Raw genomic sequence first — 57,443 nt, forward strand, 5'->3', positions numbered from 1 at the left:
GCTGGCTGGAAGAGGGTGAAACGGTACAGGTGGGAAATGTCACACTTGAGGTGCTGCTTTGCCCTGGCCACACGCCAGGACACATTGTCTTTTTCGACCGTGCGGGTCGCTTACTGATCTCCGGTGATGTGATTTTTAATGGCGGTGTTGGGCGTACCGATTTTCCGCAGGGCAGTCACAGCGACTTGATCGCGGCGATTAATACCAAGCTGTTGCCGTTAGGGGATGATGTGACCTTTGTACCGGGTCATGGACCCATTTCAACCTTGGGTCGCGAGCGAATCAGTAATCCTTTTCTGCAATAAAAAATGGGCCGTTGAGGCCCATTTCTCATTTAACGATGCTGAGTTTTACAGCACGGCGACAATCGCTTCGCACAGCGAAGACATATTGTCCGGCGTCATACCTGCCACGTTAACGCGACCAGAGTTAACGGCATACACGCCGAACTCATCACGCAGGCGTACCACCTGATCTTTGGTCAAACCGCTGAACGAGAACATGCCGTTCTGCTGGATGATAAAGCTGAAGTCCTGCGTTGCCCCTTTCTCTGCCAGCGTATTCACAAACAGCTGACGCATGCGCTGGATACGCTGACGCATATCGCTCAACTCTTGTACCCAAATGGTACGCAGCGCATCGTTGCCCAGGATGGTTGCCACCACAGCGGCACCGTGTGAAGGCGGGTTCGAGTAGTTAGCACGGATGCTGTACTTCACCTGACTGAAGGCGGTCTTAGCGGTGTTGCTGTCTGCAGCCACCAGTGTCAACGCACCCACGCGCTCGTTGTACAGACCAAAGTTCTTGGAGTAGGAGCTGGCAACCAGCAATTCCTGATGTGAGGCAGCAAAAATACGCAGGCCTTCTGCATCTTCGTCTAATCCACGGGCGAAGCCCTGGTAAGCGAAGTCAAACAGCGGCAGCCAGCCTTTTTCCTGCGACAGTTTAGCCAACTGCTGCCACTGTTCAGCGGAAGGATCGACACCCGTCGGGTTATGGCAGCAGCCGTGGAACAGCACCACATCGCCCGCTTTGGCTTCCTGCAACGATGCCACCATGCCTGCAAAATCGAGGCTGTGGTTGGCCGCATCGTAGTATTGGTAATCACAAACTTCCAGACCGGCTGCGTTGAATACGTTCTTGTGGTTCGGCCAGCTTGGATTACTCACCCAGACACGCTTAACGTTGGTCTGGTTAGCGAGGAAATCAGCGGCAACACGCAGAGCACCGGTACCACCTGGGGTCTGTGCCGTGCAGGCTCGTCCCGAAGCAATCAAGCTGCTCTCTTTACCAAACAGCAATGCCTGAGTGCAGCTGGCGAAATCAGCCAGACCATCAATGCTCAGGTAATTTTTGGTGGTTTCATTTTCCAGCAGATACTGCTCAGCTTTTTTAACACTGGTCAGAACCGGGGTTTTACCGGTTTCATCTTTATAGACACCAATGCCAAGGTTGATTTTATTCGGGCGGTCATCGGCGCGAAACAGGTCAGCCAGTCCCAGAATAGGATCGGCGGGTGCGGCAGAGATCGATTCAAACATGAGTCAGTTCCGTGTGGGTGAACTTTAGCGAAATGAGCTATCAGGGTAGCGTCAGATGATACTATTGCCAACCGCTGACATAAAAAAGAAATAAGTCGCGCGTACAAAGTAGTGGCGCTAATTGAGAGGCCGATCACTCAAAAGCAAAACGGAGCCCGAAGGCTCCGTTTTTAGGTCATACAAGTTTCTAATCAGGTGATTAGAACTGGTATACCAGACCCAGGGCAACGATATCGTCGGTGCTCAGACCCAGCGCGTTGTTGTCGTTCAGCTGGTTGATGCGGTAGTCGACGTAGGTCGCCATGTTTTTGTTGAAGTAGTAGGTCGCGCCCACATCGATGTATTTAACCAGATCAACATCGCCGATGCCTTCAACATCTTTGGCTTTAGACTGAACGTATGCCAGGGATGGACGCAGACCGAAGTCAAACTGGTACTGAGCTACAACTTCAAAGCCCTGAGTTTTGTTAGCAAAACCAACCTGGTTGAAACCAACGCTACCTGCATTGGTGTTAGAGATGTAGGTAGAGTTACGGGTTTCGTTGTACATAGCCGCCAAGTATACGTTGTTAGCGTCATACTTCAGGCCAGTTGCCCACTGCTGCGCTTTATCACCGCCGCCGTAGTAAGCAGAATCTTGTGCGTTGGTACGGTCGCTTGAACCGTAAGCACCTACGATGCCAACACCGATTGGTGAGGTGTAAGAAATTGAGGTACCCCAGCCGTCACCGTTTGCACGACGAATGTCGTCACGGTCGTTTTTGCCCTGATACTGCAGAGCAAAGTTCAGGCCATCAACCAGACCGAAGAAGTTGGTGTTACGGTAGGTAGCCAGACCAGTAGAACGGCCAACCAGGAAGTTATCAGAGTAACCGGTATCGCCACCGAACTCTGGCAGTACGTCGGTCCAGCCGATTGCGTCATACACTACGCCGTAGTTACGACCATAGTCGAATGAACCTGCGTCGCCGAATTTCAGACCAGCAAAGCCCAGACGGGTTTTGTTACCGTCTTGTGCGTCAGAACCTTCAGAGTTGTTCGCCTGAACGTTGTATTCCCACTGGCCGTAACCGGTCAGCTGGTCGTTAATCTGGGTTTCACCCTTGAAGCCGAAGCGAACATAAGTCTGGTCACCGTCGTTACCAGAATCATCAGAGAAGTAGTGCAGACCAACAGCTTTACCGTACAGATCCAGTTTGTTGCCGTCTTTGTTATAGATTTCTGCTGCGTTTGCTGCGCCTGCAGCTAACAGAGCAGGGATAACCACTGCAAGAATGTTGCGCTTCATCATTTTTTATTACCCTCATTGGAGTTATTTGGACATCTGCCACTGCCGTCAAGAAACCTTTACAGAACCTTGAAAGAAGTTTGATGTCTCCTGTGTCTGCACGCATCTTTCCATCACAGGGTTGCTATTTCTAGCCCGAAAATGATTCAAATCTCGCAATTACGTATCAAAAAGAAATTATGTATTACAATTTGTAAAATATCGGGAACTTTGTGAGAGAACTCAAAATTTACAAAAATAAAAAAGGCCGGCAATGCCGACCTCGTTATATATATGAATTACTTATATTTAATGGCTAATTTTAGAAATTAGCATTGCGCGGAGTACGCGGGAAGGGGATAACATCCCTTACATTTTGTACGCCGGTGACATAGGCGATTAATCGTTCGAAACCTAATCCGAAACCTGCGTGTGGAACGGTGCCATAGCGACGCAGGTCACGATACCACCAGTAATCTTCCTTATTCAGGCCCATCTCTGCCAGACGTGCATCCAGCACATCCAGACGCTCTTCACGCTGTGAACCGCCGATGATTTCACCTATGCCTGGTGCCAGAACGTCCATCGCCGCCACGGTTTTACCGTCGTCGTTCATACGCATGTAAAACGCTTTGATATCTTTAGGGTAGTTTTTCACCACCACCGGTGCCTTAAAGTGTTTCTCTGCCAGATAACGTTCGTGCTCAGAAGAGAGATCAACACCCCATGACACCGGGTTCTCAAACGTCTGACCGCTCTTTAACAGAATCTCCACTGCATCCGTGTAGTCTACCTGAGCAAAATCGGTAGTAACGAAACGTTCTAAGCGCGCAATCGCATCTTTGTCTACGCGCTCGGCGAAGAACGCCATGTCATCCGCACGCTCTTCCAGCACCGCTTTAAACACATATTTCAGCATGGCTTCTGCCAGCGCCGCGGCATCGTCAAGGTTAGCAAACGCCACTTCCGGTTCCAGCATCCAGAATTCCGCTAAATGGCGGCTGGTGTTAGAGTTTTCGGCACGGAAGGTCGGGCCGAAAGTGTAGACTTTTGACAGTGCACAAGCATAAGTTTCCGCATTCAACTGGCCGGAAACGGTCAGGAAGGCTTCTTTACCGAAGAAGTCTTTGTCGTAATCGACTTTACCTTGCGGATCGCGCGGTAGGTTTTCCATGTCCAGTGTGGAAACACGGAACATCTCGCCCGCGCCTTCAGTATCAGATGCGGTGATCAGCGGGGTGGAAACCCAGAAGTAGCCATTCTCATGGAAAAAGCGATGCAGCGCCTGTGCCAGCGTATGGCGTGTACGCGCTACGGCACCGACCAGGTTGGTACGCGGGCGCAGGTGAGCCACTTCGCGCAGGTATTCGATGCTATGACGTTTAGCTGCCATCGGATAGGTGTCTGGATCATCAACCCAACCGGTGACTTCCACTTTCGTCGCCTGCAGTTCGAATGCCTGGCCTTCGCCCGGAGACTCAACCACTTTACCGGTGACAATAACCGAGCAGCCGGTGGTCAGACGCAGCACTTCATCCTGATAATTATTCAGAGAATTATTGACGACGGCCTGAACGGGATTAAAGCAGGAACCGTCATAAACGGCGATAAAGGAAAGACCGGCTTTGGAATCTCTTCGGGTACGCACCCAACCACGTACGGTGACTTCACTGTCAACCGCGACACGGCCGTGCAGTACATCCGCTACAGGCACTACGCTCATAAATATCTCTCTATATAAGTGGGTAAAAGCCCCTTTTTGGGGTTTTGCTATGTTACTTGCGAGCCAACAGGAAACAAGCAATTTTGCCGGGAGAAGGGGAGATTTGTTGCAAGAGAGCAGGGTGCGAGCACCCTGCATTGGTGATCAGCTGGCTCTTTTGACCAGTGGAAGGTCGAAAGCTTTGCGCAGTGCACGGACAAAGGCTTTATCCTGGCAGATGGTTTTGCCGGGGCTATCCGAGAGTTTTGCCACCGGTTTGCCATTGCAGCTCACCAGTTTGATCACGATATTTAGCGGCGTAACGCCGGGAATATCGCAGGTCAGGCGCGTACCGATACCGAATACCACGTTGGCGCGCTGGCCAAAGTGACGATATAACGCCAAGGCTTTGTCCAGATTCAGGTTATCGGAGAACACCAGCGTTTTACTTTTCGGATCAATATCCAGGCGCTGATAATGTGCGATGGCCTTTTCACCCCATTCAACCGGGTCTCCGGAGTCATGGCGCAGCCCCTGATAACGGTGCGCGAAGCCTGGCCCAAAATCACGCAAGAAGGCATCCATGGTAATACAGTCAGTGAGAGCGATACCCAGTTGGTCATCATACTCATCCAGCCAGGATTGCAGCGCGGCACGTTGGCTGTTCGCCAGCACAGGACTGATCTGTTGATGTGCCTGGAACCACTCATGTGCCTGGGTGCCAACCGGATTGAGCTGTAAGCGGCGGGCCAGATCGTAATTACTGGTGCCTACTAACCATGGGAAATCGGCTTTCAGGGTGCTGACAATCGCTTCCTGCACCGCTTTGGAGTAGCGGCGACGGGTGCCGAAATCCATCAGTTGGAAGCGTGACATATCCAGGTCACCCACCTGCTGACGGAAATCCACCAGCTTCTGCTGCAAATGTGTGACCGCTTGATCAACGCCCATTTGCGGCGTGCGATGGCGGTGTACCACTTCACTGATCAGTGCCAGCAGCGGTACTTCCCACAAAATCACTTCACGCCACGGTCCGCTGATCTGAATCGTCAGGCGTCCATTATCATTACGCACCTTAACCTGCGCAGGATCGAAGCGGAATTGGCGTAGCCAGTTGAGGTAATCGGTTTCAAAGAAAGGTAAGCCACTGAGGTAATTATATTCATCGTCGCTCAGGGCGAGAGATTGCAGGGTATCGATCTGCGCACGAATCTCGTCGGCATACTGGCCGAGCAATTCATCGCCGCGACAGCGAAATTCTGCCGTAACCGGGACATCGTAATAACGATGATAAACGGCCTGCTGCATGTGAAGCTTATACGCATCGGTATCAAGCAGCGTGGTCAAAATCGGGGAAGCGTGTCCAGTCATGGTGCGTTTCAGCATCCTCTTCCGCGGAGCAGAGCCCGGTGTCAACAAAGTCATAAAGACGCAGGAGTATAAAACAGTAATGACCGGGATCACACCATAATTGCGGGTGGCAGGTCGAGGGTCATTTGTGCCATTGTTAATGAATTGTAGCCTTTTCAGCGAAGGCACGCATTGTGCGTGGCAACGAAGGCGCAACCCGCTTAGACTTTGACGGGTAGATAATTCAACGATGCGAGAAGGACTTATGACGCAACAGCCGCAAATTAAATATCGCCACGACTATCGTGCGCCAGATTTTACCATCACCGATATCGACTTGACCTTTGATCTGGATGCTGCCAGTACGCGCGTCACTGCGGTAAGCCAGGTGAAGCGCCTTGGCGCAGCTGATGCCGAACTGCGTCTGGATGGCGAAGACCTTACGCTGGTGTCACTGGCGGTGGATGGGCAGGCGTGGGCGCATTACCGTGAAGAGGAAGGGGCTCTGGTGATCAGCCAACTGCCGGACAACTTTACGCTGACCATTATTAATGACATCCATCCAGACAAAAACACCGCACTGGAAGGGTTGTACAAATCGGGTGATGCGCTCTGTACTCAGTGTGAAGCCGAAGGTTTCCGCCACATAACCTGGTATCTGGATCGCCCTGATGTGCTGGCGCGCTTTACCACCACTATTATTGCTGATGCCGCAACTTATCCGTTCTTGCTGTCTAACGGCAACAAGCTCGATAGTGGAGAGCATGCAGATGGCCGCCACTGGGTGAAATGGCAGGATCCCTTCCCGAAACCCTGCTACCTGTTTGCGCTGGTGGCGGGTGACTTCGATGTGCTGCGAGACAGTTTTATCACCCGTTCAGGCCGTGATGTGGCGCTGGAGATCTTTGTCGATCGCGGCAACCTCGACCGTGCTGACTGGGCGATGACCTCGTTGAAAGCCAGTATGAAGTGGGATGAAGAGCGCTTTAACCTTGAATACGATCTCGACATCTTCATGATCGTCGCCGTGGATTTCTTCAACATGGGCGCGATGGAGAACAAAGGCCTTAACGTCTTCAACTCTAAATATGTGCTGGCCAAAGCAGAAACCGCGACGGATAAAGATTATCTCGGCATTGAGGCGGTGATTGGGCACGAGTATTTCCATAACTGGACCGGTAACCGTGTTACCTGCCGTGACTGGTTCCAGCTCAGCCTGAAAGAGGGGCTGACCGTGTTCCGCGATCAGGAGTTCAGCTCGGACCTGGGTTCACGCGCGGTGAACCGCATTGATAACGTGCGCGTGATGCGCGGTGCGCAGTTTGCTGAAGACGCCAGTCCAATGGCACACCCGATCCGCCCGGATCAGGTGATTGAAATGAACAACTTCTACACCCTGACCGTTTATGAGAAGGGCTCGGAAGTCATCCGCATGATGCATACCTTGCTGGGTGAGGAAAACTTCCAGAAAGGCATGCAACTCTATTTTGAGCGGCATGATGGCAGCGCAGCAACCTGTGACGATTTTGTCCAGGCGATGGAAGATGCCTCTAACGTCGATCTGTCGCAGTTCCGCCGCTGGTACAGCCAGGCGGGTACGCCAGTGCTGACAATACGCGATGACTATAACCCGGAACTGGAGCAATACACCCTGCACGTGACGCAGCGCACCCCGGCGACTGCTGAACAAAAAGAGAAATTACCGCTGCACATTCCGCTGGATATTGAACTGTACGATAACGAAGGCAAAGTGATTCCGCTGCAGCACAATGGTCATCCGGTACATCACGTATTAAATGTCACGGAAGAGTTCCAGACCTTTATCTTCGATAACGTCCACTTTCAGCCGGTACCTTCATTGCTGCGTGAATTCTCGGCTCCGGTGAAGCTCGACTATAAATGGAGCGATGCACAGCTCACCTTCCTGATGCGTCACGCACGCAATGATTTCTCGCGCTGGGATGCGGCACAGAGCCTGCTGGCCACTTACATTCGCCTGAATGTGGCGCGCCATCAGCAGGGACAACCGTTGTCATTACCGTTGCATGTTGCGGATGCCTTCCGTGCCGTGTTGCTGGATGAGCAGGGCGATCCGGCATTGACGGCGCTGATTCTGTCACTGCCTTCAGAGAACGAAATCGCCGAGCTGTTTGAGGTGATTGATCCGCAGGCGATCTCGGCAGTACGTGCGGCGTTAGTCCATGCGCTGGCCACGGAGTTGAGCGATGAACTCTATGCCGTGTATCTGGCGAATCAGAGCCAAGATTACCGTATTGAGCATGCGGAAATCGGCAAGCGCTCGCTGAAAAATGTTTGTCTGAGCTATCTGGCCTTCGCCGATGCGGAGCAGGCCGATAAGCTGGTGCAGGCGCAGTATCAGCAGGCGAATAACATGACGGATGCACTGGCGGCGCTTTCAGCGGCAGTGGCGGCGCAATTGCCTTGCCGTGACGCGTTGCTGGCGGCGTACGATGAGCGCTGGCATCAGGATGGTCTGGTGATGGACAAATGGTTTGTGCTGCAGGCAACCAGCCCAGCAGATAACGTACTGAGTAAGGTGCGCGAATTGCTCAACCACCGCTCATTCACCATGGGCAACCCGAACCGTATTCGTTCGCTGATTGGCGCTTTTGCTGCGGGTAATCCAGCCGCGTTCCACGCTAAAGATGGCAGTGGCTATCAGTTCCTGGTGGAGATGCTGACCGATCTCAACACGCGTAACCCGCAAGTGGCGGCGCGTATGATCGAGCCGTTGATTCGCCTGAAACGCTATGATGCTGACCGTCAGGCACTGATGCGCAAGGCACTGGAGACTCTGAAAGGGCTGGATAAACTGTCGGGCGATCTGTATGAGAAGATCACCAAGGCGTTGAATGCCTGATAAAATTGCGCCGCTACAGGGTATGCACCAATCTGTAGCGGCGCGATTTATCGCGCTTTTCTCTTATCGCTGTTGCGCAAATTTCAGCGGTTGTTCGGATGTACTGCGTTTCATCACGCGATCCAAAACTTCCGCTTCTAACTCGGCCAGACGCGCCGAACCACGACGGCGTGGTCGCGCCAGATCCACGGTTAAATCCAGACCGATTTGCCCCTCTTCGATTAACAGTACGCGATCGGCCATGGCCACCGCTTCACTGACATCGTGCGTGACCAGCAGCACGGTGAAGTTATGCTGTTGCCACAGTGACTCGATCAATCCCTGCATCTCGATACGCGTCAGGGCATCCAGTGCGCCCAGCGGTTCATCCAGCAGCAACAATCCCGGACGATGAATCAGCGCACGCGCCAGTGCCACACGCTGTTTTTGTCCACCCGATAACGCAGCGGGCCATTCATTGGCGCGATCGGCGAGGCCTACAGCATCCAGCGCTTCCAGCGCGGCAGCGCGCCATTCACGTCCTTTTAAACCCAGACCAACATTATCAATCACCTTTTTCCATGGCAGCAGGCGGGCATCCTGGAACATCAAACGGGTATCTTCACGTGCCTGTGCCAGCGGCGCGGTTCCTGCCAGTAACTCGCCACGGGTGGTGGACTCCAGCCCGGCAAGCAGGCGCAACAGGGTACTTTTACCGCAGCCACTGCGGCCAACCACGGCGACAAACTGGCCTGCCGGAATATGCAGGTCGATGTTATTCAGAATGGTGCGATCGCCGTATTGCTTACTGACACCGTTCACACCCACTGGGGTGCCGCTGTTCAGGCGCGACGGGCTTAAGGTTACGTTGCTCATGCGTTCTCCTTTAATTGGTAAGCTGGATGCCAGCGCAGCCATACGCGCTCCAGCAGTTGGGCAGCAACATCGGCCAGTTTGCCGAGCAGCGCATAGAGAATGATGGCGACCACCACCACATCGGTTTGCAGGAATTCACGGGCATTCATCGCCAGATAACCAATGCCGGAGTTGGCAGAGATGGTTTCGGCAACAATCAGCGTCAACCACATCAGCCCAAGGGCAAAGCGGACACCCACCATGATGGAAGGCAGGGCACCGGGCAAGATCACCTGGATAAACAGGCTCCAGCCGGAAAGACCATAACTACGTGCCATCTCTACCAGACCCCGATCAATGTTGCGAATGCCGTGATAGGTGTTGAGGTAGATCGGGAACAGTGTGCCTAATGCCACCAGGAAAATTTTGGCAGACTCATCAATGCCGAACCACAGGATCACCAAAGGAATCAATGCCAGGTGCGGCACGTTGCGCAGCATCTGCACTGAGGTATCCAGTAAACGTTCGCCAACGCGTGATGTGCCGGTGATCAGCCCGAGAATCAAACCAATCGATCCACCGATGGCGAAGCCAATGGCGGCACGCCAGCCGCTGATCGCCAGGTTTTGCCATAACTCTCCGCTAACGGTCAGCTTCCAGAACGTAATAATGATATTTTCCGGTGACGGAAGGATGCGGGTAGAGAGCCAGCCCACTTGTGAAGCGAGTTGCCACACCACAATCAACAGCACCGGCAGCGCCCAGGGGAGCAGGGCATTCGTTAGCTGTTTTTGTATCTTTGCCATCATCAACTCCTTAACTCTGTGACACTTTCTGTGGTGTGAAATCATTCGCCACCGCTTCACCGTGCGCCTGCACCACGCGTGGCTTCGGCACTTCCGGGATGGCTAAATCAAGATGCGGGAACAGCAGTTCGCCGACACGATAAGCCTCTTCGAGATGCGGATAGCCCGAGAGAATAAAGGTCTCAATGCCTAAGTCCTGATACTCCTGCATGCGCGCTGCCACGGTGGGGCCATCGCCCACCAGCGCGGTACCGGCTCCGCCGCGCACTAAACCGACACCGGCCCACAGATTAGGACTGATCTCCAGCTTGTCACGGCGGCCGCCATGCAGCGCAGCCATAAGCTGCTGGCCGACGGAATCGGTGCGGGCAAAGGCAGCCTGCGCTTTAGCAATGGTGGCATCATCGAGGTGGGCAATCAGACGATCGGCCGCCTGCCATGCCTCTTCATTGGTTTCGCGCACAATCACGTGCAAGCGAATACCGAAACGTACCTTGCGGCCCTGTGCGGCGGCTTTGGCCCGCACCTGGTCAATTTTTTCTTTCACTAATGCAGGAGGCTCACCCCAGGTGAGATAGACATCGACCTGTTCAGCGGCGAGATCCTGGGCAGCGTCTGACGAACCACCAAACCACAGTGGCGGACGGGGTTGCTGCACCGGTTTAAACATCAAACGCGCACCACGCACCTTGACATGTTTGCCCTCGTAATCCACCGTCTCGCCCTCGGAAACACGACGCCAGACGCGGGTGAACTCGGCGGACTCTTCATATCGCTCACGGTGATCGAGAAACACGCCATCCCCCGCCAGTTCTTCGGGATCGCCACCGGTCACCAGGTTAAACAACGCGCGACCATTGGAGAGACGATCCAGCGTTGCTGCCTGGCGTGCCGCCTGCGTGGGGGAAATCACGCCAGGACGTAACGCCACCAGGAAACGCAGACGCTGTGTCACCGGGATCAGTGACGCCGCCACCAGCCATGCATCTTCACAGGAGCGGCCAGTGGGGATCAGCACGCCACCAAAACCGAGGCGATCGGCGGCCTGTGCAATTTGCTGCAGATAGCCGTGGTCTACCGGACGTGAGCCTTCTGCGGTGCCGAGGTAGTGCCCATCACCGTGGGTCGGGAGAAACCAGAATACGGATACGCTCATGATTCAATTCCTTATGGCTGGGCCGATTGTGGATGCCAGATACGGTCAGCGATATTCACTTTTACCGGCATCAAATGGTTGGCGTAAAACAGATCGGCCGTTTGCTGTTGGGCCTGCGCGGTGTGGGCGCTGACCGGCGTGATGGTGGTCGGTGGACGATGGTCGAGGTAGCTGGCAATCACCGGCTTGGGTAGGCCCATGGCTTGCGCCAGTAAGTCGATGCTCTGATCACGTTGGCTGCGAGTGAGTGCATCGGCATCACTAAACGCCTGCAGTACCTGTTGCACAAAGGGGCCATTCGCTTGCGCGTACTTGCGCGTGGCTAAATAGAAGGAGCCGGTTTGATTGAGCTTGCTACCATCCACCAGGACTCGCACATTGCCTTGCAGCAGTGCGGCAGAGTAGTACGGATCCCAAATCGCCCAGGCATCCACATCACCTTGCTGGAAAGCGGCGCGGGCATCGGCTGGGGTCAGATAAGTCGGTTGGATGTCTTTAAAACTCAGCCCTGCCTGCTCCAGCGCGCGAAGCAGCAGATTGTGCGAGCTGGAACCTTTCTGGAACGCCACTTTATGGCCTTTCAGGTCGGCAACGGTTTTAATCGGGCTATCCTTTGGCACCAGAATCACTTCCGCTTGCGGCTTGGGCGGCTCCGAACCGACATACAGCAGATCGGCGCCTGCAGCCTGCGCAAACAGCGGCGGGATATCGCCGGTGCTGCCCACATCAATGCTGTCAACATTCAGGGCTTCCAGCATCTGTGGTCCCGCTGGAAATTCGATCCATTTAATTTTGGTATGTGGGAAACGTTGCTCCAGCAGTTGGTGTGATTTGGCCAGCACCATGCTGACGGAACCCTTCTGATAGCCAATGCGCAACTGGTCTGGGGCATCAGACGCACCAGCACTGCCGCTCAAGGCAAACAGCGCGGCAAACGCCGGTAACAGTAAACCCGTAAACATCCTTTTCATTGTTCTTCCTTTAAACCGCGTGAGCATAGGGTTGATGGCGACGATGCAGCGCATGCCAGAAGGTCTCTAACGCATCATCAATACGATCGGCCAGTTGCTGGTCCAGTTCTGGTTGGCGGTCGTAATGCAGAATCTGACCGTCAGTGGCAAATACGCCATGCAGTACTTCCTGCGCTTTCAGGGCGTTAAGCACCGGCTTGAGGGCATAATCCACCGCCAGTAAATGCGAAGCACTGCCACCGCTGGCCAGTGGCAGCACCACTTTATGTTCCAGGGCACGTTCCGGCAGCAGATCTAGCAGCGTTTTCAACGCGCCAGAGAACGATGCTTTATAAATGGGCGTGGCGACAATCAAGCCATCGGCGATCGCCAGATCGGCTTTAAGTGCCGCCAGTGCGGGGGAATCAAAGCGTGCATACAGGAGGTCCTCCGGCTGAAAGTTGTGAATATTCCATGGAATCACCTCAACACCGCGTGCTTCCAGCGCGTGTTGGCACAGGCTGAGCAGTGCCGTAGAGCGTGAAGGGAAGCGAGGGCTGCCCGCCAGCGTAATAACCCGCATGGTGACTCCTTATAACTGAAAGTTATTGATTATCTGATATTGAGAACTGATGTGTTCAATACTGGCAGAGCAGGGGGATGGGCTTAAATGATTTATCTGGCAATAAAAAGGCAGAAACTGCAAAAAGGATGATTGCGGCAGAATGGGCGCAATAGATGTGGTGCTACCGAATTGCGAATAATCTTAAAAACCGGCACCCACACCCGATGCATTGATTACCAGCCGTGAATTAAACCGTGGCTAATCGTTGCTATCGAAATGATATTTTTTCTGAAAGAGAGGTGTAACCGTGGTTACGTTTGGTCAAACTCATGTCGATTGAGTGGGTATGAGTACCCTAAGAAATATCAACAGGAAAATACAGAAAAAAAACGAGGTAAATCAGTAGCAACATAAGGCACGTTTAAACACCGTTTAGCTTTAATTGAAAGAATGTAATTAACACTATCTGTTTATTTTCTTTAGATAAGCCCTTTTAGACATGACTTCATACATAAAATATGTAACCAGCCTTTCCCTCTGGCGGGAAACGTAAAAGTTATTAATGCGCCTTTTAGCGAGATCAGCTAAGAGGTTAATGGGCGTAATGTATGGGAATTGATTTAATTCACTTAATTATTGTTTGGCCCTGTGAAATAAAAAACCCCTCTGCTTAACTGATCCCGGAATTAACATTATTGCTGTTTATCGTGCGTTTAACTGTTGAGCGTAATGCTTTTAACTCGCGGGTATTGACCTGAGGGTTTATTTTCTTTCAACCGTTATCGGGAAAGGTTTATGTCTAAAGTCCTGTTATCTGTGATTATTCCTACATTCAATGTAGAGAATTATATCGTCGAATGTGTTGACGCGTTGCTTAAACAAATAAGTACACCCAATGAGATTATTATCATTAATGATGGTTCGACTGACGGCACGCTGGCGCTAGTTGAACAACATTATGGGCATCTACCACAGGTAAAGATTATTACCACGATAAATGTTGGCGCAGGACAAGCGCGTGACAAGGGGATTGAAGCTGCGCAAGGGGAGTTTTTATTCTTTTGCGATCCAGATGATATTGTGGCCGATGGTTTGGTGGAGGAATTACAGCAAGTCTACCAAACGTACCCAGAAACCGAGCTGTTCTGCTTCAGTTCGCAAATGTTCGAGGAGGGGCAGCGACACATCACTCGCCCCAAAGTCCGTCATGAAACGTTCGGCAAACAACCGTCTCAACAGGTGTTTTCCCGCCTGCTGTGCAATGGTAGTTACACCTCAGCTGCATGGAATTATGCCGTGAAGAGAGCGTTGGTCGAACAGCATCGTCTCCGCTTTCGCGACCGCGTTCATGAGGATCACCAGTTCACCTTGTCGGCGTTTGTTTACTCACAACATGCGTGGGTCAGCCAGAAAGTTTATTATCATCAACGCGTGCGTAACGGTTCACTGACGAACAGCAGGAAGAGTGATGACTATTTCCTGCAGCGCTATAACGCCTTTATGCAGGCATTCAGCACCTTAAAAATCGCGCTGGGCCACTCTCCGTTGAAACAGAAGCTTGAGAAAGAGTATTTATTGCACTCGTTCCGCTTAATGATTTACCTCTCGCTCTATAATGGCACCGCAGTACCCGAGTATGTGATTAATGCGATTCGTTTTTTAGGCGGGCAGTACGATCCAGCCAATATTAAAGAGTGGCTACTTATCCATCGGCCAGAAATGTTTATTCTGTTGCAGAATATTAAAGTGGCGAAAACATTAAAACGCGCTGCGTAATTCCATTTTATTCCGAAGAAAGGAAATAACCACGACCGGCTGTTTCTGCAAGAAAAGTGTAATAATTATCGTCATGACGGCTAAAGATGTTACAGATAATGTGCATTTTAACTTCAATTCACTTTCCTTCGGCCCATGAGAAGATTGGGGTTGGTTATTTTTAGCCATCCCAGTGAATTCTTTTTCATGGCCGAAATGGCATGTCAAAAATCTTAATTTAGCACCAAGGATAAAATTAAGAATAAGTCTGGTAGGCAGTTAGGGTGTTCTGTGTCAGGCTCTGTTTTTCAGCGAAATTTCCCAGACACCTCAATACTTATGTCAATTAAACGTAACGCTATTGCCAACTATGTAGGTCAGATCTACCTGACACTCTCGGGTATTCTGGTTGTACCGCTCTATATTCATCATTTGGGGATGGAAGCGTATGGTTTAGTCGGTTTCTTTTCGATTTTACTGACCTGGTTACAGTTGTTAGATGCGGGTGTTTCAACGACGTTGATGCGTGAGGCCGCGCGCTATCGTGCTAACCAGGCTGAATTTATCTGGTTTCCCTCTTTATTTGCCGCACTGTCAAAATTCTTCCTGATTTCGACCGTGATTTTAGTGGTCATCGGTTGGCTGGCCACGCCATGGATTGCGCATCATTGGCTGGATGCACAGCATCTTCCATCTTCAGATGTGGTGACTGCAGTAGCGATTATGGTCATCACCGCCGCTATTCGTTGGCGTACCAGCCCGTATCGCAGTGTCATCGTCGGCTTTGAACATCAGGTGTGGCTCAACGGCGTCAATCTGGTGATCGTCACGCTGAGAACGTTTGGTGCCGTCCTGGTGATCCAACTGTTTTCCAATCCGGTTTTGAGTTTCTTTATCTGGCAGTTACTGGTCTCGATCGCCGAAGCGGTATGTCTGATTTACAAATGTTTCCAGTTGGTGCCAGCTTCAGCGCGCAAACAGAAGCATGAGAATTTAAAGCAGGTACTTAAACCTTTTATTCGCTTCGCACTGAGTGCGGCCTACGCCAGCGCCGTATGGACGTTCATTTCTCAGATTGACCGTCTGGTACTGTCAAAAACGTTGCCGTTGAGCGAATACGGTTCCTTTACCGTGGTCGCGACGGCCGCTACCGGGATTATTTTGCTGAGCAGCCCGATTATGCAGGCTATCGTGCCGCGTATGACCGGGATGAAAACCAAAAAAGAGGGTGATGCCCAGTCGCTGACGCTGTATCGGTATACCACCCAAGCGGTGGCGATATTTATGGCTCCGCTCAGTATCACCATTGCGTGCTTCTCTGCACCGCTGTTGTGGGCATGGACGCAGAATCAGCAGGTGGTGAATGAGATGTCGTTTGTCCTCAGCCTCTATGCGCTGGGCAGTGGCGTGCAGGCAATATGTGGCTTGCTGTATCACCTGCAATACGTCAATGGCAACCTCAAGCTGCATGTTAAAGGTTTCTCCTGTTTTGCCATTATTCTGGTGCCGCTCAATATTTTTGCGGCTCTCCACTTTGGCGCGATGGGTACCGGCTGGTTATGGCTGGGGCAAAACGTGTTCTACCTGCTGGGGTGGGCGTGGCTGGTGCATCGCCGCTTCGCGCCGGGCATTCATTTCGCATGGTTAACGCGTGATGTGTTGCTGGTATGGGTTGTTGCGGCGGTTATGGCCTGGCTCTGCTCACTCCTGCCCATTAGTTGGGATCAAAATCGCTGGTTGAATCTGTTATGGCTCGGGCTGATTGGCATGGTCAATCTGGCAGTGTGTTGTCTCTTACACAGCCTGGTGATCAAGCGTCTGCTGCCGTTCAATAAAGGCTTTAACGTTGAGGAGAGAGAATGAACGGCGTGAGCATGACGGTGATCGTGCCTAACTGGAACTGCGCTCCATGGTTAGGGGAAGCGATAGATTCGCTGGTGGGTCAATCTTCTCCTCCCGAGCAAATCATCGTAATTGATGATGGCTCAACGGACAACAGCGTGGCGCTACTAGAAGAGATGGCGGCTCGCTATCCACAAATCACGGTGTTGCAGGCGCAGCGTGGCGGCGTCAGTGCGGCGCGCACGCTTGGTTTGGAGATTGCCACCGGCGACTTCATCTATTTTATGGATGCGGATGATTTCATCGGTAAAACTCTGTTCGCTGATTTCCGTCGCGCAAAGGCACAGCATCCCGAAATGGAGTTGTTCTGCTTTGGCGCCAAAATGTTTACGGACTTGCCCGTCGCCCAGCGGCAATATCAACTTTTTCACCAACGACGTATCCAGGGCGCGTTTCCCGGCGGCAGCACTACCCTCCGCAATATGATCACACACCAATCTGCGCATCGCGTGTTGTGGAGCAGTATTGTCTCACGCCATTTGATTGAAAGGGTGGGGGTGCAATTTCTGCCGATTCAAAACCATGAGGATGCGCCCTACATGTTTGCCTTGTACATGCAGGCGCAGGAAGTGGTGCTCACAGGCGAAAGCTATTACTACAAGCGTTTTATGGTGACTTCGCTGTCACAACGCAAAGCCACTTTTGCCTGGGTTGAAAACTACTTTATTGCACGCGGTAACAGCGAAAGCTTTATGCAAGCGTGGGGTATGCCTGCCGATGAGTGGCTGATGGACCGCTATTACGAACCGGTGATGTACGGTTGTTTGATTGAGATGCGCAAAAATAACATCGACGTCCCCAAGGAGTGGCACGTCACCATCGACCAGTTGATCCGTAAAGTGACCGGCGAGAGCAAGCGCATGAAACTGCAGTGGTACTATCCCATGCTTTATAACGGTTTGAAGGCAAGTCGCAGTCTGTTAGCACGCTATACCGGTAAGCGCTGACTTCGATCAACTCTGCATCACCTGATTAAATTTACTTTTGCGCCAGAGGCCTTTACCATTCTGGCGCACAAATTTGCGTGCACCCGACTTCCCTCGCTTCCGCCATTCAGGAGAGTGCATGTTATATCCTATCGTCCGGCCGGCGCTGTTTAAGCTCGATCCAGAGCGTGCGCACGAACTCACCTTGCAACAATTACGTTTTATCAGCGGTACCCCGCTGGAAGGGCTGATTCGCCAGTCGCTGCCGTCGCGCCCGGTCAGTTGCATGGGACTGACTTTCCCGAACGCGCTGGGCCTTGCCGCAGGGCTTGATAAGAATGCGGAGTGCATTGATGCTTTCGGCGCGATGGGCTTCGGTTTTGTAGAAGTGGGGACTGTCACGCCACGCCCACAACCGGGTAATGATAAGCCGCGTATGTTCCGCTTAGTGGAAGCGGAAGGAATTATTAACCGCATGGGCTTTAATAATCACGGTGTCGATCACCTGGTCGAGAACGTTAAAAAGGCGCGGTTTAAAGGTATCCTCGGTATCAATATTGGCAAAAATAAAGATACGCCAGTGGAGCAGGGTAAAGACGATTATCTGACCTGCATGGAGAAGGTGTATGCCCATGCCGGTTATATTGCCATCAATATTTCCTCACCGAACACACCGGGATTACGCACGCTGCAATATGGCGAAGCGCTGGACGATCTTCTGTATGCGATCAAATTAAAACAAAAGAACTGCAAGAACGGCAGCTTAAATATGTGCCAGTAGCGGTGAAGATCGCGCCGGATCTTTCAGAGGAAGAATTGATCCAGGTTGCCGACAGTTTGGTGCGCCATGAAATTGACGGCGTGATTGCGACAAATACCACACTCGATCGTGCATTGGTGACGGGCGTAAAATATGCTGACGAAATGGGGGGATTAAGTGGCCGTCCGGTGCAATCCCGCAGCACGGAAGTGATCCGCCGCCTGTCGCAGGAGCTTCAGGGCCGTTTGCCCATTATTGGTGTCGGTGGCATTGATTCGCTGGTTTCTGCACGTGAAAAAGTCGCAGCCGGTGCAACCTTGGTACAGATATACTCCGGTTTCATTTATAAAGGCCCAACGTTAATTAAAGATATCGTGACCCACCTCTAAGACATTTCTCACTTTCCCGCGCCGGGGGGTTTATTTATCCCTTCGGCTCGTTTATATTTTGTGCTGCTGATGCATTTTTCAGCTTTTCTTTAGCATTATATACCCTAAATAATTCGAGTTGCAGCAAGACGGCAAGTGGGGGAATCCCCATGAGCTTACATCAGTAAGTGACTGGGGTGAGCACGCGCAGCCAACGCAACTGCGGTGAGAAGTATGACGGGTATATTTTAAAATTAAGCGCCGTTTAGCGCAGCGATAAACTACAGGGCACATCATGAAAATTAAACCTGATGACAACTGGCGTTGGTATTTCGACGCAGAGCATGACCGCATGATGCTGGATTTGGCAGACGGCATGTTATTTCGCTCGCGCTTCTCGCGTAAAATGCTGACGCCGGATGCCTTTAATGAAAGCGGTTTTTGCGTGGATGACGCCGCGTTGTATTTTACTTTTGAAGAACGTTGCCGTCAGAGTGGATTAAAAGGCGATCAACGTGCCGAATTAGTATTAAATGCCTTGGTCGCCAGCCGTTTTCTCAAACCTCTTATGCCGAAAAGCTGGCATTTCACCAGCCATGCGCAAAGCTGGCAGCCCAGTGCGGGCGATATGGTCGCCGTGACATTAGCGGACACCGGAGAGCGGGCGCAGTTGCTGGTGGTTGAGAGCGGTGAAAATGCGGCGCTGTGCCTGCTGGCACAAAATGCGTTATCGGTTGCCGGTAAAGGCATGCAGTTAGGCGATGCAATCAAGATCATGAACGATCGCCTGCATCCTCACCAGCAGGAACAAGCAGCCCACCTGGCGAGAGCTGTTTAAACGCTTACGCCAGTTCGATGTCACCTGCCGGAATACAGCTGCAGCTGAGAATGGTGCCATCTGCACGCACTGCACTTTTCTTCAGTGCTTTTACTTCGCCAGAGACCAGCGTTACCTTGCAACTGCCGCAAATCCCGGCACGACAGGAGTAAGGGATGCGAAAGCCCTGCATCTCCAACTGTTCCAGCAACACTTGCTGATTGTCACCGATAAACGCATTTCCCTGATAGCCAATGGTCACTTCAGCTTGGTTGCTGGCGGCCGGCTTCAGCGTTTCTACCACCTCACCTGGACCATAAGCTCGCGGCGTCTGTCGCTCAAGAATGGTGACTGTATCGCCCACCCGAATCACGCCGCTGTTCAGCGCGATGAGATTCAAACCAAAATCGATATCGCCGCTGCCATCCTGGCCGCTGCGGAAGCGTTGCAACGTGGCCAGTGGTTCGCCCTCAGGATGTTTACGTCCGCTTTCGGTACCAACGGTGGTGAACACACAGCGGCTGCAGGGTTTGGGCATCTCAAAGGTGACATCGCCAATTTTGAGGGTCTTCCAGCTGTCTTCATCCCAGGCAGCGGCACCACTGACCACCAGATTAGGACGGAATTGCTCGACCCGAACGCTGGCGGGGCAGCGTTGCTGGAGATCCTGTAAAGACGACATATTCACCAGCAGGAAAGGAAAACCGTCAGCAAAACTAAGCGGCACGCTTTCAAAGCGTTTCACCCGGCGGGTTGGCGCGATTCCGGTCCAGCGCAACTGCACCGGGCGCGGGAAGAAACTGCTCAGCCACTGGTTAATCTCAGCAGGCGCGATATGTGAAGTGAAGGTATTGCCCCACACTTCAGTCGGTGCCTGCTGTGCGGTGAAATCGCTGAAGCGGATCAGCGCCTGGCTGCCATCGGGCGCATTGAGAAATAAGCCATCGGGCAACAGCGCTGGGGTAAAGCGGACCATCTCCGGATACTGCCGGGCGGTAATAAACGTCCCGTCTAACTCTGTCACCATAAAGATGCGATCAAACGCTAAACCGCTCTCCAGCACCTGAGCATGAGACAGTTGCAAACCGCGCATGGATTTGACCGGATGAATGTAGAGGCGAGAGAGCGTAATCATCAAAACTCCAACAAGACAAAAAGAAGCTAACTTTATGACATAGGACGCTGATTCGCTATAATGCGCAACAATTTTAGCAAGAGTAAAAAGTGACGATATGAATTCTCTGTTTGCCAGTACGGCGCGTGGGCTCGAAGAGCTGTTAAAAACTGAGCTGGACGCGCTGGGTGCGCAGGATTTGCAGGTGGTGCAGGGCGGCGTCCACTTCCGAGCCGACGACCGTGTGATGTACCAAAGCCTGCTGTGGAGCCGCCTGGCTTCGCGTATTTTGCTGCCGCTGGGAGAATTTGGCGTCTGGAGCGATCTCGATCTCTATGTTGGGGCGCAAAGTATCCCCTGGACCGAGATGTTCGACAGCAACACCAGTTTTGCGATCCACTTCAGCGGCACCAACGAAGTGATCCGCAACAGCCAGTTTGGTGCGTTGCGCATCAAAGACGCAATTGTAGATAGCTTTACGCGTCAGAACCTGGAACGTCCGAGCGTTGATCGTGAACAGCCGGGGATTCGTATTAATGCGTGGCTGAATAAAGATCGCGTGAGCATCGCCCTGGATCTCAGCGGCGATGCGCTGCATCAACGTGGTTATCGCCAGCAAACCGGCCCGGCGCCGTTGAAAGAAACGTTGGCGGCCGCCATTGTGATGCGCTCAGGCTGGCAGAGCAGCACGCCGTTGGTTGATCCAATGTGTGGTTCCGGCACCTTACTGCTGGAAGCCGCATTGATCGCCACCGATCGCGCGCCAGGTTTGTTACGTACCCATTGGGGCTTTAATCGTTGGAAAAATCATAATCAAGCGGTCTGGCAGGAAGTGCACAGTGAAGCGAAAGAGCGTGCGCGTATCGGTACCTCTTCCGCAACTGCCCGTTTCTTTGGTTATGACAATGACAGCCGTGTGCTGGAATCCGCACGTGCTAACGCGCGCCGTGCTGGAGTGTTCGAACTCTTTACCTTCGCGCAGCAGGATGTCATCAAGCTGAAAAATCCGCTGGCGGGTCAGGATGTGACGGGCACGGTGCTGAGCAACCCACCTTACGGTGAGCGTCTGGAAAGTGAACCAGCTCTGATCGCCCTGCATAGTCTGCTTGGCCGTATCATGAAACAGCAATTTGGTGGCTGGAATCTGTCACTGTTTAGCGCTTCCCCGGAACTGTTGAGCTGCCTGCAACTGCGCGCCGATCGCCAGTTCAAAGCGAAAAATGGCCCGCTGGAATGCGTGCAGAAAAACTACCAGCTGGCCGCCAACAGTGGTGAAGGTAGCGCACAGATCGCGGAAGACTTCGCCAACCGTCTGCGCAAAAACCTGAAGAAGCTGGAGAAGTGGGCGCGTCAATCCAACATCGAATGCTATCGCCTGTATGATGCCGACCTGCCAGAGTACAACGTGGCGGTTGACCGTTACGGTGAGTGGGTAGTGATTCAGGAATATGCTCCCCCTAAAACGGTCGATGCCAATAAAGCACGCCAGCGTCTGTTTGACGTCATCAGTGCGACCCTGAGCGTGCTGGAGATCCCCGCTAACCGTTTGGTGATGAAAACCCGTGAACGGCAGAAAGGGAAAAACCAGTATCAGAAATTAGGCGAGAAGGGTGACTTCTTCGAAGTTCAGGAGTTTGACGCGCGTCTGCTGGTGAATCTCACTGACTATCTGGATACCGGTCTGTTCCTCGACCACCGTCTGGCGCGTCAGATGCTGGGTAAAATGAGCGCGGGCAAAGATTTCCTTAACCTGTTTGCTTACACCGGCACGGCCAGTGTGCACGCCGGTTTGGGTGGGGCAAAAACCACTACCACCGTGGATATGTCACGCACCTATCTGGAGTGGGCTGAGCGTAACCTGCGTCTTAATGGCCTGACCGGACGCCAACACCGTTTAATGCACGCGGATTGCCTGAGCTGGCTGCGTGACAGTGACGAGCAGTTTGATTTGATCTTCATTGACCCGCCAACGTTCTCTAACTCCAAACGTATGGAAGAGGATTTCGACGTGCAGCGCGATCACATGATGCTGATGCAGAATCTGAAACGTCTGCTGCGTCGCGGTGGCACCATTATGTTCTCTAATAACAAGCGCGGCTTCAAAATGGATCTCGATGGCTTAGCCCGTCTTGGTCTGCAGGCGCAGGAAATTACCCAAAAAACGTTGTCGCAAGATTTTGCGCGCAATCGTCAAATTCACAACTGCTGGCTGGTTAGCCACGCCGGTAAGGAATAAGTTTTATGTCACTGATCAGTATCCATGGCGCTTACCTCTCTTTCAGCGATGCGCCGCTGTTGGATAACACCGAACTGCACATCGAAGAAGGCGAGCGCGTCTGTCTGGTCGGCCGTAACGGCGCAGGCAAATCCACGTTGATGAAAATCATCAATGGTGAACAACCGCTGGATGATGGCCGCATTATTTATGAGCAGGATTTGGTGGTCTCGCGCCTGCAACAGGACCCACCGCGTAACATTACCGGTTCGGTTTATGACTTCGTTGCTGAAGGTGTGGCGGAGCAGGCGGAGCACCTTAAGGCTTACCACGCGATTTCCCATCTGGTGATGGAAGATCCGAGCGAGAAAAACCTGAATGAGATGGGGCGACTGCAAACCATTCTGGATCACCAGAATCTGTGGCAGTTGGACAGCCGTATCAACGACGTCTTGCAGCAGATTGGTTTAGAGGCGGATACCGAGCTTTCTTCACTCTCCGGCGGATGGCTGCGTAAAGCGGCGCTTGGCCGTGCGCTGGTCAGCAATCCGCGCGTGTTGATGCTCGACGAACCGACTAACCACCTCGATATCGAAACCATCGACTGGTTGGAGACGTTCCTCAAAACCTTTACCGGCAGCATCGTGTTTATTTCGCATGACCGTTCATTCATTCGCAATATGGCGACGCGTATTGTCGATCTCGATCGCGGCAAACTGGTCTCCTGGCCAGGTGACTACGACCAGTTCCTGTTGGGTAAAGAAGAAGCGCTGCGTGTGGAAGAGATGCAGAACGCTGAGTTTGACCGCAAGCTGGCGCAGGAAGAAGTGTGGATCCGTCAGGGCATCAAAGCGCGTCGTACCCGTAACGAAGGCCGTGTGCGTGCTTTGAAGGCGCTGCGTCGTGAACGCTCTGAGCGCCGCGATGTGATGGGCAAAGCCAATATGCAGGTCGGCGAAGCCGCGCGCTCAGGTAAAATTGTCTTCGAGCTGGAGAACGTCAATTACAGCGTAGAGGGCAAAACGCTGGTGCGTGAATTCTCTACTCAGGTGCAGCGCGGTGATAAAATTGCGCTTATCGGTCCGAACGGCTGCGGTAAAACCACTTTACTGCGCCTGATGCTGGATCAGCTCAAGGCCGATAGCGGCCGCGTGCATTGTGGCACCAAGTTAGAAATTGCTTACTTTGACCAGCATCGTGCTGAGCTGGACCCGGATCGTACCGTGATGGATAACCTCGCGGAAGGTAAACAGGAAGTGATGGTTAACGGTAAGCCGCGTCACGTGCTGGGTTATCTTCAGGACTTCCTGTTCCATCCGAAACGTGCGATGACGCCGGTGCGTGCCTTGTCTGGCGGTGAGCGTAATCGCCTGTTGCTGGCGCGTCTGTTCCTTAAGCCAAGCAACCTGCTGATTCTTGATGAACCGACCAACGACCTCGACGTGGAAACGCTGGAGTTGTTGGAAGAGCTGGTGGATGGCTATCAGGGCACCGTGATGCTGGTCAGCCATGACCGTCAATTCGTGGATAACACCGTCACTGAGTGCTGGATCTTTGAAGGTAATGGTGAGATCGGTGCCTTTGTCGGCGGCTACCATGATGCGCAGTTGCAGCGGAGTGCTTACAAACAGACTAAATCGTCTGCGGTGAAAAGCGCTTCTCCAGCGGCAAAACCGGCCGAAAAAACCGATGCGTCCAAACGTAGCGCAGGCAAGCTAAGCTATAACCTGACGCGTGAACTGGAACAGCTACCGCAAAAACTGGAGCAACTGGAAACACGTATCGGTGAATTGCAGGCGAAAATGAGCCATCCGGACTTTTTCAGCCAGCCACACGATAAGACCCAGCCTGTCCTGGATGCATTAGCGCAAACCGAACAAGAGCTGGAAGTGGCGTTTGAGCGCTGGGAAGAGTTAGAAGCGTTGAAAAACGGCGCGTAACACAGAGGAAGTCAGCATGTGTGCAACGGATCAGGCGCATCAGTGGATACTCTGTCCACAATGTGATTTAACCGTGAAACTGCCTGCCGTGCCGGTGGGCAGCCGCGCGCGTTGTCCACGTTGTCACACCACGCTCACCGCTAACTGGCATGAGCCGCGCAAACGCCCAACCGGGTACGCTTGCGCGGCACTCTTTATGCTGGTGCTGGCGAATCTTTTTCCTTTCATCAACATGCATGTTGCGGGTTTGAGCAGCCAGATTTCGCTGCTCGAAATTCCTCAAGTGATGGACCGCGAAGACTATCGCAGCCTGGCCACGCTGTTCATGCTGTTTGTGCAGGGCATTCCGGCTTTCTGCATGATCACCATTATTTTGCTGGTCAATCGGGTACGTATGCCGCATAGCCTCAGGCTGGGGCTGGCACGTATTCTTTTCCAGCTGCGTAGCTGGGGCATGGCCGAAATCTTTATGGCTGGTGTGCTGGTGAGTTTCGTCAAGCTGATGGCATATGGCGATATTGGTCTGGGCAGTAGCTTCTGGCCGTGGTGCCTGTTTTGTGTCTTGCAACTGCGCGCTTTTCAGTGTGTTGATCGCCGTTGGGTATGGCAGCGCATCGATCCTCTTCCTCCACTACCCATCGTCCCAATGGCGGGGATCAGTGGCCTGAAGCAGGGACTACGCAGTTGCCCTTGTTGTACTGCGATATTATCCACTGCGCAGGGGGAGTGCCCACGTTGTGGCGTAGTCGCGCCAGCTCGGCGGAAACACAGTTTGCAATGGACGCTGGCGCTGCTGATCACCTCAGTGATGCTCTACATCCCCTCGAATATTATGCCGATCATGGTGACCGAAACGCTGGGTTCACAATATCCCTCGAACATCATGGCCGGTGTGGTTCTGCTGTGGAGTGATGGCTCATGGCCGGTAGCGCTGGTGATCTTTGTAGCCAGTATTATGGTGCCGACATTGAAAATGTTGGCGATTGCCTGGCTTTGCTGGCACGCCAGCGGACGCGGGCAGCGCGATGACGAAAAAATGCACCTGATTTATGAGGTGGTGGAATTTGTTGGCCGCTGGTCAATGATCGATGTGTTTGTGATCGCCATTCTCTCCGCGCTGGTGCGGATGGGACGGTTGATGAGTGTTTATCCTGCGCCAGGCGCGCTACTGTTTGCGATGGTGGTGATTCTCACCATGTTTGCAGCCATGACCTTTGATCCGCGCCTGATTTGGGATCGACTACGGGAAACTGAACGTAAGGAGCCGCGTCTTGACGGACAACCATCACGGGACTGCTGAGGTAGACCAGATTAAACGCTGGTCACCGGTATGGATCGTACCCATCGTCACGCTATTAATTGGTGGCTGGATCCTGTTTTATCATTTTAGCCATCAGGGCCCGGAAGTGACGTTGATCACCGAGAGCGCTGAAGGCATCGAGGCCGGAAAAACCACCATTAAAAGCCGCAGCGTTAACGTCGGTGTGGTGGAAAGTGCGGTGTTGACGGATGATCTGCACCATGTGGAGATCAAGGCACGCCTCAATTCAGGTATGGAAAAACTGTTGCATGGCGACAGCGTGTTCTGGGTGGTGAAACCACAAATTGGACGCGAAGGGATTACGGGTCTTGGCACTTTGCTGTCAGGTGCCTATATCGAACTTCAGCCGGGGACTAAAGGCGACCAACCTGAACGTTATCAGCTACTTGATGCGCCTCCGCTGGCTCCGCCAGATGCCAAAGGTATTCGCGTGACGCTGGATAGCAAAAAGGCCGGTCAGCTTAATGCAGGCGATCCGGTGCTGTTCCGGGGTTATCGTGTCGGTACGGTTGAGACCAGTACCTTTGATACCGAAAAGCGTATGATGACCTATCAGCTGTTTATCGCCGCACCTTATGATCGTCTTGTCACTACCAATGTGCGCTTCTGGAAAGACAGCGGCATTGCCGTCGATATGTCGGCATCGGGCATGCGGGTTGAAATGGGATCGTTGACCACGCTGTTTAGCGGCGGTGTCAGTTTTGACGTGCCAGATGGTGCGGAACTGGGGCAGGTTGCCGACAACAAAGCGGAATACCATCTGTTTGACGATCAACGCAGTATCCAGGATTCACTCTACACTCAGCACACAGATTTCCTGCTGTTCTTCACCGATTCGATTCGTGGCCTGCAGGTGGGTGCTCCGGTTGAGTTCCGCGGTATTCGTCTGGGAACCGTTTCTCAAGTGCCTTACACCATTCCGGGTGTGAATCAGGCGTTGAACACGGATTATCGCGTGCCAGTATTGATTCGCATCGAACCCGATCGTTTTATCAGTCGACTGGGTGGTGATTTCAATCTTGAGCAGCATCTGCAGGATGGTAAGAAGCGCGGCCTGCGCGCCACGCTGAAAACCGGCAACCTGCTGTCAGGTGCGCTGTTTGTGGATCTGGATTTCTACGACAATGCGCCGGCGTACAAAGGGCCGAACGAAGTGGCGGGTCTGGAAGTGATCCCAACCGTCAGCGGTGGGCTGAGTCAGATTCAACAGAAGTTGGTCGCCGCGCTGGATAAGATCAACGCGCTTCCTCTCAATCCGTTACTTGAGCAGGCCACCGGAACGTTGAAAGAGAGCCAGCGTACGATGCAGCATATGCAGAAAACGCTGGATAACCTGAATCAAATCACTGCCAGCCCGGCGATGAAAAAGTTACCTGAGGATATGCAGCAAACCTTGCGTGAGCTGAATCGCAGCATGAAAGGGCTGCAACCGGGATCGCCAGCTTACAACAAGCTGGTGGGGGATATGCAGCGACTGGATCAGGTACTTCGTGAATTGCAGCCGGTACTGAAAACGCTCAATACCAAGAGCAACGCGCTGGTGTTTGAAGCTAAACCGGGCGAGGATCCGCAGCCAAAGAGGGCGAAACAGTGAGAAAAGGGCTGATTATGGGAGCGCTGCTGCTGCTGGCAGGGTGCAGCAGCACCATCGAAAACACCTATTACCAGCTGCCTTCAGGCAGCAATATGGCTCGGGTGGACAGCGCATCCAGTGGCAACCAGCCGATGATTTGGGTCGAGCAGGTGACGGTGCCCGATTACATGGCGGGCAATGGGTTGGTGTATCAAACCAGCGATGTGAAATATGTGATTGCCGCCAATAATTTGTGGGCCAGCCCGCTTGACCAGCAACTGCAGCAAACGCTGGTGACAAACTTAAGTAAAGCACTGCCGGGGCGCCTCGTCTCCGGTTCACCGCTCGGTGATACCCACGATACGTTGTCCGTTAACGTCACTGGATTCCAGGGACGTTATGATGGTCAGGTGGTGGTCAGCGGCGAGTGGCTACTGCAACATCAAGGGCGACTAATCAAACATGGCTTTAATCTGACGCTGCCGCAATCTGAAGATGGTTATGATGCTTTAGTACGTACTCTGGCTCTCGGCTGGCAGCAAACGGCGCAACAAATCGCAAATAGTGTCATTTCTCTAAATTAAGATTTGTTCGATGCTTATGCTAAGTCCTTGATTTGCTGTTGTGTGATCGCAGTCAAATCAGGGGCTTTTTTATTGTCGAATCAGCCAGATATACAGGGAATTGACAATTATATATGTCGATTTAACGGCGAAATTATGACATTGGCGTGAATTTTGCGCATTGACCTTTCTTCTGCTTGGGGTTAGAACATTACTGTGGTTGAACATTAAAACACCACTCTTTCTTTCCACCCAGATTCCACCAGACCTGAAATGAGGGAAACGAGGCATGAAGAGACAGAAGAGAGACCGCCTGGAACGTGCACATTCACGAGGCTATCAAGCCGGGATTACGGGGCGCTCAAAAGAGATATGCCCTTATCAAATGATCGATGCGCGGTCTTACTGGTTGGGAGGTTGGCGTCAGGCCATGGAGGACAGGTCGGCGGTGGCCTAGCACTGTCGAATGTCTATCAATAAGGAAGAAACCTCCGCTGCGTGCGGAGGTTTTCGTTTGGGAGATTAGAAAGCAGAAGTGTCTTTAAACAGGCCCACTTTCAAATCGGTTGCGGTATAAATCAGGTTACCGTCGACAAACACTTCACCATCAGCCACGCCCATCACCAGTTTACGGTTGATCACGCGCTTGAAGTGAATTTTGTAGGTCACTTTTTTCGCCGTTGGCAGAACCTGGCCAGTGAATTTCACTTCACCCACGCCCAGTGCACGGCCTTTACCTTCGGCACCCAGCCAACCCAGGTAGAAGCCAACCAACTGCCACATGGCATCGAGGCCGAGGCAGCCAGGCATTACCGGGTCGCCTTTGAAGTGGCAATCGAAGAACCACAGGTCAGGGCGGATATCCAGTTCGGCTTCCACAAAACCTTTGTCAAATTTACCGCCGTCTTCGGTCATCATGACCACGCGGTCCATCATCAACATGTTATCAGAGGGAAGCGGCGGTCCATTTTCGCCAAACAGTTCGCCGCGACCTGAGGCAACCAGGTCTTCTTTGCTATAGGATTCGCGTTTATCTACCATGTTCTCAATATGCCTTCTTTTAGTGAAGCCCGAATATTAGCGAACAGTTGTACGCTGGGCAAATCAATCAGCGGTGGTTGAACCAGTTAAGCCAGCGTAACGGCCATGGACGATGGCGTATTTCTTGCTGATTGAACTGGGCAATGCGCTCTTGAATAGTGTTTAACAGTGACTCACCGCTTTCAGATTGCCACGCCACACCCGTCAGCAGCGGCAGTGCCTCGTCGACGCTTTCGACCGCCCAGATGTGAAACTGCTCTTGTTTCACCGCATCGACCACTGCCTGGCTGAGGCTTAAATGACGTACGTTGCTGGCAGGCAGAATCACCCCTTGTTTACCGGTCAGTTCGCGAGACTGGCAAATCTGGAAGAAGCCTTCAATTTTCTCATTCAGGCCACCTACAGGCTGCACATTACCAAACTGATCAACTGAACCGGTTACGGCAATCTGCTGATTGAGCGGTTGATTCGCCAGGGCGCTGATTAAGGCACACAGCTCAGCCAGTGAAGCGCTATCACCATCCACTTCGGAATAGGACTGTTCAAACACCAGCGACGCAGAGAAGGGGAGCTGCTGATCAAGTTCCAACTCAGCAATCAGGTAGGCCTGCATGATCATCATGCCTTTCGCATGAATGTTGCCGCCTAACTCCGCTTTGCGTTCAACATCGGTGAATTCGCCATCGCCAGGATGCACCACACAGGTAATACGTGAAGGCTCGCCCCACGGGCGTGGGTGGCCTGGGAATTCCACCACGGACAAACCATTGATCTGCCCAACCACTTCACCTTCCGTTTCAATCATGATCTGATTAAGCAGGATTTCATCGCGCATACGTTCAGCAAGGTAGCTCTCGCGCCACTCACGCGCTTCCAGAGCATCTTTCAATGCTTCAGCATTCATGTTGTCACCGTGCAGCGCAGTCTCCTGCAGCTGGCGACGTAGCCAACGTGGACAGAGCGGTAAGGTGTCCTGATCGCCAGTAAAACGCACGCCTTCCGTGATCAACAGCGGCCAGAAATCCGCTTCAGGTTGCTCCAGCCCAGCTTGCTCTGCCTGTGTGAGTGTCCATTGACACCAGAAGGTCATGTCTTCTTCATCGTTGACCTGCAGGTTCTCTTCAAACTCACTGTACAGCGCCATTTCATGCACTTCAGCATCCAGTTCCTGGAAGCTGGCCAGCGCATCACGGTCACCACATAGCACCAGACGAAGCTGCAGTGGCAAAGAAGGGATGCAGACCGGCAACGGCTGACGTTCATCCTGTGAATACCAGTCAAAGCGTTCTTGCTCGATGCACTTACGCAAACGCAGCCACAGCAGCGGTTGAGCCAGCAACGTGTTGACGGAAAGGATCAGGGTTCCGCCGTTGGCACGATGAATCAGGCCCGGTTCTGGCTGAATACGATCTTTATACTGGCGAACACAGCCAAACAGCTGTTCCGATTCAATCCAGTCAGCGTAGTGCACGCCGCCTTGGCTGGTGAAGGGGCGATTGGCGTCACTGGGTGGCATCAAACTGATGTTATCGCCCATCACATGATAGTCACCGCCATACAGCGTAACGTTGTCGGGCTGGAAGCGTTGGGCGGCTTCGGCAATACAGGCGAGATAGTCGCTGTTTTCCTGACTACGCAATAACAGCAGTGGAAAACCCAGTGTTTGATGATGCAAATGCGCCAGCGCATTCAGCAGACGCGGCTGAACCGCGGCAAGACTATCGCTATCCTCCAGTGAGACATGTGAGAAAATGGATTGGTAGCGGGTGCTATCCGGCTGCAGGGCTTGCCACGTAATTTGAGTGCTGGTCAAAATATTCGCATTAGTCAGATTCAGGAAAAGCGCGATTATACAGGAATCAACCGGGTTAAGCACTGCGGAGTTCCGGCCCGAAATGTGATGACCGCAACATGTTTTTCCTTGCTGCATCCAGGAAAAAAGCTGTTATTCTTAGTTTGTTACGTGATCACGATGAGATTCCGATGAAATACCAGCAACTCGAAAATCTTGAAAGTGGATGGAAGTGGAAATACCTGGTGAAAAAGCATCGGGAAGGTGAGCCGATCACCCGTCACCTTGAGCTCAGCGCTGCCCAGGCGGCGGTGGATACCTTACTGACGATGGAAAATAGCCCCGTTGACGTTGGTGAGTGGATTGCTCAGCATATTCATCCTGATCTCGAGAATCGACTTAAGCAAACCATTCGTGCACGCCGTAAGCGCCACTTCAATGCGGAGCATCAGCACACGCGCAAAAAGTCTATCGACCTTGAGTATCTGGTGTGGCAACGACTGGCAGGATTGGCTCAGCGACGCAGCAACACGCTGTCAGAAACCATTGTGCAGTTGATTGAAGATGCAGAACGTAAAGAGAAGTATGCCAGTCAGATGTCGACTCTGAAGCAGGATTTGCAGGCGATTCTGGGCAAAGGCGGAAGCGAGAACGAATAGCGCAATTGTGTGTTCGCTATGTCAGAGACATAAAAAAACCCCGCCGAAGCGGGGTTTTTATTGCGTGATAACTTAAGCCTGTGGCTGAGTTACAACGTCTTTGATACCTTTCACGTCGATTTCAACGCGACGGTCTGGCGCCAGGCAGTCGATCAGGGCATTACGGCCTTTCACGCTGTCACAGGTGTTGCCAGTAACTGGGTTAGATTTGCCCATACCGCGTGCAGAGATCTTGTTAGAAGGGATACCTTTAGATACCAGGTAATCAACTACAGACTGAGCGCGTTTCTCAGACAGTTTCTGGTTGTACTGCTCTGAACCGATACGGTCAGTGAAGCCCAGTACCACAACAGAACCATCTTTAGGATCCATTGAGCTCAGCTGGCTGTACAGCTGATCCAGAGCCTGCTGGCCTTCTGGCTTCAGGGTCGCTTTGTTGAAGTTGAACAGTACGTCAGACTTCAGAGTGAAACGCTTGGTTTCAACAACTGGCGCTGGAGCTGGTGCCGGAGCAACAACTGGTGCAGCTTCTTCATCCTGACCGAAACGGTAAGAAACGCCGACGCTCAGCATGCTGTTGTCTGGACGCGCACCAACGGTACCTGCGTCACCGATGTTGTTAACCCACTGATAGTCCAGGCGAGTTGCCCAGTTTTTGGTCAGTGCGTACTCAACACCAACAGCAGCCAGCGGAGAAACGCCGGTGTCGTGATCACTGTGGCGTACGCCATCAGTGCTCTGAGTAGAGTCTGCACGCCATACCATGCCGCCCAGACGGGTGTACACGTCGAAGTCGTCAGTGATTGGGTAGCTCAGTTTAGCTGCCAGCTGAACGCCTTGTGCTTTGAACGCGCCATTGGTCACGTTGCCTTTGTTAGGCATGCGGCCCAGCCAGTCGTAGCCCAGCTCGAAGCCCAGGTACGGGTTAGCCTGATAGCCCATGAAGGCACCAGCACCCAGCTGAGATTCGTGAGTTGGACCGTCGTTGTTCGCATAACCGTTACCGTAGTAACCAGTATCGTGATACTGAGACCAGCCCAGTTTAGCACCGGTGTACCAGGTGTTATCTTTAGGGGCGGCCTGCGCTACGGTAGCGAAGCCAGCCAGTGCCACTGCAATTGCGATAGCTGTCTTTTTCATTTTTGCGCCTCGTTATCATCCAAATAGGCAATGAGCAAAAAGGTTGCTCTTTGTGTTAATCCTTCGCCGGGTCTAAACGCTCGCTTTTGACTCTACCGAAAAAACGGAGGTTATTGAGCACCCTGGCGAGATAAAGTCTACAACGAGATTGGAAAGTTACAAGTATGATGTGAGGTCAGTGAGTAAAAAAACAGGGATTTATACACACATTTTAACAAATCACGTGGCAAAATCTTCGCTAGCAGATTGAGAAAAAGCGGCTAAACCATTGTCAAAGCTGGCGGGAAAAGAATCAGTGGCTTAGCAGCATTCTAAAGAAAAAATAGCGTGAGAAAATTCCTGGTTTTACTTAATGAAACAAATCCGACGGAATTTTTGACGGATTAGGTTGTCTTGTCAGGACGCGTTCATGACCTTGTGGACGCATTATTAAGCCAAGCGCTTCACCTTCCGACGCCGCTAATTCCAGTTCCAGACGTTCTTCATCGTTCAATTCGTATGGAATCCAGGCCAATACGACACTGTAGTTACCGGTACGCAACGCTTTCACCATGCTTTCCACCGTGCTGAGTCGCTCTGATTCGGTAATATGCATACTCTTCTCTAACGGCAGACCCGACTGCTGCATCCAGCTACGGTTCAGCTTGTGGGCAGGAGTTAACCATAGCTGCCAACGCGATTGTTCACTGAGCTGTTTCAGCACCGGCAGTAGCAGCATCTGCATCATACCCGGTTGTTCGCTGTAGCGCAGTTCAGTGATTCCACCCAGAGAAGGTTGCGTTAAGCTTGGGGTCGCAAAACGGGAAGAACGATCAGCAAGGCCAGAGAATTGAGTACGCATAATTTAATCACTCAGTGATTGACTGTATGAATATACAGTAATGTCTTCCTGGATAAAGATCAACCTCAATTTCTGAAAACACCTCGCAAATTTTGCACAACATCCTGCCAAAATGTTTTTATTCATTGAACAGCTAATGGGATTTTTTTATCTTCTAACCAAATGAATATCCAGGTTTTTATGGAATTTTCTCTAATGAGAATTCACGGAAAGGAGATGTAATGAAAACCAACAAATATATGGTTATGCAGTCGAAAACGCAGTTAGCACCTCTCGGAAAGATCGAATCGCGCACCCAGTTTGGGGGATATGCGCTGACGGTTGAGAAGGTGATTTTTGCCTACATCAATGAAGATGCACTTTACCTGCGTGCCAGTGAAGCGCTTCAGGTCTACCACGCCAGACGCGCACTTGAGCCGCTGGTCTATCGTAAACGTGGCATACCTGTGCAATTGAACTACTACAAGGTAGATGCAACGTTATGGCAGGACGCCGAACAACTTTTGCAGCTCTCTGCCAGTGCACTGCAAGCCGCTCAGGACGAAATCGCCACGCGCACCGTCACCTTGCGCTTAAAAGATTTGCCTAACCTGAGTTTACGCATGGAGATGATGTTGCATCGAGTTGGCATCAGTTCGGTAAGGTTGCTGCACGAAATGGGATCACGTCAGAGCTGGCTGAAACTGCGCGCGGTCAATAAGCATATTGGCTTGAAAACGTTACTGGCTCTGGAAGGCGCCATTTCGGGCCATCATCAGGCAGCACTGCCGGTGGTCACGCGAGAAGAGTTGTACGCCTGGTATGTAAAAACGCTCCACCTCGATCCCAAAGTGGAGCGTTCACAACGTTAGTGGCTGGCCAGGGTGCGACGCAGGCGGGCAATTTCAGGCAGCAACGCGATCAGCAAACCTAACTGCTGTATCACCAGGGGTGCCTGCAACTCTGAACTGTTTTTTAACGTGCTTAAGCGTTGCATTAGCTGTTGTTGCATCTCTAACGCCTGTGCATCCGTCACACGCTCAACTTGCAGGACGTCCTCCACAAAGCACACGGCATCATCTAATGTGCTCAGGAGTTCAGGGTCTGTGAGTTGCTCACGGTGTGCCCCCAAAGCCGAGATATAGCTCAGGAACGAATGGTTGAGGCACAACAACCGAAAGGCATTTTCGCGTAGCGGTTGTTGCAACTTCACCTCGCTGCTCATGTTCGACACCACCGAAGCAAGCTCAGCATCAGCATTGTGGGCATCACGTCGTGCCACGCGATAGGCCAGGCGATTATCTTTGCCCTGATGGTATTGCTCCATAATGGCATCGAGATAACGACAGTTGGCGTTAAGCGTGCGGTCAGCTACCGCGCTAATCTTGCGAAAACGCCAGTCTGGCCAGACAAAGGCCACTGTCAGCCAGGCTAATCCGCAACCCAGTATCGTATCGACTATGCGTGGCAGAGCGACCTCGAAGCCTTCACCTAACAGGTTAAAGCAAAGCAGTACCAGCAAGGTAATGAACAGCGTGGCTTGCGCATATTGAATCTGGCGGAAGGCAAAAAACAGCACGCCGCTTAACACAATCAACACCAGTTGTCCCTCGATTGACGGCACTAACCACAAAACCGGCAAGCCGATGGCAATGCCGGCCAGTGTGCCGCCAATACGCAGGGCAAGACGTCGGCGCGTAGCATTGTAGTTAGGCTGGCAGACAAACAAGCTGGTGAGCAAAATCCAGTAGCCGCGATGCAAACCGGTAATCTGAATGAAGGCGTACCCGACACAAAGCACCAGCGACATGCGGACGGCATGGCGAAACAGTGCAGAGCCGGGGCTCAGATGGCGACTCAAACGGAGACGAATATCTTGCCATCCACTCAGTCCCTCGCGTGACAGGTGAGTATCGCCAGAAGTGGGGGGATCGGCCAGCATTTGCTCCGATTCAATCGAGGCCAACTGCGCATCGATCGCGCGAAGATTACGCAGTAACCAAAATAGCGCGCGAATGTGAGGATCCTGTGGGTCTTGCTGTTGCAGACGTTCAAGGGCGGTTTCAAGCCGGGTGAAGGTGCGTTCAAACTGGCTGTCATGATGCCACGGCTGGCGCAATAAAATGTTTTCTGCCAGCTTACGACACGCTTGTGCCTGCATATTGAGCAGTCGCTGGAAGCGGAACAGCACTTCGTTATATCGCCAGTCGCTGCGCAGCAAGTGGTACTGGAGATGAGAAGAACTGGCGCGTTCGTGAATATCTTGTGCGACAAAGTAATAGTGCAGGCTGCGGCGCGTACTACGTGAACCGCGATCGCCTCGTAAGCGGCTTTGAATGGTGGTTTTAGTCTGATTAAGCTGCGCGACCAACTGGCTATTCACCATGGCGGTAGCAACCATGTTGGCGTCATCTTGTTCCCCTGCATCCGGATCGAACAGATTCGCTTTGGCTTCCAGATAGCGCGCCAGTTGCGAGAAGCTGGCTGCCAGCTGTTCCTGCACGGGTCGCACAGGAAAGATCAGGTGACCGATAAAGGTCAGCAGGTTGTACCACAATGCGCCTATCAACAGCAGCGCGGGTTGCATCCACCACTGCGGGAAGAGACCAATCCCCAGCATGGTATAGACGGCGATTAACAGCGCGCCAAACGCGATAGTGGCATAACGCTGCCCCAATGCACCCAGCAGAATGAATCCCCAACTGGAGAGCGCCAGACCAATGGCGAAGGCCCATGGATAAGGAAACAGCAGCTCAACCGACACCGACGCAACGCAAAAACACACCAGCGTAATCAGTAAATTGCGCAGGCGACCGGTCCATCGGTCATCAAGATCGGCCAGCGCGGCAGCCACCACGCCAAGCGTTAAGGGGATCGTCCATTCAATCTGCTGTAACCACCACGGCACTGCCGCACAGCCTGCAAGCGCGAAAAAGATGCGCAGCAGGTAGCGCAGGCTGCTATTAAACAGATAACGTCGCCAGCCAGGCATCGCGTTCTGAAGCATTGGAGGCGGCCTCAGTAACGACGACGCGCGTTAGCTTCACGCGCAGCCTGGGCCTCTTCCACCAACACCACGCGACGACCGACTGGCCATAACGCAATAGCGGCAATTTTAAAGTTAGCAATGCCAACGGGAATGCCGATGATGGTCAGGCACTGCACAATCCCGGCAGAGATATGCATCAGGCACAGCCACCAGCCAAAAAACACCAGCCAGAAGATATTTAGGAAGGTGCCGCCTGCATTCATCACGTTGCTTTTACTATCAGGACGCAATACATCCACATGCACGGCTTCATTGCCAAAGGGTAACAATGACAGTTTGGTGATTTCCCAGCAGGAGCGCGTTAATGGCAAGGTGAAAATCAGCACGATGCTGACAAGAGTGGCAAACAGCCAGCTTAGCGTGGTGAACACGCCACCCAAAACGAAGTTAAGAATGTTGAGTACGGTGCGCATAACGCGATTTTCCTTTTGCAATCCGCAATATGTGCCGCCAAGTTTAGCTTGTTTTAAGGCTGGAGCGCCAAGGGTCTGACAGGTAAACTGCGCGATAATCGAATTCCACATGACGGTGCGGACATGGAACTGAAAGCAACATCAATGGGTAAGCGCCTGGCTCAGCATCCCTACAACCGGGTACGGTTGCTGGCCGCCGGAGTGGAAGTCAGTGGCGATCGTCATGAATATCTGATCCCTTTCAACCAGTTAATTAATATTACCTGCAAGCGCGGCATGGTCTGGGGAGAGCTTGAATTTCAGCTACCAGAAGAGAAAGTAGTGCGCTTACACGGCACTGAATGGCAGGAAACACAGCGCTTTTTCCATTATCTCCAGCAGGCCTGGCAGCAGTGGAGCCAGGAGATGAGTGAGGTCAGTGCGGAGGTGTTAACTGCGCTGGAACACGAAATTTTGGCCTTCACCCAGCAGGATCGTTGGCTGAAACGCAGTGAGTTAGCGGCGGTGAAAGAGAACATTACACGCCAGTTCTCAGCTTTACCTTTACCACTCTCGCGCCTGGAGAGTTTTGAAAACTGCCGTGCGCTGTGGCAGTTCTGTCAGCAGTGGCTTGAGCAAGGTGACGCAGCCATCCGCCAGCGTAACCGTGAATGGACGGCGAAGGTTATCAAGGATTATCACGAATTCTTCTCTACCGTCGAAACCACACCGCTTAATCCCTCCCAATGTGAATCCGTGGTCAACGGTGAGGATGCTCTGCTGGTATTGGCCGGGGCGGGAAGTGGCAAGACGTCAGTGCTGGTGGCGCGGGCCGGATGGCTGATAAAGCGCAAACTGGCGCAGCCAGATCAGATACTGCTGCTGGCTTTTGGCCGCCAGGCGGCGGAAGAGATGAACGAGCGCATTCAATCGCGCTTAGGCGAAAGCACCATTCAGGCTCGCACATTCCACGCCCTGGCGCTGCATATTATCCGTGAAGGCAGCAATAAGCAGCCGGTGATCAGCAAGCTGGAAAGCGACAGTAAGGCGCGCCGTCAATTATTGATCGATACCTGGCGTGAGCAGTGCAGCAGCAAGAAAGCGCAGGCGAGCGGTTGGCGGCAATGGCTGCAAGATGAACTGGAATGGGATGTTGCAGAAGGGCCTTACTGGCAAGATGACAAGCTGGCGCAACGTTTGGCTTCCCGTCTGGAACGCTGGCTTGGCTTGATGCGCATGCATGGCGGTGCACAAGCGGCGATGATTGCCGATGTACCCGAAGATTTCCGCGATAATTTCAGTAAGCGCGTTAAGCTGATGGCTCCGCTACTGAAAGCCTGGAAAACCGCACTCAAAGAAGAGGGGGCAGTCGATTTCTCTGGCTTGATTCACCAGGCGATTGCCATTCTGGAAAAAGGACGCTTTATCAGCCCGTGGAAACATATTTTGGTTGATGAGTTCCAGGACATATCACCGCAGCGTGCAGCCTTGTTAACCGCACTGCGTCAGCAAAATAAGCGTACGAGCCTTTTCGCGGTAGGGGATGACTGGCAGGCAATTTATCGCTTCAGCGGTGCAGAAATGAGTTTGACCACCGCCTTCCATCACTATTTCGGTGAGGGCGATCGCTGTGTGCTGGACACCACCTATCGCTTTAACGACCGGATCGGTGAGATTGCCAACCGCTTTGTGCAGCAGAATCCACACCAGTTGCGTAAGCCGTTAAACAGTCTGAGCAAGGGCAACAAGAAATCCGTTACGCTGCTGCCACAGGAGCAGTTGGAGCCGTTGTTAGATAAATTGAGTGGTTATGCCAGGCCAGAAGAGCGTGTGTTGCTGTTAGCCCGCTACCATCATCTTCGCCCGGCGATACTGGAAAAAGCCAAAACGCGTTGGCCGAAATTACAGATTGATTTTATGACTATTCACGCCAGCAAAGGACAGCAGGCCGATTTTGTCATGGTGTTGGGGTTACACGAGGGGCGTGATGGTTTCCCTGCACAGGCACGTGAATCGATCATGGAAGAGGGCTTGTTACCGCAACCAGAGGACTTTCCGGATGCTGAGGAGCGTCGACTGGCCTATGTGGCGATAACCCGTGCCCGTCAGCAGGTGTGGCTGCTGTTTGATAAAGATCAACCTTCCGTCTTTGTCGAGCACTTCCGCGAGTTAGGTGTACCGCAGAGTCGGAAGGCCTGAGGATTAGGCTTTTAAGCGCTCAGCGAGGTAACGCTGATAATCAGGAATCTGGATCTCAACCTGCTGCGCAAACATCGGTGACTGAATAATAAAATCCGCGGTGGCGCGATTGGTCGCCACCGGGATATTCCATACCGTGGCGAGGCGTAGCAGTGCTTTAACATCCGGATCGTGGGGCACCGCGTTCAGCGGGTCCCAGAAGAAGAACAGCACATCAATTTTCCCTTCTGAAATCAATGCACCGACCTGCTGATCGCCGCCCATCGGGCCGCTCAGCATGGCATTCACGTCTAAACCCGTATGGCGATTAATCAGATTGCCTGTGGTTCCGGTGGCATAAAGGGTATGGGGTTGCAGCGCGGGTTGATTGGCTTTGACCCATTCCAGCAGCGAGGCTTTGCAGTGGTCGTGTGCGACGAGGGCAATATGCTTTTTGACTTCAAGGGTACGAACGGTCTGCTCCATAGGGCTTCCTGTTTCTTCTCATGCGATAGTGATTAAGGCACGAGTTTACCCTTGGCATTTCATCACTATCAACTTGCGCGTAAGGTTTTCATCCAACTAATAAATCGCTGACGTGTGGCGGCATCAAAACGCTCAAACCAGCGCTGGAGAGAGGGGAGGTCGCCCGCATCCTGCCAGGCAAAATCGAGATCCATTTTGGCATCAGGCAAACTGGCTGATTGCAGAGCAAAACGTGGAACGGAAGCCGCCTGAGCATTACGGTTATAATTCACCATCGCCTTTTCAAGATCGCTATCACTCTCTTTTGGCAAACGATCGCGCACGCTGGCGATTTCATTACCGCGTTCATCGATCAGCTGAAAATTGAGTGCCTTATCAAAGGCGTTACGTTCACGGCGATTATCGAGCGAGGGTAAACGAATGGCGACCGAACTGGCGTTGGCATTAAAGGTGACAATCATCGGCACCGACTGAAAATGCGTGGCGTCTGACCCCGGTTTTTCAACGCGAAACAGAAATTGATGCTGTCCACGCTCCAGCTCAAGGCTGTCCGCGCCTTTCAGCAGCGAGCCTGAGATTTTGCGGCCATCCAGCACCAGCAGATCGATCTCAGGATCGAGCTTTAAGGTGATGGCATGGCAGGATGCCGATACGAGCAACACGAGTAAACCCGTAACAGCCAAAGACAGCTTCATTTCAACTCCCGGAAGGTGGGGATAAATCGGTGATGTGTAGCAAATTATTACATTATGGCAGTAAATTTACATTTTTACATATTTATTCGTGCTGCCGCGCAAAGATTCCTGCTGTGTGACTTGCAACAGGTAAGGCATAGCCATCTACACTCAGGCGAGTGAAAAAGGAGAAATTGCATGAATGACCAAACGATTCGCGATGTGCTGAGCAAGACCAAACGCATTGCCCTGGTCGGTGCCAGCGATCGTGCTGACCGCCCGAGTTACGGTGTGATGAAGTTCTTGCTCGATCAGGGATATGAAGTGATTCCGGTTAGTCCAAAACTGGCTGGGCAGCAACTACTGGGCCAAACCGCGTACGCGGCATTGGCGGATATTCCGGGTAAAGTCGATATGGTTGATGTCTTTCGTAATGCGGAAGCAGCGTGGGGCGTAGCGCAAGAAGCGATTGCGATTGGTGCAGATACGCTTTGGCTACAGCTGGGTGTCATTAATGAACAGGCGGCGGTACTGGCGCAGGATGCGGGTATGACAGTGATTATGGACCGATGTCCAAAAATTGAAATTCCACGACTGGGATTATTGCAGTCAACTCACTAAACAGAAACGGCGACATAGGTCGCCGTTTACTTTAATGGCGCAGGCTGGGTGCCTGCAGCTGCTGCCGTATCGAAGCGGCAAGCTCGTCCATCGACGGCTGCTCAGGATGCTCGAAGGAGGTTTCTCCTGCCAGCTGAATTTCAGCGACGTAGGTATGAACCTGCTCGCCTTCTTCATCTTCCATCACCACGTGGTACCAGGGTGCCATGCGCAATGTCTCACTGGCAGCAACATCATCCAACTCGGGTTTATCAAGCGAAAACTCCGGATCGACATCCACGATAACGCCGAGCACCCCGGAGAGACGGTGTCGGACTTGCTGTCCAATTCCAAATTTGCTGGTAATCATTGTGACCTCCCAAAACTGTGCCCTGCTACCAATATGGAGGCAGGGTTCAGGTTTTCAAGTCACAGCACGCGGCAGGCAAACCCTTTCAGATAAAGCCCTTCAGGATAGCTGGCGATCACAGGATGGTCGGCTGCCTGACGGAACTGCTCAATAAATTGTACATCACGACCGGCATCGACGGCGGCATCAGCAATAATTTTCTGGAACAAATCAGTCGCCATCAGGCCTGAGCAAGAGTACGTCAGCAGGATACCGCCGGGATTCAACAACTGCATCGCCAACATATTGATATCCTTATAACCACGACAAGCGCCCATCAGCTGGTTTTTGTTCTCAACGAATTTGGGCGGGTCCATCACGATGAGGTCAAATTTCTCACCGCTGTCACGGTAACGACGCAGCAATTTGAACACGTCATCGCGCACGAACTGTGCACGAGTAAGGTCGAGGTCATTTAGCTCTACGTTTTGTTTTGCGACATCCAGCGCATCTTGTGAGGTATCGACGCTGATCACTTCGCGGCAGCCACCGATCAACGCAGACACTGCAAATCCGCCGGTGTAAGAGAAGCAGTTCAGCACGCGGGCGTTCTCCGCATAGCGACGGGTGGCGAAACGGCTGTCACGCTGATCGAGGTAATAACCGGTTTTATGGCCGCCCTGGATATCCACCAACAGTTTCATGCCGTGTTCAGTAATCGGCAGTAACGGAGGCGGCAGTTCACCGGTTACCGGACCTTGTGCCAGCTCCAGCCCCTCTTTTTTACGCACCGCAACATCAGAACGATCGTAGATCGAACAGGTTGGGAAACATTGCTGCAAGGCAGAGAGGATGGCAGGGCGCTGGTACTCAGCACCCGCAGAGAGGAGCTGCAACACCAGGAAGTTGCCGAAACGGTCAATGGTCACGCCTGGCATCCCATCGGACTCACCGGCGATCACACGATAGCTATCAAGCCCGTCACGCTTCGCCAACCACTCGCGCCACTGTTGTGCCTTTTCAAAGGCGCGAACAAAGAATGCGATGTCGATTGACTCATCCTGCTGCCAGCTCCAGACGCGCGCGCGAATTTGTGATTGCGGAGAATAAGCGGCACGGGCCAGCCATTTGCCATTGCTATCACAGATATCAATGGTTTCGCCTGACTGGGCTTTACCTTCCATACGTGCAACAGCACCAGAGAACACCCACGGATGGCGGCGGAGCAGGGATTTTTCACGTCCCTTTGCGAGAATCAATCGAACGGTCATGTTTGCTATGCTTACCTGAAAAAATGAGGCGCCATTTTCCGGTGGATGGCGGCAAAATGCAATGTACAAAGGGGAGATTGCCATGGCGAACACGTGCTACAAAATCTGGATACACGGGATTGTGCAAGGGGTTGGCTTTCGCTATTACACCCAAGCGCAGGCAAACGAACTTGGGGTAACAGGCTATGCGCACAATCTCCGCGATGGCAGCGTGGAAGTGCTGGCAGCGGGTGATGATAAACAGGTTGAAGCGTTAATCGCGTGGCTGAAAGCGGGAGGGCCGCGCAGCGCACGCGTTGATAAGGTCTTGGTTGAGCCGCATCAGCCAGCGCAAATTCCAGCCAGGTTTACCACTGGCTAATCACAGACATTTAGCCGGTTTAGGTAAGCCAGCGATTTTGGTGGCTTGTTTGGCCGGACCTTCTGGAAAGAGTCGGAAAAGGTAGCGACTGTTGCCTTTCTCTTCGCCATATTTCTGAGCCATGGCTTTGACCAGCATGCGCACCGCTGGTGAGGTATTGAACTCCTGATAGAAGGCGCGCACAAAGTGCACCACTTCCCAGTGCGCTTCGCTCATCTCAATGTCTTCGTTTTTTGCAATCTCTGCAGCGAGGGTTTCGCTCCAGTCTGCACTATTCTTTAGATAGCCTTCCGCATCGGTGGCGATCTCTTTACCGGCAAAAATCACAGTTATTCCTCACAGCATCATTCGCTCTATTGTAAGTTCTCCAGATTCAAAAAAGCAAAAACCCCGCCGAAGCGGGGTCAGAGATGCAATCTTTGACGACTTAATCTTTGCTGGCAAAGCCCAGCAGACTCAGCAAGCTAACAAAGATGTTGTAGAGCGACACATACAGGCTGACTGTGGCGCGGATGTAGTTGGTTTCACCGCCGTGGATGATGTTGCTGGTTTCCCACAGAATCGCACCGGCAGAGAACAGAATAAACAGGGCGCTAATTGCCAGGTGCAGTGCAGGCAATTGCAGGAAGATGTTGGCAACCACCGCAACCAGCAGCACCACGAAACCGGCCATCATCATTCCGCCCAGGAACGACATATCACGGCGGGTGGTCAGGACATAGGCTGAACAGCAGAAGAAGACCAGCGCCGTTCCGCCCAGCGCCATGGCAATCACATCTCCCATGCCAGCGGCGAGGAAGGAGCTGAGTATTGGCCCCAGGCAGTAACCGAGGAAACCGGTAAAGGCAAAGGCGGCCAGAATACCCGCAGGACTATTAGCCAGACGATAGGTCAGGAACATCAGACCATAAAAACCGACCAGCATCAGGATCAAACCCGGTGACGGTAAGGCAAATACGGTGCTGAGCGTGGCGGTGACCGCTGAAAACGCCAGTGTGAGGCCCAGTAAGAAGTAGGTATTGCGTAGCACTTTGTGGGTGCTGATCAGCGATTGCTGCTGCGACGAGCTAATTATTCTATCCATCATGCGCTCCATTATAGAGAGAGAACACCAAATATGGGTTGAGAATACGCAACGGCTGGAAGTCAGCAAAGGCGTTTTACCCATCTTTACGCGATAAATGGCTGTTTCATTGAGCAGAATGGCGATTTTGACAGCAAAAAAATGCATTTTGACTGTTTTTCAGGCGAACGATTCAATCGACGCTTTACATCGTTCGGGGGGATGTTTATAGTGCGCCTCATTGCGGAGGGGTGGCCGAGTGGCTTAAGGCAACGGTCTTGAAAACCGTCGATGGGAAACCATCCGAGAGTTCGAATCTCTCCTCCTCCGCCATCACTCTTGCTGAGTGTCGTAACAAAAAATCCCCGGAGGGATGGCCGAGTGGCTTAAGGCAACGGTCTTGAAAACCGTCGATGGGAAACCATCCCAGAGTTCGAATCTCTGTTCCTCCGCCATATTAAAGAAGCCCGCAGCGATGCGGGCTTTTTGCTTTTCAGCGTTCAGAGATTCCGAAAAACATCCCTTTGCTTTTCAAACTGCTGCCGTTGCCCGACGGCAAGCGCGATTACTGCTATAGTCCATTCACGGTTTTTGCAAACATCTGGCGATTTTCCGAGGCAAGCTGGGTTACACTGTGCGGTAATTCGCTCAATGGCGAGCTAATCGTTTGAATGCCAGAGTGTTTCACTGATGAATTATGGAATAGGCACAATGATCAAGAAACTGAGTCTTTGCGCGTTGTCAGTTATCGCTGCGCTCCCAATGGGTATGTCTGCTTATGCGGCAGAGGGGGATATGCAGCTGCAGCAGGTGCTGATGCTGAGTCGTCACAATTTACGTGCACCGTTGGCGAACAACGGAAGCGTGCTGGAGCAATCCACCAAGAAAAGCTGGCCACAATGGGATGTCCCGGGCGGCGAGCTGACCACCAAAGGTGGCGTGCTGGAAGTCTACATGGGTAACTATACCCGTCAGTGGCTGGCACAGCAGGGATTGGTGCAAAGCGGTACCTGTCCTGACAGCAGCAACATCTTCGTGTATGCCAATAGCCTACAGCGCACTGTCGCGACCGCACAGTACTTCATTACTGGCGCGTTCCCAGGCTGTGATATCAGCGTTACCCATCAAGATGCGATGGGAACCATGGATCCGATCTTCAATCCGGTGATCACCGACGGCAGCGATGAATTCAACAAGAAAGCGCTGGCTGCGATGACTGCTGCCAATGAAAGGCTGGCGTTGAAACCGGCTTTCCAGCAGTTGGAAAAGATTGTTGATTACAAATCTGCACCGGCCTGTAACGGTAAAAAACAGTGTGATTTGAGCAGCGGTGATAACACCTTCAGTGCAGAAAACGGTAAAGAGCCAAACGTGAACGGCCCGCTGAAAATCGGTAACTCGCTGGTGGATGCATTCACCTTGCAATATTACGAAGGTTTCCCGGCGGATCAGGTTGCCTGGGGGCAGATCAAAACGCCTGAGCAGTGGAAAGCGCTGGCCGCGATTAAAAATGGCTATCAGGACGCACTCTTTACCTCTCCCGATGTTGCGCGCGAAGTGGCCGCGCCGCTGGTGGATTACATCCGCAGCCAGTTAGTGGATCAAGACAAAGCCAATGCGCCGAAAGTCACGTTGATGGTGGGTCACGATTCCAACATCGCGTCGTTGCTGAGTGCATTGCAGGTTAAACCTTATGAACTGCCAGGCAACGATGAGAAAACGCCAATTGGTGGTCAGGTCGTCTTTGAGCGCTGGCATGATGCGAAGAACAATAAAGACCTGTTGAAAGTGGAGTACGTTTATCAGACGGCTGAACAACTGCGCGATGCAGACGTGTTGAGTCTGAAAAATCCACCGAAGCGTGTCACGCTGCAGTTGGCCGGTTGTGATGCAGATGCCAATGGCTACTGCAGCTGGGATCAGTTCACTACTGCTTTAAACACCGCACTGCAGGGCACGCCATTACAACCGGCAGCGCCTGCGCCCGCAGAACAGCCTGCTGCGCAACCGGCTCCCGCTGCAGCTGATGACGCGAAAGTGAAAGAGGACCAGGCTGCGGCTGATAAAGCGGCTGCCGATAAAGCTGCTGCGGATAAAGCCGCTGCTCAGAAAGCGGCCGATGCCAAAGCCGCTGATGAGAAGGTTAAAGCCGATAAAGCGGCTGCCCAGAAAGCCGCTGAGGAAAAAGCCAAAACCGAGAAAGCCACTGCGCAGAAAGCAGCAGAAGACAAAGCGAAAGCCGATGCAGCAGCAGCCCAGAAAGCCCAGGCTGATGCCAAACCGGAAACTGATGCAACTAAACCCGCTCAGCAACCGGCACCGGCCAGCAACTGAGTGGTCAGGCAATGAAAAAACCCCGTCTCGACGGGGTTTTTTATTATGGCTAGCCGGCCACCACCACCAGCTTCTGGTTGGCAAACTCTTTCAAGCCGAGATCGGAGAGTTCACGCCCATATCCCGAACGCTTCACGCCACCAAATGGCAATTCGGCTGCGGTGTCGCTCTGGGAGTTGATAAACACCATGCCGGTTTCAATCTGTGATGCCATATTGCGCCCACGCAGAATATCACGCGTCCAGACCGAACCGCCTAATCCATAGTGAGAATCGTTAGCCAGGGTAACCGCAGTACGATCGTCCGCCACCACATACACTTGCGCCACGGGGCCGAAAAACTCCTGATAATAGGCGGGATTATCCGGTGTCAGGCCAGTTAATACCGTTGGCTGGTAGTAGCAACCTACGCCTTCAATTACCTTACCGCCAAATTCCACGCGCGCACCCTGTTTCACTGCATCATCCACCTGTTTGACCAGGCGATCGCGCGCATCTTGCGAAGACAGTGGGCCCAGGGTAGTTTTCTCATCCAGCGGATCGCCCGGCGTCGCGGATTGCAGTGCCACGCTGAATTTTGCCATAAACTCACTGGCGATTTTTTCATGCAGGATAAAGCGTTTGGCTGCAGTACACACCTGACCACAGTTGCTCAGACGCGCCTGTGCTCCTTGTCGCACCGCCTCGTCGACGTCGGCATCATCCAGCACCACAAATACATCGTTCCCCCCCAATTCAAGGGTGGACTTTTTCAAGTGCTTCCCGGCTTGTTCCGCCACCGCACTTCCGGCGCGTTCAGAGCCGGTCAAGGCCACACCCTGGACACGTGGGTCAGCAATCAAGTCTGCCACCTGTTCCGTGGAAATAAACAAGTTGGTCCATGCCCCTTTGGGTGCACCGGCTTCCTCAACCAACTTTTCAAACACATCGGCACAGTGCGGCACAATATTGGCATGTTTTGCCAAGACTGGATTACCTAAGGCCAGATTGGGTGCCAGCACACGCATCAACTGGTAGTAGGGAAAATTCCATGGCTCGACGGCGACGATCACGCCAATCGGGTGGTACTCCAGCCACGCATCACCCACTGCGCTGGGGTAGGGCTGCGCTTGCAACAGATGCGCGGCGTGTTCGGCATAGTAGCGCGCGATCTGGGCGCAAATTTTTACTTCACCCCGGCTTTGTCCAATCAGCTTGCCCATCTCTTTACTGGCGATGGTAGCAAGTTCATCAACCCGCTGATCGATCAAATCCGCGAGCTTATGCAGCAACTGCAAACGCGGTTGCATATCGCCTTTACTCCACGCGGAATGATAGAGTGCATCTGCGGTGCTGAGTGCTTGCTGCATAAAAGTGTCATCATGCGCGGGCCAGGTTTTCAGCAATTCATTATTGGCCGGATTGATACTTTGATAGGCTGACATAAAGGTTCCTTGGCATGTAAAAATGACAAAGGCGGGACCAGCCCGCCTGTGATTTAAACGTTCTTACGCTCGACCGTCTTGTCGTCCCACGTCAAAACGTCTTGATCAGTCTTGTCAAAAGCGCGGAGCAGCACATCATCGCTACCTTGCTGACGCCAAATTTCTTCCGCGAGTCGTTCGTCATAATTAGCCACTTCGAAAATTGCTTCAGCAATTTCTGGTGAGGTGTGGCGCAGCGTGGCCCATTCGCCCACGTGGTGAGCTTTTGACTGTTCTGTGGCCATAAAAGTCTCCTGTAGTGGATTTATCCTTGCAGTTTTACCGCCAGTCCGGCGACGTATTGGCCCTGATAGCGGGCAATTTCCAGTTCTTCAGCAGAGGGCTGGCGTGAACCATCACCACCCGCGATGGTGGTGGCGCCATAAGGTGTTCCACCGCGAACCTGAGAAATATCGAAGAGTTGTTTGGTGCCGTAGCCAATGGGCACAATCACCATGCCGTGATGAGCGAGGGTAGTCCACACCGACGTGATGGTCTGCTCCTGACCACCCCCAGTCCCCGTGGAAGCAAAGACACTGGCGAGTTTGCCGTAGAGTGCACCTGAGGCCCATAAACCGCCGGTGCGATCCCAGAAGTTGCGCATCTGCCCGGCCATGTTGCCGAAGCGGGTCGGTGTGCCAACAATAATCGCGTCATACTGCGGCAAGTCTTCCGGTTTCGCCTCTGCTGCGGCTTGATTCACCTTGCCACCGACCTGCGCAAATCGTTCAGCTTCCATGCTTTCAGGTACGCGTAATATCGTCACCTCTGCGCCGCTCACGCTTTTTGCGCCTTCAGCCACGGCTTGCGCCATGGTTTCGATATGTCCATACATGGAATAATAAAGCACCAAAATTTTTGCCATGGTTTCCATCCTGCTGAGAGTGATGAGTATTCAGAAGTATAGAAGAGCTTGCGCGGGGTGCTGGAAAGAGGTTAATCAAGCGGGTGAGCCGTTACGCTAAAAGCACGGCTAACCGCCTGTATGCTGGACATTTATCTGGTTTTGATGTGATAAATAAGATGATTATGTGTTTCAAAGTATGAATATCAGCCAGATCTTGCGTGTCATTGGCTATTCTTTCAGCAGGCGGTACGGACATTCCACCGCCTTGCTTTTCACCTCATTGGATGAAAAGTCCTAACCACAGATGCTCAATCCCTGGAGGAAATGATGGCTCAACATCGTGGAGGATCAGGCAACTTCGCCGAAGACCGTGAGAGAGCTGCAGAGGCTGGCCGCAAAGGCGGTAAAAATAGTGGCGGTAATTTTAGAAACGATCCGCAACGCGCTTCTGAAGCGGGTGAGAAAGGGGGGCGCAGTCGTAATAAGAAATAACACGGCTGTGATGTTCCCCTCCGCCGGGTTTATCCCGGCGGTCACAGCGATTGCAATTGCCCCACCTCATGAGCAAAAATAACCGCCAATTGATTACTCTGGTGCGTTATGTCCGTTTCCACTTCACGTTTCAGCCTGCGTATTTCTCGTCAGGAACTGGTTCTTATTTTCATCACCATGGTATGGGGTGGAACCTTCCTGGTCGTACATCGGGCGATGGCACACTCCGGCCCCTTTTTCTTTGTCGGGCTACGTTTTGCTACGGCATCGCTGATTCTGGCCTTTTTTTTCCGTCGCTATCTTAAGCAGATGACCTGGCTGGAAATCAAAGCCGGTACGCTGATCGGGCTGGCCATTGCCGGTGGCTATGGTCTTCAGACCTGGGGTATGCAAACCATATCAAGTAGTCAATCGGCCTTTCTGACGGCGCTCTATGTGCCGGTGGTTCCGTTACTGCAATGGCTGTTTCTGCGCCGCCCGCCGGGATTGATGGCGTGGATGGGTATTCTGTTGGCCTTTACCGGACTTGTGCTGGTGGCAGGGCCACAAGATGGCAGCCTGACGTTGAATGCGGGCGAAATCGCCACGCTGCTCAGCACACTGGCGATTGCAGCAGAAATTATTTTGATCAGCCGTTATGCCGGTGAAGTTGATGTGCGCCGTGTCACCTTGATTCAACTGATGGTGGCTTCAGCCTGCGCATTTGTCTTTATGATCCCTAATGGCGAATCAGTGCCAACTCTGTCCGCGCCGCTGTTGTTCAGCGCGCTGGGTCTGGGTGCGGCAAGTGCGCTGATTCAGGTCACCATGAACTGGGCGCAGCGCAGTGTCTCTCCGACGCGGGCAACGGTGATTTATGCGGGTGAACCGGTTTGGGCAGGAGTTGTAGGACGCATTGCGGGCGAGCGACTGCCAGCGGCGGCATTGCTGGGGGGCGCGCTGATTGTCTGCGGGGTGATCGTCAGTGAACTGCGGCTGCGGCGGAAGAAAGCGGTGCCCGATCAGGCACCGCAAGAACCTTAAGGCTGCGGTCGTGCCGCCTGGCTAGCCAGTGCGGCACCGCGACGTTTGAGAATCGCATTGAGAATAATGGCACCAAAAGTCGCTGTACCGATGCCGCCGATGGTGAAACTGCCTATTTTCAACGAGAAATCACCCGCGCCGAGCACCAGCGTTGTGGCAACCATGATCAGATTGCCGTTTTGGCTGAAATCAACGTGGTTCTGCACCCAGATGCGCGCACCCGCCACGGCAATCAAACCGAACACCACAATCGATGCCCCGCCAATTACCGGTCCAGGGATGGTGTGAATCAAGGCGCCAAATTTTGGTGAGAAGCCCAGTACCAGGGCGATAACCGCTGCCGCAACAAATGCCAGCGTTGAGTAGACTTTGGTCACCGCCATGACACCGATATTCTCCGCATAGGTGGTGACGCCACTACCGCCCATTGAACCCGATAGCATGGTCGCCAGGCCATCGCCCACAAACGCACGGCCCATCCAGGGATCAAGATTACGCCCCGTCATTCCTGCTACCGCTTTGATATGACCCAGATTCTCCGCCACCAGAATGATCGCCACAGGGGCAATCATCACAATCGCTTGCATATCAAATACCGGAGCCGTGGTGTGCGGCAGTCCAAACCACGGGGCAGTCGCCAGGCCACTGAAATCCACCGGTTTACCGAACCCCATCACATTGGTCAGCAGTGCATAGAGGGCCCAGGCGACAATCAACCCAACCAGAATCAGCAGACGTTGAACCATGCCGCGAGTAAACACCGCCACCACGCCGATACACAGCACGGTCATCACTGCCATCCAGCTGTCGAACATCGATGCCGACACACCGTGCACCGCAATCGGTGCCAGATTGAGGCCAATCGCCATCACCACCGCGCCCGTCACCACCGGTGGCATAAGGCGTTCAATCCAGCCGGTGCCCACTTTCATCACTACAAAACCAATCAAGGTGTAGAGCGCACCGCAGGCGATCACTCCGCCTAAAGCCAGCGCCAGATTGGGGTTTAGCCCTTGTCCGTTAAATCCGGTGACGGCAATGATCACCCCGACAAACGCCGCACTGGAGCCCAGATAGCTGGGTACGCGGCCACCGGTGACCACAAAGAACAGCAGCGTACCGATACCGGAAACCAGAATCGCCAGATTGGGGTCCAGGCCCATTAACAGCGGCATCAGTACCGTTGCGCCAAACATTGCTACAGCATGCTGCAGGCCAAGGACAACGGTCTGCCCGAGTGGCAGCGTTTCATCCGGCGCAATCAGCCCATTTTCAGTCATGGCTGACTTTTTCTGCCAGCGGGGGAACCAGGAATTCGCCATCTTGCTCTCCAGGATGTCAGTGGGATTGGGCCGCACAACGCGGCATTAGCGGGCATCCTGCCGCAAAAGGTGATGATATCCACGGTCAAACCAAGCCAGGCCATGCGAGTCGTCGTTGCGTGCTAATGCCAAGACTTCACAGAACAGCACATCATGTGTACCGACGCTGACCACCTGCGAGACTTTACAATCGAATGAGACCAGCGCGCCCTCCAGCAGAGGAGAGCCGGTCGCCAGCGTGTGCCATCCTGCCTCAGCGAAACGCTCTGACATCGGCGTTTTACCGCCAAACAGCGTAGAGAGCGCTTCGTGACCGGCGGCCAGGGTATTGACACACAAGTGGCCGTTGTCGCGAAACGTTGGCCACACCGAAGCGGAACGATTAAGGCACACCAGCAGCGTTGGCGGGGTGTCGGTGACGCTGCAAACTGCAGAGGCGGTAAAGCCCGCGCGGCCTGCCGGGCCATCGGTGGTGGTGATGTTCACAGCGGAGCCCAGCCGTGCCATGGCGTTGCGAAACGCATCACGGTCTACTTCAGGTACCACCGGCAATTCATGCACACTCATGTCATTGCTCCTGTTATCAACTGACCGCTCGATGGGGAAGGGAAGCCGTTTCTGCCAACCAGCCCAGTAGCAGCGAGTTAAAGGTATCGGCATCGGTCACGCTCATCGCGTGGCCACCCCAGGCCATCTCAATCAGACTGCCAGCAGGCAGCGCCTGCACCAGTTGTGGTGAACAACTCCACGGCACCAGCAGATCGTCCTGGCTGTAAATGGCTAAAACTGGCTGGGTGATTTTTGCCGCAAACGGGCGAAAATCGCAGTTCATCAGTGCATGCAGGCGGCGCAGCAGATTCTCCATGCCTTGGAAATGTGCCACGTGGTGCGCATCTTCAGCGCAAATACGTGCCTGATGGCGTGCCAGCCACTCGGCGGGATAGAGAAACAGCGGCTGAGCGCGCACAAAGGCTTCAACCCCCACGTTAAGCAGCAGATCCTGACGCACCTGGAAGCAGCGCTGCGTGTGGGGATCCAGAGACAACCAGCCGTTGATCACCACTACGCGACCTACTCGTTCAGGGAAATCCAGCGCCAGTTGCAGTCCAATCAACCCACCCAGCGCGTGCCCGACAATGTCGTAATGTTGAATGTCATGCTGTTGCAAGGCGTCAGCCAGTTCTGCCGCCATCATTGCCATGCTGTAACCTTCGGGCAGCGTATCCGGGCTGCGCCCGGTGCCACGCTGATCGTAAGTCACCACCCGATAATGCGGCGTGAGTGCAGCCAACTGCGGCTGCCAGAATCCTGCCACGCCGCCCAGCCCAGACGAGAGCACCAGCGTGGGCGCATCCTCGGCCGTTAATCCCTGAATCTCAAGATGCATTACGCCTCCGGTTTGCCGATGTGCGCCACGCTGGCGATTTCTACCAAGGCTTCAGGTTTCACCAGACCACACTGGATACAGAAGCGAGCCGGTTTATCGCCGGGGAAGTATTCGGCATAAACCGTATTAATCGCCGCGTAGTTGCTCCAGTCAGTGAGGAAGATGGAGTTAAAGGTGACGTCACTCATCTCGCCACCGGCGGTTTCAATCACCTTTTTAATCGTCTCCAGCACATGACGTGTCTGCGCTGCTGCATCGCCAACGTGCACCACATTGTTACTGGCATCGAATGGCAAGGTGCCTGAAACGTACACCACGCCGTCGGCCAGCGTCCCAGGTACAAATGGGGCGATGGGGGTGCCGCTCCCGGCTGGAATAATCACACTCTTCGGCATCGCTATTGTCCTTTTCGTTATGGTTTTGCAGGTGAAAGTAGTTTTAGCTTTTTAGGGCTTCGCAGAACGTGTCGGTGTCGCTGACCCAGCCGAAAAAGGTCTCGATGTTGAAGATGGCGGCCTGCTGTGCAAAGGCCGGCCCCGCCTGGTACGTGGCATCTTCCAGTACCACACCGAAGTACTCGAGGAAGAAGCCATCACGCAGCGTCGATTCCACGCAGACGTTAGTGGCGATGCCGGTAAACACCAGATGGCGAATGCCGCGGCTGCGCAGCATGCTGTCGAGCGGCGTGTTGAAAAAGCCGCTGTAGCGGGGTTTTGGCAACACAATGTCACCCGGTTGCGGGGTCAGTTCATCCACCAGAGCATAATCCCAGCCCCCTTTGGACAGCAGGGTGCCCTGCAACTCTGGACGTTTGCGCATGGTTTTCAGCGCGTTGGATTTGTGGAAGTTTGGCGAACCGGCATCACCGGCTTCCACATACTGATCGTCCCAGCCGTTCTGGAACCAGATGATCTGCACGCCCGCAGCACGTGCAGCGGTGACCGCCTGATGAATTTTAGCGATCACCGGTTTGGTGGCGGAGACGTCAAACCCTGCAAGATCGAGATATCCGCCTTCGGTGGCATAGGCATTTTGCATATCGACCACAATTAGCGCGCTCTGCGCTGGCGGCAGCGCAATGGCTTCCGGGCGAGCGGGCAAGGTAATGTTCGGTAAGCTGGACGTATGGGCGCAAACAACAGTACTCATCAGGCAACCTCCTTCTGCGAAGCGATTAACTCTTGGCGACATTTCATCAATGGCTGGATGCGTTCTCCGAAGGCCTCAATACCTTCCAGGAAATCATCAAAGGTCAGTAATACGCCCTGCGCGCCCTCGACCAAAGCAACTTCATCCAACATTCGTGCCACATTGGCGTAAGAACCGACCAGCGTGCCCATATTGATGTTGACCGCTGAAGTGGGGTCAGCCATCTGGCGCACATTGGTATCACTGCCGGATTTGGTGTCTTGCTGGCTTTGTGTGGTCAGCCATGCGAGGGCCTCTTCGTCAGCACCGGCTTTGTAATGCTCCCATTTGGCGCGAGCGGCTTCGTCGGTTTCGGCGGCAATGATCATAAACAGCACGTAGGAACCCACATCGCGACCCGCATTATCTGCCGCTTGTTTCATGCGTGTGGCTGTCGGTGCGAACGCCGTTGGCGTGTTGACGCCTTTACCAAAGCAGAAGTTGTAATCTGCGTGCTGCGCTGAAAAGGCCATGCCGGCATCGCTCTGCCCGGCACAAATCACCTTCATCGGTTTTTGTGGCTGTGGGCTGACGCGGCAATCGTTCATGGTGAAAAACTCACCTTTGAAGTCGCTTTGACCGCTGCCCCACAAATCGCGCAGCACCGTGACGTACTCCGTCAGGTATTGATAACGGCTGGAAAAGTATTCATCGCCGGGCCATAGCCCCATCTGTTCGTACTCAGGCTTTTGCCAGCCGGTAACGAGATTGACGCCAAAGCGACCATTCGAGATGGAGTCGATGGTGGAAGCCATGCGTGCCACAATCGCTGGCGGCAGCGTCAGAGTGGCTGCGGTGGCATAAATTTCAATGCGTGAGGTCACCGCCGCGAGTCCCGCCATCAGGGTGAAGGATTCGAGGTTGTGATCCCAAAACTCGGTTTTCCCACCGAAGCCGCGCAGTTTGATCATCGATAGCGCGAAGTCGAAGTGATAGTGCTCGGCCTTCAGCACAATCTCTTTATTCAGTTCAAAAGTCGGTTTGTACTGCGGCGCATGGGTGGAGATGAGCCAGCCATTATTGCCAATCGGGATAAAGACGCCAATTTTCATGTGAAACCTCTCTGCAATGAACGGGAACTGCTTCACGCGCTGCGCTGCTTCCTGCACGCATCCTGCTGGCGGCGCTCAGTCACAAAATTGCAAAGCCTGTGCCACATTTTTAAAAGCCTTTAACAACAATGTGTTAAAAACGTGAGGTGATATAAAATGGAGTAAGTGGTCCAAAACAGACCGTTTGGTCAAAACGTTATGCACATTTTTCATGCGTATCATGGTCAAAAAAGGTGCATATCGGCGATTAGGCAGGAATCGAGGCCTTTGTTATGATGCGATGACGCAGGATGGAAGAGGTAACAGTGTGAAAAGCGATGAAAAAAAGCCAGGGCGACGCTCGCGCGCAGTGGCGGCAAAACGTGCCGCGATTCTGGAGGCGGCGTTAGCCTTCTTCTCGCAATACGGTATTCATGGCACCAGCCTCGATAAAGTGGCGGAGCGCGCCGATGTCTCGAAGACCAATCTACTTTACTACTATCCGTCAAAAGAGCTGTTGTATGTGGCGGTACTGAAAGAGATCCTGGATGTGTGGCTGGCCCCTTTACGCGCCTTGCAGCATGATCACGACCCGCTAACCGCCATTCGGAAATATATCCGTCTTAAGCTGGAAGTGTCGCGCGATCATCCACAGGCCTCACGCCTGTTTTGTCTGGAGATGCTACAAGGCGCGCCCTTGCTGAAAGGTGAATTAGCCGGGGACTTAAAAGCGCTGGTGGATGAGAAGGCGGCGATTATTGAGCAGTGGATCGCTGAAGGGCGCTTAGCCGGCGTGCAACCACAGCATCTGTTTTTCCTGCTGTGGGCCACGACGCAGCATTACGCTGATTTTGCCTCACAGGTGGAAGCGATTACCGGCCAGACTTTAAGTGACCCTGAGTTCTTTGAGCAGACGCTGGATAATGTACAGCGCATGATTATTGAAGGGATCCGCGTGCGCTGATCCCGCTTTTGCCAGGAGAGTGCATGGATTCGCTATCGCAGTTAACGTTGGGCGCGGCGGTTACTGTCGCCGTGATGGGCAAACGCGTGCCGTTGTGGCAATCGGCGTTGGTCGGCGCTATCGCCGGTACTTTGCCCGACCTCGATGTGTTTATCGATCACGGCGATGCAATTCGCAATATGACGCTGCATCGCACCGAAAGTCATGCATTGCTTTTGCTGACGCTGGTGGCGCCGTTGCTTGGCTGGCTGGTCGCTCGTGCCACACGCAGCCGTGAATACTGGCGCAGTTGGTGTCTGGCAATCTGGCTGGCGCTGATCACCCATCCTTTGCTCGATCTAACAACGGTATACGGTACGCAATTGGGCTTACCCTTTACCGATTTCCCCTACGCTATCGGCAGTATGTACATTATCGACCCACTGTATACCTTGCCGCTGTTGATAGCCTTGGTGATTGCATTATGGCGGCGGGACAGGGTGGGATTGCGCTGGAACCAGGCTGGATTGCTGGTGAGTACGCTCTATTTAGGCTGGAGTATGGTGGTGCAGTGTGTGGCGACGCAGCATATTGAGCAGGATTTAGTGCAGCAGTCTGTCACGCCACAGCAGGTGTTGGTGACCCCAACTGCCTTTAATACTTTGGTGTGGCGCACCGTGATCATGACACCGGACCAGTATGGCGAGGCGTATTGGTCATTGATGTCCCCGGACCGTCCGCTTGAGATTAGCTGGCACCCTCGTCATCCAGAGCTGTTCGCTGCTTTTAAAGGCCAGTGGCATGCTGAGCGCGTGGCATGGTTTAGCCATGGTTTTTACGCCATGAGGCAGCAAGGTGAGGACACTTTGATGTCGGATTTACGCATGGGCGAGGCGCCGAATTACACCTTTACCTTTGATCTGGGATCGCCACAATCCCCTGATCTGGAACCAGAAAGAGAACCTTCAGTACGACCCTCGCTGGCGCAGGCATGGCATAAACTGCGGGAGCGGTTATAAAAAAAGGCCCCATAAAGGGGCCTTTTTATGAGCTGAATCAGGCTTTACGACGACGTAACAGCCAGCCCATGGTCAGAATGACGAACCACAGTGGCGTCACCATCAGCGCCTGACGAGTATCTTCCTGCAAGGTCAGCAGCACTAACACAAAGGCGAAGAACGCCATGCATACCCAGCACATAAACTTGCCCAACGGCATCTTAAACTTCGATTC

54 protein-coding genes, 2 tRNA genes and 1 pseudogene (2 of these 57 cut by a window edge) are annotated in these 57,443 nt (G+C 53.1%); 25 read left to right on the top strand and 32 right to left on the bottom strand.

Annotation, left to right across the window (positions count from 1 at the left end; translation table 11 throughout):
* On the top strand, positions 1–305 hold the 3' portion of the coding sequence (locus tag PSSD_RS02835; RefSeq protein ID WP_058969324.1) for an MBL fold metallo-hydrolase. Its footprint begins 325 nt before the window's first position; 305 of the gene's 630 nt are visible here — the last part of the coding sequence; its start codon lies off the left edge, out of view; its stop codon occupies positions 303–305.
* Positions 306–350: 45 nt separating this feature from the next.
* Here the strand turns inward: PSSD_RS02835 and PSSD_RS02840 are convergent, their stop codons facing one another.
* From PSSD_RS02840 to pncB, 4 genes are all read right to left on the bottom strand, one after another.
* A complete protein-coding gene (locus PSSD_RS02840) occupies positions 351–1,541 on the bottom strand; it encodes an amino acid aminotransferase (protein ID WP_058969326.1) in 1,191 nt (396 codons plus the stop codon).
* 199 nt (positions 1,542–1,740) lie between these two features.
* Positions 1,741–2,832: a porin OmpF gene (gene ompF / locus PSSD_RS02845; RefSeq protein ID WP_058969329.1), complete on the bottom strand. Its 1,092-nt coding sequence runs from the start codon at positions 2,830–2,832 to the stop codon at positions 1,741–1,743.
* Between the two features lie 298 nt (positions 2,833–3,130).
* Positions 3,131–4,531 carry an asparagine--tRNA ligase gene (gene asnS / locus PSSD_RS02850; RefSeq protein WP_058969330.1) on the bottom strand — a complete coding sequence of 467 codons (1,401 nt, stop codon included), beginning with the start codon at positions 4,529–4,531 and terminating at the stop codon, positions 3,131–3,133.
* A gap of 144 nt (positions 4,532–4,675) precedes the next feature.
* The gene (pncB, locus tag PSSD_RS02855) at positions 4,676–5,881 is read right to left on the bottom strand and encodes a nicotinate phosphoribosyltransferase (protein WP_039329008.1); all 1,206 of its coding nucleotides are present in this window, start codon (positions 5,879–5,881) and stop codon (positions 4,676–4,678) included.
* Between the two features lie 244 nt (positions 5,882–6,125).
* Between pncB and pepN the strand changes: the two genes are divergently transcribed.
* Positions 6,126–8,741: an aminopeptidase N gene (gene pepN / locus PSSD_RS02860; RefSeq protein WP_058969332.1), complete on the top strand. Its 2,616-nt coding sequence runs from the start codon at positions 6,126–6,128 to the stop codon at positions 8,739–8,741.
* A gap of 63 nt (positions 8,742–8,804) precedes the next feature.
* On the opposite strand, the gene ssuB is transcribed toward pepN, so the two are convergent.
* From ssuB to ssuE, 5 genes are read right to left on the bottom strand one after another with little or no spacing between them, the layout of a single operon-like run.
* Entirely contained in the window at positions 8,805–9,596 is a 792-nt protein-coding gene (ssuB, locus tag PSSD_RS02865) for an aliphatic sulfonates ABC transporter ATP-binding protein (RefSeq protein ID WP_039328983.1), read from the bottom strand.
* Positions 9,593–10,381 carry an aliphatic sulfonate ABC transporter permease SsuC gene (gene ssuC / locus PSSD_RS02870; RefSeq protein WP_039328981.1) on the bottom strand — a complete coding sequence of 263 codons (789 nt, stop codon included), beginning with the start codon at positions 10,379–10,381 and terminating at the stop codon, positions 9,593–9,595. Before ssuC ends, ssuB begins: the two co-directional genes overlap by 4 nt.
* A gap of 10 nt (positions 10,382–10,391) precedes the next feature.
* Entirely contained in the window at positions 10,392–11,537 is a 1,146-nt protein-coding gene (gene ssuD, locus PSSD_RS02875; protein WP_058969334.1) for an FMNH2-dependent alkanesulfonate monooxygenase, read from the bottom strand.
* A gap of 11 nt (positions 11,538–11,548) precedes the next feature.
* Entirely contained in the window at positions 11,549–12,499 is a 951-nt protein-coding gene (locus PSSD_RS02880; protein WP_439654583.1) for a sulfonate ABC transporter substrate-binding protein, read from the bottom strand.
* Positions 12,500–12,518: 19 nt separating this feature from the next.
* Positions 12,519–13,070: an NADPH-dependent FMN reductase gene (gene ssuE, locus PSSD_RS02885; RefSeq protein ID WP_039328976.1), complete on the bottom strand. Its 552-nt coding sequence runs from the start codon at positions 13,068–13,070 to the stop codon at positions 12,519–12,521.
* A gap of 777 nt (positions 13,071–13,847) precedes the next feature.
* Here ssuE and PSSD_RS02890 point away from each other — a divergent pair.
* The 5 genes and pseudogenes from PSSD_RS02890 (at position 13,848) to PSSD_RS02910 (ending at position 19,601) form a co-directional block, all read left to right on the top strand.
* Positions 13,848–14,828: a glycosyltransferase family 2 protein gene (locus tag PSSD_RS02890; RefSeq protein WP_058969338.1), complete on the top strand. Its 981-nt coding sequence runs from the start codon at positions 13,848–13,850 to the stop codon at positions 14,826–14,828.
* A gap of 318 nt (positions 14,829–15,146) precedes the next feature.
* Positions 15,147–16,670 (top strand): lipopolysaccharide biosynthesis protein, encoded by a 1,524-nt coding sequence (locus tag PSSD_RS02895; protein ID WP_039328973.1) that lies wholly within the window; start codon positions 15,147–15,149, stop codon positions 16,668–16,670.
* Positions 16,667–17,656, top strand: a complete 990-nt coding sequence (locus PSSD_RS02900) for a glycosyltransferase family 2 protein (RefSeq protein ID WP_058969340.1) — start codon at positions 16,667–16,669, stop codon at positions 17,654–17,656. The genes PSSD_RS02895 and PSSD_RS02900 overlap by 4 nt, the downstream gene beginning before the upstream one ends.
* 118 nt (positions 17,657–17,774) lie before the next feature.
* Positions 17,775–18,784: pseudogene (gene pyrD, locus PSSD_RS02905) on the top strand (quinone-dependent dihydroorotate dehydrogenase).
* Between the two features lie 274 nt (positions 18,785–19,058).
* Positions 19,059–19,601: a cell division protein ZapC gene (locus tag PSSD_RS02910; protein ID WP_058969342.1), complete on the top strand. Its 543-nt coding sequence runs from the start codon at positions 19,059–19,061 to the stop codon at positions 19,599–19,601.
* Positions 19,602–19,605: 4 nt separating this feature from the next.
* Here the strand turns inward: PSSD_RS02910 and PSSD_RS02915 are convergent, their stop codons facing one another.
* Complete coding sequence (locus PSSD_RS02915; protein ID WP_058969344.1) at positions 19,606–20,715, bottom strand: YcbX family protein; 1,110 nt, start codon at positions 20,713–20,715, stop codon at positions 19,606–19,608.
* A 97-nt stretch (positions 20,716–20,812) separates the two neighbouring features.
* Here PSSD_RS02915 and rlmKL point away from each other — a divergent pair, with 97 nt between their 5' ends.
* The 6 genes from rlmKL (at position 20,813) to rmf (ending at position 28,763) form a co-directional block, all read left to right on the top strand.
* Positions 20,813–22,930 (top strand): bifunctional 23S rRNA (guanine(2069)-N(7))-methyltransferase RlmK/23S rRNA (guanine(2445)-N(2))-methyltransferase RlmL, encoded by a 2,118-nt coding sequence (gene rlmKL, locus PSSD_RS02920; RefSeq protein WP_058969346.1) that lies wholly within the window; start codon positions 20,813–20,815, stop codon positions 22,928–22,930.
* A 5-nt stretch (positions 22,931–22,935) separates the two neighbouring features.
* Positions 22,936–24,849: an ABC transporter ATP-binding protein gene (locus tag PSSD_RS02925; protein WP_058969348.1), complete on the top strand. Its 1,914-nt coding sequence runs from the start codon at positions 22,936–22,938 to the stop codon at positions 24,847–24,849.
* 16 nt (positions 24,850–24,865) lie between these two features.
* Positions 24,866–26,149 (top strand): membrane integrity-associated transporter subunit PqiA, encoded by a 1,284-nt coding sequence (pqiA, locus tag PSSD_RS02930; protein ID WP_058969350.1) that lies wholly within the window; start codon positions 24,866–24,868, stop codon positions 26,147–26,149.
* Positions 26,121–27,764, top strand: a complete 1,644-nt coding sequence (gene pqiB, locus PSSD_RS02935) for an intermembrane transport protein PqiB (RefSeq protein ID WP_039328964.1) — start codon at positions 26,121–26,123, stop codon at positions 27,762–27,764. The genes pqiA and pqiB overlap by 29 nt, the downstream gene beginning before the upstream one ends.
* Positions 27,761–28,327 (top strand): membrane integrity-associated transporter subunit PqiC, encoded by a 567-nt coding sequence (pqiC, locus tag PSSD_RS02940; RefSeq protein ID WP_039328963.1) that lies wholly within the window; start codon positions 27,761–27,763, stop codon positions 28,325–28,327. The genes pqiB and pqiC overlap by 4 nt, the downstream gene beginning before the upstream one ends.
* 268 nt (positions 28,328–28,595) lie before the next feature.
* Positions 28,596–28,763: a ribosome modulation factor gene (rmf, locus tag PSSD_RS26375; RefSeq protein ID WP_007887362.1), complete on the top strand. Its 168-nt coding sequence runs from the start codon at positions 28,596–28,598 to the stop codon at positions 28,761–28,763.
* A gap of 65 nt (positions 28,764–28,828) precedes the next feature.
* Here rmf and fabA read toward each other — a convergent pair whose 3' ends face one another.
* On the bottom strand, positions 28,829–29,347 hold the full coding sequence (gene fabA / locus PSSD_RS02945; protein ID WP_034820448.1) for a bifunctional 3-hydroxydecanoyl-ACP dehydratase/trans-2-decenoyl-ACP isomerase: 519 nt from the start codon (positions 29,345–29,347) through the stop codon (positions 28,829–28,831).
* A gap of 67 nt (positions 29,348–29,414) precedes the next feature.
* Complete coding sequence (locus tag PSSD_RS02950) at positions 29,415–31,277, bottom strand: AAA family ATPase (protein WP_058969352.1); 1,863 nt, start codon at positions 31,275–31,277, stop codon at positions 29,415–29,417.
* A 53-nt stretch (positions 31,278–31,330) separates the two neighbouring features.
* On the opposite strand from PSSD_RS02950, the gene matP reads away from it, so the two are divergent.
* Positions 31,331–31,798 carry a macrodomain Ter protein MatP gene (gene matP, locus PSSD_RS02955; RefSeq protein WP_153011399.1) on the top strand — a complete coding sequence of 156 codons (468 nt, stop codon included), beginning with the start codon at positions 31,331–31,333 and terminating at the stop codon, positions 31,796–31,798.
* Between the two features lie 72 nt (positions 31,799–31,870).
* Here matP and ompA read toward each other — a convergent pair whose 3' ends face one another.
* Together ompA and sulA are read right to left on the bottom strand one after the other, a co-directional pair.
* Entirely contained in the window at positions 31,871–32,938 is a 1,068-nt protein-coding gene (gene ompA / locus PSSD_RS02960; protein WP_058969356.1) for a porin OmpA, read from the bottom strand.
* A gap of 349 nt (positions 32,939–33,287) precedes the next feature.
* Complete coding sequence (gene sulA, locus PSSD_RS02965) at positions 33,288–33,779, bottom strand: SOS-induced cell division inhibitor SulA (protein ID WP_058969358.1); 492 nt, start codon at positions 33,777–33,779, stop codon at positions 33,288–33,290.
* Between the two features lie 221 nt (positions 33,780–34,000).
* On the opposite strand from sulA, the gene PSSD_RS02970 reads away from it, so the two are divergent.
* The gene (locus tag PSSD_RS02970; RefSeq protein WP_058969361.1) at positions 34,001–34,630 is read left to right on the top strand and encodes a TfoX/Sxy family DNA transformation protein; all 630 of its coding nucleotides are present in this window, start codon (positions 34,001–34,003) and stop codon (positions 34,628–34,630) included.
* Here the strand turns inward: PSSD_RS02970 and yccS are convergent.
* Positions 34,627–36,765, bottom strand: coding sequence for a YccS family putative transporter (yccS, locus tag PSSD_RS02975; RefSeq protein WP_058969362.1), 2,139 nt, complete (start codon positions 36,763–36,765; stop codon positions 34,627–34,629). The genes PSSD_RS02970 and yccS overlap by 4 nt on opposite strands.
* Before the next feature lie 11 nt (positions 36,766–36,776).
* On the bottom strand, positions 36,777–37,220 hold the full coding sequence (locus tag PSSD_RS02980; RefSeq protein WP_058969364.1) for a YccF domain-containing protein: 444 nt from the start codon (positions 37,218–37,220) through the stop codon (positions 36,777–36,779).
* A 123-nt stretch (positions 37,221–37,343) separates the two neighbouring features.
* On the opposite strand from PSSD_RS02980, the gene helD reads away from it, so the two are divergent.
* On the top strand, positions 37,344–39,398 hold the full coding sequence (gene helD / locus PSSD_RS02985; RefSeq protein ID WP_058969367.1) for a DNA helicase IV: 2,055 nt from the start codon (positions 37,344–37,346) through the stop codon (positions 39,396–39,398).
* A gap of 3 nt (positions 39,399–39,401) precedes the next feature.
* On the opposite strand, the gene PSSD_RS02990 is transcribed toward helD, so the two are convergent.
* The gene (locus tag PSSD_RS02990) at positions 39,402–39,863 is read right to left on the bottom strand and encodes a methylglyoxal synthase (protein WP_039328950.1); all 462 of its coding nucleotides are present in this window, start codon (positions 39,861–39,863) and stop codon (positions 39,402–39,404) included.
* Positions 39,864–39,931: 68 nt separating this feature from the next.
* Positions 39,932–40,558, bottom strand: a complete 627-nt coding sequence (locus PSSD_RS02995; protein ID WP_039328949.1) for a YccT family protein — start codon at positions 40,556–40,558, stop codon at positions 39,932–39,934.
* Positions 40,559–40,735: 177 nt separating this feature from the next.
* Between PSSD_RS02995 and PSSD_RS03000 the strand changes: the two genes are divergently transcribed.
* Positions 40,736–41,158 (top strand): CoA-binding protein, encoded by a 423-nt coding sequence (locus PSSD_RS03000; protein ID WP_039328948.1) that lies wholly within the window; start codon positions 40,736–40,738, stop codon positions 41,156–41,158.
* 31 nt (positions 41,159–41,189) lie between these two features.
* Here PSSD_RS03000 and hspQ read toward each other — a convergent pair whose 3' ends face one another.
* Together hspQ and rlmI are read right to left on the bottom strand one after the other, a co-directional pair.
* Positions 41,190–41,507 carry a heat shock protein HspQ gene (gene hspQ, locus PSSD_RS03005; protein WP_058969369.1) on the bottom strand — a complete coding sequence of 106 codons (318 nt, stop codon included), beginning with the start codon at positions 41,505–41,507 and terminating at the stop codon, positions 41,190–41,192.
* A gap of 59 nt (positions 41,508–41,566) precedes the next feature.
* Entirely contained in the window at positions 41,567–42,757 is a 1,191-nt protein-coding gene (gene rlmI, locus PSSD_RS03010) for a 23S rRNA (cytosine(1962)-C(5))-methyltransferase RlmI (protein WP_039328946.1), read from the bottom strand.
* Between the two features lie 82 nt (positions 42,758–42,839).
* Here rlmI and yccX point away from each other — a divergent pair, with 82 nt between their 5' ends.
* Positions 42,840–43,118 carry an acylphosphatase gene (yccX, locus tag PSSD_RS03015; protein WP_058969403.1) on the top strand — a complete coding sequence of 93 codons (279 nt, stop codon included), beginning with the start codon at positions 42,840–42,842 and terminating at the stop codon, positions 43,116–43,118.
* Here the strand turns inward: yccX and tusE are convergent, their stop codons facing one another.
* Complete coding sequence (gene tusE / locus PSSD_RS03020; protein ID WP_039328945.1) at positions 43,119–43,445, bottom strand: sulfurtransferase TusE; 327 nt, start codon at positions 43,443–43,445, stop codon at positions 43,119–43,121. It lies immediately after the preceding gene.
* A 100-nt stretch (positions 43,446–43,545) separates the two neighbouring features.
* A complete protein-coding gene (yccA, locus tag PSSD_RS03025; RefSeq protein ID WP_034820380.1) occupies positions 43,546–44,202 on the bottom strand; it encodes an FtsH protease modulator YccA in 657 nt (218 codons plus the stop codon).
* 224 nt (positions 44,203–44,426) lie between these two features.
* Here yccA and PSSD_RS03030 point away from each other — a divergent pair.
* The 3 genes from PSSD_RS03030 to agp all read left to right on the top strand — a co-directional run bounded on the left by PSSD_RS03030 (position 44,427) and on the right by agp (position 46,515).
* Positions 44,427–44,514: transfer RNA gene (locus PSSD_RS03030), tRNA-Ser, on the top strand.
* Between the two features lie 34 nt (positions 44,515–44,548).
* Positions 44,549–44,636: transfer RNA gene (locus PSSD_RS03035), tRNA-Ser, on the top strand.
* Positions 44,637–44,892: 256 nt separating this feature from the next.
* Positions 44,893–46,515 carry a bifunctional glucose-1-phosphatase/inositol phosphatase gene (gene agp / locus PSSD_RS03040; protein WP_153011400.1) on the top strand — a complete coding sequence of 541 codons (1,623 nt, stop codon included), beginning with the start codon at positions 44,893–44,895 and terminating at the stop codon, positions 46,513–46,515.
* Positions 46,516–46,564: 49 nt separating this feature from the next.
* Here agp and PSSD_RS03045 read toward each other — a convergent pair whose 3' ends face one another.
* From PSSD_RS03045 to wrbA, 3 genes are read right to left on the bottom strand one after another with little or no spacing between them, the layout of a single operon-like run.
* Positions 46,565–47,938: an NAD-dependent succinate-semialdehyde dehydrogenase gene (locus tag PSSD_RS03045; protein ID WP_058969373.1), complete on the bottom strand. Its 1,374-nt coding sequence runs from the start codon at positions 47,936–47,938 to the stop codon at positions 46,565–46,567.
* 53 nt (positions 47,939–47,991) lie between these two features.
* A complete protein-coding gene (locus PSSD_RS03050) occupies positions 47,992–48,222 on the bottom strand; it encodes a YccJ family protein (RefSeq protein WP_038647733.1) in 231 nt (76 codons plus the stop codon).
* Between the two features lie 20 nt (positions 48,223–48,242).
* Positions 48,243–48,842 carry an NAD(P)H:quinone oxidoreductase gene (gene wrbA / locus PSSD_RS03055; RefSeq protein ID WP_039328941.1) on the bottom strand — a complete coding sequence of 200 codons (600 nt, stop codon included), beginning with the start codon at positions 48,840–48,842 and terminating at the stop codon, positions 48,243–48,245.
* Positions 48,843–49,151: 309 nt separating this feature from the next.
* Between wrbA and PSSD_RS26380 the strand changes: the two genes are divergently transcribed.
* Both PSSD_RS26380 and PSSD_RS03065 read left to right on the top strand, forming a co-directional pair.
* Positions 49,152–49,316, top strand: coding sequence for a con-10 family general stress protein (locus tag PSSD_RS26380; protein WP_013508570.1), 165 nt, complete (start codon positions 49,152–49,154; stop codon positions 49,314–49,316).
* A gap of 108 nt (positions 49,317–49,424) precedes the next feature.
* Positions 49,425–50,339, top strand: coding sequence for a DMT family transporter (locus tag PSSD_RS03065; RefSeq protein ID WP_039328939.1), 915 nt, complete (start codon positions 49,425–49,427; stop codon positions 50,337–50,339).
* Here PSSD_RS03065 and rutG read toward each other — a convergent pair.
* Genes rutG through rutA form a run of 6 tightly spaced genes read right to left on the bottom strand, consistent with a single transcriptional unit; the run spans position 50,336 to position 55,288 of the window.
* Positions 50,336–51,661, bottom strand: coding sequence for a pyrimidine utilization transport protein G (gene rutG, locus PSSD_RS03070; protein WP_039328938.1), 1,326 nt, complete (start codon positions 51,659–51,661; stop codon positions 50,336–50,338). The two genes, PSSD_RS03065 and rutG, sit on opposite strands and share 4 nt — an antisense overlap.
* Positions 51,662–51,706: 45 nt before the next feature.
* Complete coding sequence (gene rutF / locus PSSD_RS03075) at positions 51,707–52,228, bottom strand: NADH-dependent FMN reductase RutF (protein WP_058969377.1); 522 nt, start codon at positions 52,226–52,228, stop codon at positions 51,707–51,709.
* Between the two features lie 16 nt (positions 52,229–52,244).
* Entirely contained in the window at positions 52,245–53,048 is an 804-nt protein-coding gene (rutD, locus tag PSSD_RS03080; protein ID WP_058969378.1) for a pyrimidine utilization protein D, read from the bottom strand.
* On the bottom strand, positions 53,048–53,443 hold the full coding sequence (gene rutC / locus PSSD_RS03085) for a pyrimidine utilization protein C (protein WP_058969380.1): 396 nt from the start codon (positions 53,441–53,443) through the stop codon (positions 53,048–53,050). Before rutC ends, rutD begins: the two co-directional genes overlap by 1 nt.
* 43 nt (positions 53,444–53,486) lie before the next feature.
* Complete coding sequence (rutB, locus tag PSSD_RS03090; RefSeq protein ID WP_058969382.1) at positions 53,487–54,197, bottom strand: pyrimidine utilization protein B; 711 nt, start codon at positions 54,195–54,197, stop codon at positions 53,487–53,489.
* A complete protein-coding gene (rutA, locus tag PSSD_RS03095) occupies positions 54,197–55,288 on the bottom strand; it encodes a pyrimidine utilization protein A (RefSeq protein WP_058969404.1) in 1,092 nt (363 codons plus the stop codon). Before rutA ends, rutB begins: the two co-directional genes overlap by 1 nt.
* 307 nt (positions 55,289–55,595) lie before the next feature.
* Between rutA and rutR the strand changes: the two genes are divergently transcribed.
* Together rutR and PSSD_RS03105 are read left to right on the top strand one after the other, a co-directional pair.
* The gene (gene rutR, locus PSSD_RS03100; protein WP_039329002.1) at positions 55,596–56,231 is read left to right on the top strand and encodes an HTH-type transcriptional regulator RutR; all 636 of its coding nucleotides are present in this window, start codon (positions 55,596–55,598) and stop codon (positions 56,229–56,231) included.
* Between the two features lie 23 nt (positions 56,232–56,254).
* Positions 56,255–57,229, top strand: coding sequence for a metal-dependent hydrolase (locus tag PSSD_RS03105; RefSeq protein ID WP_058969384.1), 975 nt, complete (start codon positions 56,255–56,257; stop codon positions 57,227–57,229).
* A gap of 37 nt (positions 57,230–57,266) precedes the next feature.
* Here PSSD_RS03105 and cycA read toward each other — a convergent pair whose 3' ends face one another.
* A protein-coding gene (gene cycA / locus PSSD_RS03110; RefSeq protein ID WP_039328932.1) for a D-serine/D-alanine/glycine transporter crosses the window boundary here: on the bottom strand, positions 57,267–57,443 show its end. It continues 1,215 nt past the right edge of the window; only the last 177 of its 1,392 coding nucleotides appear in the window; the start codon falls outside the window, past its right edge; its stop codon occupies positions 57,267–57,269.

The organism is Type-D symbiont of Plautia stali (assembly GCF_001485335.1).
Classification (GTDB): Bacteria; Pseudomonadota; Gammaproteobacteria; order Enterobacterales; family Enterobacteriaceae; genus Pantoea; species Pantoea vagans_C.

Bases quoted from the DNA above. Each gene is read 5' to 3' on its own strand.
- PSSD_RS02895 (WP_039328973.1), top strand. From the start codon at position 15,147: ATGTCAATTAAACGTAACGCTATTGCCAACTATGTAGGTCAGATCTAC.
- matP (WP_153011399.1), top strand. From the start codon at position 31,331: ATGAAATACCAGCAACTCGAAAATCTTGAAAGTGGATGGAAGTGGAAA.
- PSSD_RS03050 (WP_038647733.1), bottom strand. From the start codon at position 48,222: ATGGCCACAGAACAGTCAAAAGCTCACCACGTGGGCGAATGGGCCACG.
- rmf (WP_007887362.1), top strand. From the start codon at position 28,596: ATGAAGAGACAGAAGAGAGACCGCCTGGAACGTGCACATTCACGAGGC.
- sulA (WP_058969358.1), bottom strand. From the start codon at position 33,779: ATGCGTACTCAATTCTCTGGCCTTGCTGATCGTTCTTCCCGTTTTGCG.
- PSSD_RS02925 (WP_058969348.1), top strand. From the start codon at position 22,936: ATGTCACTGATCAGTATCCATGGCGCTTACCTCTCTTTCAGCGATGCG.
- PSSD_RS03000 (WP_039328948.1), top strand. From the start codon at position 40,736: ATGAATGACCAAACGATTCGCGATGTGCTGAGCAAGACCAAACGCATT.
- ompF (WP_058969329.1), bottom strand. From the start codon at position 2,832: ATGATGAAGCGCAACATTCTTGCAGTGGTTATCCCTGCTCTGTTAGCT.
- PSSD_RS02915 (WP_058969344.1), bottom strand. From the start codon at position 20,715: ATGATTACGCTCTCTCGCCTCTACATTCATCCGGTCAAATCCATGCGC.
- rutF (WP_058969377.1), bottom strand. From the start codon at position 52,228: ATGAGTGTGCATGAATTGCCGGTGGTACCTGAAGTAGACCGTGATGCG.
- agp (WP_153011400.1), top strand. From the start codon at position 44,893: ATGATCAAGAAACTGAGTCTTTGCGCGTTGTCAGTTATCGCTGCGCTC.
- PSSD_RS02840 (WP_058969326.1), bottom strand. From the start codon at position 1,541: ATGTTTGAATCGATCTCTGCCGCACCCGCCGATCCTATTCTGGGACTG.
- pqiA (WP_058969350.1), top strand. From the start codon at position 24,866: ATGTGTGCAACGGATCAGGCGCATCAGTGGATACTCTGTCCACAATGT.
- yccX (WP_058969403.1), top strand. From the start codon at position 42,840: ATGGCGAACACGTGCTACAAAATCTGGATACACGGGATTGTGCAAGGG.
- wrbA (WP_039328941.1), bottom strand. From the start codon at position 48,842: ATGGCAAAAATTTTGGTGCTTTATTATTCCATGTATGGACATATCGAA.
- PSSD_RS02910 (WP_058969342.1), top strand. From the start codon at position 19,059: ATGAAAATTAAACCTGATGACAACTGGCGTTGGTATTTCGACGCAGAG.
- rutA (WP_058969404.1), bottom strand. From the start codon at position 55,288: ATGAAAATTGGCGTCTTTATCCCGATTGGCAATAATGGCTGGCTCATC.
- PSSD_RS02970 (WP_058969361.1), top strand. From the start codon at position 34,001: ATGAAAACCAACAAATATATGGTTATGCAGTCGAAAACGCAGTTAGCA.
- PSSD_RS03105 (WP_058969384.1), top strand. From the start codon at position 56,255: ATGGATTCGCTATCGCAGTTAACGTTGGGCGCGGCGGTTACTGTCGCC.
- PSSD_RS02900 (WP_058969340.1), top strand. From the start codon at position 16,667: ATGAACGGCGTGAGCATGACGGTGATCGTGCCTAACTGGAACTGCGCT.
- PSSD_RS03045 (WP_058969373.1), bottom strand. From the start codon at position 47,938: ATGTCAGCCTATCAAAGTATCAATCCGGCCAATAATGAATTGCTGAAA.
- PSSD_RS02880 (WP_439654583.1), bottom strand. From the start codon at position 12,499: ATGTTTACGGGTTTACTGTTACCGGCGTTTGCCGCGCTGTTTGCCTTG.
- pepN (WP_058969332.1), top strand. From the start codon at position 6,126: ATGACGCAACAGCCGCAAATTAAATATCGCCACGACTATCGTGCGCCA.
- pncB (WP_039329008.1), bottom strand. From the start codon at position 5,881: ATGACTGGACACGCTTCCCCGATTTTGACCACGCTGCTTGATACCGAT.
- PSSD_RS02995 (WP_039328949.1), bottom strand. From the start codon at position 40,558: ATGAAGCTGTCTTTGGCTGTTACGGGTTTACTCGTGTTGCTCGTATCG.
- ompA (WP_058969356.1), bottom strand. From the start codon at position 32,938: ATGAAAAAGACAGCTATCGCAATTGCAGTGGCACTGGCTGGCTTCGCT.
- PSSD_RS02890 (WP_058969338.1), top strand. From the start codon at position 13,848: ATGTCTAAAGTCCTGTTATCTGTGATTATTCCTACATTCAATGTAGAG.
- ssuC (WP_039328981.1), bottom strand. From the start codon at position 10,381: ATGGCAAAGATACAAAAACAGCTAACGAATGCCCTGCTCCCCTGGGCG.
- ssuE (WP_039328976.1), bottom strand. From the start codon at position 13,070: ATGCGGGTTATTACGCTGGCGGGCAGCCCTCGCTTCCCTTCACGCTCT.
- ssuB (WP_039328983.1), bottom strand. From the start codon at position 9,596: ATGAGCAACGTAACCTTAAGCCCGTCGCGCCTGAACAGCGGCACCCCA.
- PSSD_RS03065 (WP_039328939.1), top strand. From the start codon at position 49,425: ATGTCCGTTTCCACTTCACGTTTCAGCCTGCGTATTTCTCGTCAGGAA.
- PSSD_RS26380 (WP_013508570.1), top strand. From the start codon at position 49,152: ATGGCTCAACATCGTGGAGGATCAGGCAACTTCGCCGAAGACCGTGAG.
- rutD (WP_058969378.1), bottom strand. From the start codon at position 53,048: ATGCATCTTGAGATTCAGGGATTAACGGCCGAGGATGCGCCCACGCTG.
- rlmKL (WP_058969346.1), top strand. From the start codon at position 20,813: ATGAATTCTCTGTTTGCCAGTACGGCGCGTGGGCTCGAAGAGCTGTTA.
- rutB (WP_058969382.1), bottom strand. From the start codon at position 54,197: ATGAGTACTGTTGTTTGCGCCCATACGTCCAGCTTACCGAACATTACC.
- fabA (WP_034820448.1), bottom strand. From the start codon at position 29,347: ATGGTAGATAAACGCGAATCCTATAGCAAAGAAGACCTGGTTGCCTCA.
- yccA (WP_034820380.1), bottom strand. From the start codon at position 44,202: ATGGATAGAATAATTAGCTCGTCGCAGCAGCAATCGCTGATCAGCACC.
- rutG (WP_039328938.1), bottom strand. From the start codon at position 51,661: ATGGCGAATTCCTGGTTCCCCCGCTGGCAGAAAAAGTCAGCCATGACT.
- PSSD_RS02950 (WP_058969352.1), bottom strand. From the start codon at position 31,277: ATGCAGCAAGGAAAAACATGTTGCGGTCATCACATTTCGGGCCGGAAC.
- PSSD_RS02980 (WP_058969364.1), bottom strand. From the start codon at position 37,220: ATGCGCACCGTACTCAACATTCTTAACTTCGTTTTGGGTGGCGTGTTC.
- yccS (WP_058969362.1), bottom strand. From the start codon at position 36,765: ATGCTTCAGAACGCGATGCCTGGCTGGCGACGTTATCTGTTTAATAGC.
- rutC (WP_058969380.1), bottom strand. From the start codon at position 53,443: ATGCCGAAGAGTGTGATTATTCCAGCCGGGAGCGGCACCCCCATCGCC.
- asnS (WP_058969330.1), bottom strand. From the start codon at position 4,531: ATGAGCGTAGTGCCTGTAGCGGATGTACTGCACGGCCGTGTCGCGGTT.
- PSSD_RS02990 (WP_039328950.1), bottom strand. From the start codon at position 39,863: ATGGAGCAGACCGTTCGTACCCTTGAAGTCAAAAAGCATATTGCCCTC.
- rlmI (WP_039328946.1), bottom strand. From the start codon at position 42,757: ATGACCGTTCGATTGATTCTCGCAAAGGGACGTGAAAAATCCCTGCTC.
- helD (WP_058969367.1), top strand. From the start codon at position 37,344: ATGGAACTGAAAGCAACATCAATGGGTAAGCGCCTGGCTCAGCATCCC.
- hspQ (WP_058969369.1), bottom strand. From the start codon at position 41,507: ATGATTACCAGCAAATTTGGAATTGGACAGCAAGTCCGACACCGTCTC.
- ssuD (WP_058969334.1), bottom strand. From the start codon at position 11,537: ATGAGCGTATCCGTATTCTGGTTTCTCCCGACCCACGGTGATGGGCAC.